This is a genomic window from Micromonospora sp. DT43, assembly GCF_049841645.1.
Lineage (GTDB): Bacteria > Actinomycetota > Actinomycetes > Mycobacteriales > Micromonosporaceae > Micromonospora.
In genome coordinates, this window is the sequence record NZ_JBNCKR010000003.1 from 284,442 (window position 1) to 341,042 (window position 56,601).

The following is a 56,601-nucleotide window of genomic DNA, read 5'->3' on the forward strand; positions in this document are numbered from 1 at the left end:
GACCGGGCACACCCGCGCCGCACCACCCGGGACTGGGTGGTGGACGGCCTGGCGTTCCTGGTCTCTCTGGTCTGGGTGTTGTTCGCCACGGCCGACGCCCTGGCGCCCGACCCGACTATCGCCACCGCGCTCCCGCACGACTGGATGGTCGGCGTCGACGCGCTGATCGGGCTGGTCTGCTGCGGGCTGCTCTGGGTGCGCCGCCGGTGGCCGCTGGGCCTGGTGGTGGCGACGATACCGCTGACCCTGTTCTCGTTGGCCGCCGGCGTCCCGCTGTTGATCTTCTACTTCACCGTGGTGGTGCACCGCCGCACCGCCATCGCGATCGGGGTCACGGGCGCTGGCCTGATCACCAACCTGGGCTTCAGTTGGCTGCGTCCGGACCCGAATCTGACGTACTGGGAAACCGCCGCGTGGGGTGTGGTGTTCAGCCTCGTCGTGCTGGCCTGGGGGATGTTCGTCCGGGCCCGGCGGCAGTTGATCGTGTCGCTGCGCGACCGGGCCGAGCGCGCCGAGTCCGAGCAGCAGTTGCGGGTGGCCCAGGCCCGCCACCTCGAACGCACCCGGATCGCGCGGGAGATGCACGACGTGCTGGCCCACCGGATCTCGCTGCTCAGCCTGCACGCAGGCGCGCTGGAGTTCCGCCCCGACGCTCCCGCCGACGAGGTGGCAAGGGCCGCCGGGGTGATCCGGGGCAGCGCCCACGCCGCCCTGCAGGACCTGCGGGAGGTCATCGGCGTGCTCCGGGCCGAGGACGACAGCGTCGGCGATGCCCCCGAGCCGCCGCAGCCCACCCTCGCCGACCTGCCGGCCCTGATCGCCGAATCGCGGTCGGCAGGGGTACGGGTAAACGTCAGCGACACCGTGGACCGGTCGGGGGAGGTGCCGGCGGCGCTGGGCCGGGCCGCGTACCGGATCGTGCAGGAGGGGCTGACCAACGCCCGCAAGCACGCGGCCGGCGCGGCGGTCACCGTTGACGTCGCCGGCGGGCCGGGCGCCGGGCTGACCGTGACGATCGGCAACCGCTGGCCCGTCGGCACCCCGGCCGGCGACGGTCTGCCGGGCGCCGGCACCGGCCTGGTGGGTATCAGCGAGCGCGTCACGCTTGCCGGCGGTCGGCTGGCCTACGGTCGGGACGACGCTGGCGACTTCCGCCTGGCCGCCTGGCTGCCGTGGCCGGCGTGACCGGCGCGCCCGGTGGGGCCGGGACCGGCACGCCGCCGGTGCGGGTGCTGATCGTGGACGACGACGCGCTGGTCCGGGCCGGCCTCTCGATGATCCTCGGCGGCCTGCCGGATCTGCTGGTGGTGGGCGAGGCGGCCGACGGCGGCGAGGTCCCGGCGGCGATCGTCGCGTACGCCCCGGACGTGGTCCTGATGGACATCCGGATGCCCCGGGTGGACGGGCTCACCGCCACCGAGGCGCTGCGTGCCCAGCCGCACCCGCCGGAGGTGCTGGTGTTGACCACCTTCGACGCCGACGAGCAGGTGCTGCGGGCGCTGCGCGCCGGGGCGGCCGGTTTCCTGCTCAAGGACACCCCTCCGGCGGACATCGTGCACGCGGTACGCCGGGTCGCCGCGGGTGAGGCGACGCTCTCCCCGACGGTGACCCGCACGCTCATCGACCACGTGACCGCCGCCACCCCGGGTCTGGCCGGCCCTGATCCGCGTCGCGAGCGGGCGCTGCGGCTGCTCGGTGGGCTCAGCGAGCGGGAGCGTCAGGTGGCGGTCGCGCTGGGGCGGGGCCGCACCAACGCGGAGATCGCGGGGGAGTTGTTCATGAGCGTCGCGACGGTGAAGGCGTACGTCTCCCGGCTGCTGACCCGACTCGATCTCAACAACCGGGTCCAGGTGGCCCTGCTGGTGCACGACGCCGACCTCGTCTGAGGGCACGTCGAACCGCATCACCAAGCCATCTGGTGCCACCGTCGTTGATACACTCAGCCATGAGTGTTCCAAAAATGAGAGCCTCAAGGATGGTGTCGTGGACGGCTTCGTGGGACGAGAGCGGGAGCTGGCCGTGCTGAAGGGGGCACTCGCGCGGGTCGAACGCGGGGGCCGTGCCGGTCGACCCGGCCGGGCCCTGCTGATGCGCGGTCGCCGCCGGGTCGGCAAGTCGCGCCTCGTGGAGGAGTTCGTCGAGCGAGCGGAGGTGCCACACCTCTTCTTTACCGCCTCGGCGCAGCCGATCGTCACGGCCGATCTCGCGCTCTTCGTGGAAGCGGCGGCCGCATCGACGCTGCCGGGCGCGCAACTGCTCCGGGGACAGCAACCACGGACGTGGGACGCCGCACTCAGTCTGCTCGCCGCCGCGCTGCCGACCGATCGGCCGAGCGTCGTCGTCCTCGATGAGATGCCGTACCTCATCGAGACCGACCCGGGATTCGAGGGCACCCTGCAGAAGATCTTCGACCGTGAGCTCTCCCGGCTTCCGGTCCTGCTGATCTGTGTCGGGTCCGACCTGGCGATGATGGAGGCGCTCAACGACTACGGCCGACCGTTTCACCAGCGTGCCACCGAGATGGTCATACCGCCGTTGAGCCCGGCCGACGTCCGCGACATGCTCGACCTGTCGGCCGCCGACGCGTTCGACGCCTACCTCGTGTCCGGTGGTCTGCCACTGATTCTCGACGAGTGGCCGACCGGCGCATCAGTGCGCGAGTATCTGAGCGCCGCGGTACCGGATCCGACCTCGGCCCTGCTGGTCAGCGGCGAGCGGGCACTGGCGGCCGAGTTCCCGGCGCAGTCCCAGGCCGGCCTGGTGCTGCGGGCGATCGGCTCGGGTGAGCGGACCTTCTCACTGATTGCGCGTGCCGCAGGGGATCTCCCGCAGGCGTCACTGAGCCGAGCTCTGCGACTTCTGGCCCAGAAGCGGGTGGTGGACGACGCACTCCCACTGTCGACGAAGCCGTCCCGGGAAACTCGGTACGTCGTGGCCGATCCGTACCTGCGATTCTGGCTCTCCTTCCTGGGCCCACACCTCGCGGAGATCGAACGAGGTCGAGGTGATCTCACCCTGGATCGGATCACCGGGTCGTGGACGTCCTGGCGCGGGAGAGTCATCGAGCCCGTCGTCCGAGAGGCGCTGCGTCGGCTGCCTGTGGATCACCTGCCAGCGGAAGCGCCGGTGATCGGCGGCTACTGGACGCGGACCAATGATCCGGAGATCGACATCGTCGGCGCCGATCGTGCGCCCGTGGCGGCGCGCATCTGCTTCGTCGGATCGATCAAGTGGCAGGAGAGCGGACCCTTCGACGCGCATGACCTGGGCCGACTGCTCCTGCACCGATCCCGGTTGCCCGGTGCCGACGAATCGGTGCCGACCCTCGCCGTCTCGCGCAGCGGCAGCGCTGTCGAAGGGATCCATGTGCTGTCGCCGGACGATCTGCTCAGCGCGTACCGGAATTGAACCTTCGTCCGATGCCGGCCGTACCACTGCCCGAGGATGTCGGTGCGGTGAGTCCGCCGTACCGCTGCTGAACTGCGGGAGGCCTGCCGTGCGTGTTGGTGAGCAGTCGACGGATCCCATCGACCTGGTGCTGGGTGAGGTGCCGGTGCCGGCACCACTGACCCCCGAGGATGTCCGGCTCGCGGTCCGGGCGGTGGTCGTGCACACCGCCGAGGAATGGCCGACCGGGCCGCTGTGCCGCAACGACGGCGCCTCCTACCCGTGCCGACTGCACAGGTGGGGGCGTCGGGTCCTGGAGACACACGGGCTCAACGAGCGGCAGATCGAAGCGTTGATCCAGCACGGCAACCCCTTCGTGCACGTGCCCTTCCCGTTCACCGCGACCGGTCCGTCGTCGGCCCGCCCCACAGGCGTCCGGCCGGCGACGACCGCCGGCTATCCGGCGCCGGCCCCCGGCCGCGGCGGGCTGCCGGCGCGACACCAGGCCGCGCGGGTCACCCCTGCGGGGGTACGGCAGGGCTCTGCCGGCCGGCCGGTGACTCCCCCCGTCACCGCGCCGCGCTGGCCCCGGGCGAGCTGAGCGGCGCCACCCCACGCCCTGTCCGGGGTCGACACGACGTCGGCCCGACGCGGAGGTTCCCCACCCACCCGCGCCGGGCCGACGTCACACTGCCGGCTCGTTCAGTCGTTGCCGGCGCCGATGCCGCAGTCCGGCGCGGACCAGCTCGTCGTGTTCGAGCTGTTGTCGCTGTTGTTCTCGCGACGCGAGTCGACGTGCACGTGGTCGTCGTGGTCCGGGTAGCCCGGCCCGTAGATCCCGCTGAAGCCCTTGTTGCGGGCGGTCTTGGCCACCGTGCACAGCGAGGACGTCCGCGAGGTGACGTCGGCGGCGTTGCCGTACAGGTGCTGGCTGTCCGACGCGCCGCCCACCTGGTTGTTGCAGGCGCGGCTGCGGAAGCCGCTCGACACGTTCAGCGGCTTGTCGCCGAGGCTCTTGCGCAGCGCCTCCAACTTCCACATGGTGCGCAGCGCGTTCTGCTTCGTCTGGCTCGCCGACACCGGGCCGCCGCTCCACCCGCTGCCGCCGCAGCCGTTGTCCAGCTCGCTGTAGGTGAAGTGCGCGGGCGTGCAGTCGTTGTCCTGGAGCTGGTACAGCTTGGCGTAGGTCTGCGGGCCCGCGACGCCGTCGGCGCGCAGCCCGTACGCCTGCTGGAACCGCTTGACCGCGGCGGCGGTCTTCGGTCCGTAGCGACCGTCGTTCTCCACGATGTCCCGGTAGCCGGCCCAGCCGGCGACCCGGATCTGCAGCTGGCGGACGTCGTCGCCGGAGCGCCCCTGGTACAGGTTGCGGTTCCAGGTGTAGCAGCCGTCCGCGTACGCTGCCGGCGCGGCGACCACCGAGGCGATCGCTGCCCCGGGCAGCGCCAGGGCGAAAGCGACAGCAACTCGCTTCAAGGTGTTTACGCGCACAGAAGTCCTCCCGATAGGAGAGCGAATGGGGTTGCTTCGGGACATCGACCGGGACGTCCCGTGATTTCCACCCTCGCACTGATCGGTGCCCTAGGCGGCAATTAACGAGAATTGTCCTCACGATTCGTTGTTCCTGGGCATCGGCTGGGAATTCGACTGATTTGCGAAACAGCCATTTCCCCCCGATCAGCCCGGTGACGGGAGAACTGCACCGAACGTCGCAATCGGTCACACCCAGGGTGATGTTCCTCGCCCGTCGGGGGCCGGTAACGTCAGCCCCGGGCGGCGGACTGGCGGAGGTGCACGTGGCACGCGGTGGCGTCTTCTGTGTCGAGGGTCAGTGGCACCGTGACCTCAACGAACGCGGCTCCGTGCTGCCCACCCTGGAGTTGCTGGAGCGGCTGGGCAAGATCCGCTTCATTCACAAGGACGCGGCCACCCGCGACGAGCTGTTCTACTTCCTGGACCGCTGGCTGCTCAAGCAGTACGCCGACCACCGCGTCGGCTTCTTCGCCATGCACGGCGAGCCGAGTCGGCTCTGCCTCACCGACTGGCAGTCGGTGGAGCTGAACGAGGTGGCCGAGCTGATGGCCGGCCGCTGCGAGGGGCGCCGGCTCTATTTCGGCAGCTGTTCCGTCCTACGCGCGTCGGACGCGGTGCTGCGCGAGTTCCTGGAGGTCACCGGGGCCGCCCTGATCTGCGGTTTCACCCGGGACGTCGACTGGGTCGAGTCGGCCGCCTTCGAAACCGTCCTGCTCGACGTGCTGGCGAACGGGCAGCGGCACAATGCCGCCGAACTGCGGATGGGTTCCGCGCACTGGGCGCCGCTGGCCTCGTACCTCGGCTTTCGGGTGATCTATGCCAACGGCCGGGCCTGGCGCCCGGTCGGTCGGCCCCGCGTGCCCACCCAGGCGGTGCACCGCGCCGCCGCCGGCCCCCGCTGACCCGCGGCCGCCGGTGGATGGCAGGACGGGTGATGACGGGCAGCATCGCGAAGAACAGCGGAGGGAACGGGACCCTGTGACGTCGGGGCGGCGGTGGGTGCAGGTGCGGCGCAGCGGGGTCTACCTGCTGGGCTCACTGTTCTCCGGGGTCACCACAGTGCTCGTGCTGCCGCTGCTGTGCGTCCCCCGGCTCGCCAGGCTCTGGGCGAACTGGCACCGTGGGCGTGCCGGCAGGCTGCTGGGTGCGCCGTTGGCGTCGCTCTCCGTTGGGCCTGCGGAGGGCCGCCGGGCACGGGCCGATCCCGTCACGGGCCCCACCTCTCGCGCGCTGCTCTGGCTACCGGTGAACGCGCTGACCGGGGTGGTGTTCGGCCTACCCGCGCTGCTGTGCGTGGGTAACATCGCAGTCGCGGTGATCGCCACACCGCTGTGGTGGGCCTTCACGCTGGAGGGTCGGCCACGGCTGTTCGTCGACGTACCGGTTACGGGCTGGGCGACAGCTCTCACCCTCGGTCCGCTGCAGATCCTCCTGCTCGCCACACTCGCGTACGTGGGCTTCCCGCCGATCGCCCGCGCGCACGCACGCATCTGCCTGGTGGTGCTGTCTGGCTCGACCGACGAACAGCTCGCCGAAAGGGTTGCCGTGCTGACCCGCACCCGTGCCGACGTGCTCGACGCGCACGGCGCGGAGCTGCGCCGGATCGAGCGCGATCTGCACGACGGCACCCAGGCTCGGCTGGTGGCCATCGCGATGCGGCTGGCCGTGGCCCGGCAGGCGTTCTCCGACAATCCGCGGGACGAGCAGTTCGTGGAAGGACTTCTTCGGGACGCACACGAAGGAACCGAGGAGGCGATGACCGAACTGCGCGAGGTGATCCGGTCCGTCTATCCGCCGATCCTCGCCGACCGGGGCCTGCACGGCGCCCTGACGGCCGTGACCACCGGCTGCGGGGTGCCGACCCGGTTGGACATCGGCGACCTCGAACGGGTGACGCCGGCCGTGGAGGCCGTCGTCTACTTCGCCGTCGCCGAGGCGCTCACAAACGTCACCAGACACAGCCGAGCCACCGCGGCCGGCGTACGGGTCAGCCGCACGGGGGACCGGTTGTCGGTGCTGGTCACCGACAACGGTACCGGCGGCATCGACGATCGACGGGGCACCGGCGTAGCGGGCATCCGCCGCCGGGTGCTGGCGCTCGACGGCACCGTCCACGTTGACAGCCCGGCCGGCGGGCCGACGACCCTCACCGTGGAGCTGCCGTGCGGGTCGTGATCGCCGAAGACAACGTACTGCTGTCCTCCGGACTGGAACTGCTGCTGGGGCGCGCGGGCTTCCAGATCGTCGCCATCGCCGACGACGCGGCGGGTTTCCTAGCGGCCGTGCGGGAGCACCGACCCGACGTGACAATCGTCGATGTCCGGCTGCCGCCGTCGTTTCGCGACGAAGGAATCCGCGCTGCCCTGCAGGCCCGGCGGGAGCGCCCCGGCCTGCCGGTTCTGGTGCTGTCGCAGTACGTCGAACAGCAGTACGCCGCCGAACTGCTCTCCAGCAGCGGCGGCGGCGTCGGCTATCTCCTCAAGGACCGGGTCAGCCGGGTGGACGCGTTCGTCGACGCGCTGCGCCGCGTCGCCGCCGGTGGCACCGCGATGGATCCCGAGGTCATCGCGCAGCTCGTGCAACGCGCAGGCGACCCGATCGCCGCCCTCACTCCCCGGGAACGCGAGGTACTCGCACTGATGGCACAGGGCCACGACAACAACGCCATCGGTACGCGGTTGGTCATCACCGACAACGCTGTCCACAAGCACATCGGCAACATCTTCGCCAAGCTCGGCCTCGCCGTGACCGACAGCGGCCATCGCCGCGTCCTCGCCGTCCTCGCCTACCTCAACGCCGCGGGCCAGGTGAGCGGTCGTTGATCACTCACGACCGCCTGTCGCGTCGACGGGCGCCTGTCGCAACGCGTACCGGGTGGCCACTCTGATCGCACCCCAGGAGAGCGCGATGGTGAGCGTCACGATCGCGATGAGCCCGGTGAAAGAGATGCTCGGAACGGGCGACCGCGTCAGTCCGCGGCTGATGCCGATCAGCGGTGGAATCGTTGCCAACAAACCGAGCAGCAGCGCCGCGAAGACCACGATTCTGGCCTCGCCGTTCATCATCGCGCGGAGCTGGTCCCGGCTGGCACCGATGAGTTGCAGCATCGCGAACTCGCGAACCCGCGCCGTCGTGGCCATCACGAGGGTGTTCACCACGGCGATGGCGATGTAGCCCAGCAGTACCGTCTGGAACAGCAGGTTCAACGCCCAGTCACCGGAGCCGCCGGGCCCCGGGGCGGCCAGGAACGTCTGCCGGTCCCCGACCTGGACCGTCGGGTAGCGTGCGACGACGCCACGCAGCGCGCCGGCGAGCGCCTCCGGGTCGGTCCCGTCCACCGATCGGATCAGCACCGCGGCGTCCACCCGCGCGGTGGTGTGGGCCACGACGAGGTCGTTGGGCAGGGCGACATCCCCGAAACCCAGGCCGTTCTCGTAGATCGCCACCACCCGTGGCTCGACAAGCGTGCCGTCGCCGAGCCGGAGGTCGACAGTTTCGCCGACTCTCGCTCGGACGGTCTGCGCGACGACTCGGCTCAGCGCCACCGCCTCGCCACGCAGTTCCGCGATGTCGCCCTGGTCCACCGCGAGATCCATGGTTTCGGACAGCCGTTCGGGCTCTACGCCCTGGGCGGCGAAGACCCTGGTCGCGGTGCTGTCCTCGGACGGGAAGGTCAACAGCACCTGCATCCGGGCCACCGGCGTCGCCACGGCGACGCCGGGCACGCTGCGCACGGCGTCCACGACTCCCGGGGACACCCCGGCACCGGACGACGCGGTCAGCACGTGGTCGGCCCGCAGGCCGTCCTCAAGTTGGTGCTGCGCCCCCGCGATCGCCGTGGAGGCGCCGAACACCTGCACGGCGGCCAGGGTCACGCCCATGGCCAGCGGTACGGTCGCCGAACTGAGCCGCTGCGAGTTGGTCCGTGCGTTGGCCTGGGCGAGGAACCCGCTGGCCGTGGACTGCCGGTTGAGGCGCGAGCCGAACAGCACGATGACGCCCCGAAGCAGTTGGGGTCCAAGACATCCGAGCGCCACGACGAACAACAGGACCGCGCTCCCGGCCGTGTCGGCGACCGAGTCGCCAGGTGACGCGACATTGCCGAAGGTCAGCAGCAGCCCGAGCGGGATGAGGAGAACGCCGATGATCAACCGGACCCGGCCGATCCTCCTGGGCTCGACCGTGGCGTCGCCGAGAGCCTCGACCGGGCTGACCTTGGCCACCCGCCGCGCGACCAGCCAGCCGGCAAGCCGGGCGCTTGTCACGCACAACACCAGCGAGGCCAGGACCGGCAGAAACCCCACCCGCATCCGGAAGTCCGGGGGCATCGCGTCCGCGAGGACGAACACGCCGCGCATGACGAATGCGAGCGCCACGCCGGGCACTGCGCCGACCACGGCGCCCACCGACGACACGATTGTCATCTCGGCGCCGATCATCCAGTGGATCTGCTGAGGTGTCGCGCCGATGGCACGTAGCAGGGCCAGTTCTCGTCTGCGCTGCCGCACCGACAGGGCGAGGGTGCTCGCCACCACGAACACCACGATCAGCACCATGGTGCCGCCGAACGACGCCGCCGTCTCGACCACCAGACTGCGGGCGGCGCCGACGTCCAGGAACTCCACGTCGCCGCGTCCCGTGCCGGTGTGCGCCAGCACGCCCGGTACGGCCGCCGTGATGCGCTCGGCCAACTGCTCCGGGGTGGCTCCGGGCGCCGCGAGCACGCCGACGGCGTCCACCCGGTCCGGACGGCCGGACAGCTTGGTCGCCTGATCGTCGGTGACGAACACGGCGGACTGCCGATCCAACCCGCCCCCCTGAACGGTGGCGATGCCCACCACGCGATAGGACGACGGGATCGAGCCGACCACGAGGCGCACGGTCTCGTCGAGCGACACGCCGCCGCGCGCGGCGAGGCCGGCGTCGAGCACGACTTCGTCGGGCGCGGCGGGCGCCCGGCCCTCGCGGACCCGGAACGGCGCGAGCGCCGCGGCGGACCAGCCGTGCCCGAACACCGGGAAGCCGTCCGGGCCGGGCACCGTGTCGCCGTTCCGGGTCAGCACGCTGACCTCGACGTTGACGTCTCCGATCGCCGACCGGACACCTGGCACCGCGGCGACGGCGGCCACCTTGTCGGCGGGCAACGTGACGCGCTCGCTGTAGCGGACCTCGGAGGTCTCGTCCAGCCGGAACGACTGCTGACCGCCGAGAACCACAGCCGTCCCCGAGTAGCGCTCGGGGGCCACGCCGGTGCCGAGTCCGGACATCAGCAGGGTCCCGCAGGCGGTGATGACCGCCGAGCCCGCGGCGATCGCGACGAAGGAGCCGACGAAACCGCCCTTGCGCCCCTTGATCGTGCTCCACGCCAGTGACAGATCTCTGGGGTACGGCACCACGAGGCGGATCAGCCGCCGGATGCGGCGGATCACCACTCGCCCAGGTGCGTCATACGCGACGCGATCTGCTCCGTGGTGGGTCGGGTCAGCCGGCCCGCGATCCTGCCGTCGGCCAGGAACACGACCGAGTCGGCGAAGGAGGCGGCAACCGGGTCGTGGGTGACCATGAGCACCGTCTGCCCCATGTCGTCGACGATGTGTCGCAGCAGCTCCAGAACCTGCCTGCTGGACCGGGTGTCCAGCGCACCTGTCGGCTCGTCGGCGACGACCACATCCGGGTGGGTGATCAGCGCGCGGGCGACCGCGACCCGCTGCTGCTGACCGCCGGAAAGCTCGTTCGGCCGCCGCTTGACCTGCTCGCCGAGACCGACCGCGGTCAGCACTTCCCGCAGGAACGCCCGATCGGTCCTCCGCTCCGCCAGCCGCAGCGGCAGCGTGACGTTCTCCTCGACGGTAAGCGCCCCCAGCAGGTTGTACGCCTGGAAGACGAACCCGATCCGGTCGCGTCGCAGCTCGGTCAACTCGCGCTCCGACCGGCTGGACAGCTCCGTGTCACCCAGCATGACCCGGCCCGACGTCGGCCGGTCCAGGCCGGCCGCACAGTTCAGAAATGTGCTCTTGCCCGACCCGGACGGGCCCATGACGGCGGTGAAGGTGCCGCGCGGGAACGCGGCTGTCACCGCATCGAGGGCCCGTACCGCGTTCCTTCCCGACCCGTACTCCTTCGACACCGACTCCAGGCACACCGCTGCCGGCGCCGCACGGGTCTGTAGGGAGCCGGCCGCGGCGGTCTCCGCGGGTGGGACAGGCCGTTCCGACGGCTCCCTGTGTGGTCTCATGCCGTCCGATGCTAGGAACGGTGGCGGCCCTGGCCGATACGGCACGCCACCGAAAAAGAGGTACAGCTGGCGGTAGTGCCCCGGTGTTCCGCGGCCCTCGACCCCTGGTAGGAACGGGGAATGGCACCCAGCATCGCGAAGAACACCCGGGTCGACCGGGACGCCCTGCTCGACTTCCTCCGGCCCCGGCACCGTGTCGTGCTGATGACCACCCGGGCCGACGGCCGCCCGCAGTCCTCGCCGGTCTCCGCCGGCATCGACGGCCAGGGCCGGCTCGTCGTGTCCACCTATCCCGAGCGGGCGAAGGTGACGAACATCCGTCGTGACCCCCGGGTCTCGGCCTGCGTGCTCTCGGACGACTGGAACGGTCCGTGGGTGCAGCTCGACGGCACCGCCGAGGTGCTGGACCTGCCCGAGGCGCTGGAGCCGTTGGTCGAGTACTTCCGCAGCATCTCCGGCGAGCACCCGGACTGGGACGACTACCGGGCGGCAATGGTGCGCCAGGGCAAGTCGCTGATCCGGGTCACCATCGACGCCTGGGGTCCCATCGCCACCGGCGGCTTCCCGGCCCGTCTCGCCGACTGACGCCCTTCTCAGTACGCGGCGGTGAAGCGGGTGTTGACGTACCGGGGCTGCTCGATCTCGTCGACGATCGCGACCGCCAGGTCCTCGTAGGTGAGCACCGACCGGCCCTGGTCGTCGGTGACCGGCTCGTCGGTGCCGGTGCGGTAGTGCCCGGTGCGGTCGCCGGGGTGGAACTCCAGCGGCGGCGGCGACACGTACGTCCAGCTCACCCCGTCTGCGGCGCTGCGGTAGTAGTCCAGGGCGTCGGCCTGGCCCAGCGCCGCTTCCCGGTACCGCTCCGGGAAGTCCGGCTCGTCCAGGATGCGGGTGCCACGCGGGGTGAGCAGGGTCGACCCGCCGCCCAGGTGAATGATCCGCGGCGCGGACGGCATCGACCGCAGCGTGGTGACCAGGTTCTCCGCGGCGTCGCGCCACAGCCCGCGCTCGCCGCCGCCGATCGCCACCACCAGCGCGTCCGCGTCCGGCGCCAACTCCCGGACGCTGCGCTCGCTTGTGGCGTCGCCGGTGACGGTCGTTACCCCGGCCGGCAGGTACGAGGTGGCCTCCGGGCGACGGACCGCGGCGATCACCAGGTGCCCACGGTCGACCGCCTCGGCGGTGACCCGCGACCCGGCGGTGCCGCCCGCGCCAAACACGACGATGCTGCTCACCAGCTCAGGCTAGGGACCGGCCCGCCCACCCGTCGGCGGAACGGCGATCCCGGTCACTCGACGAGGGCGGCGTAGACGAGCTGGCGCAGCTGGGAGCGCAGCGGGTACGTGCTCGACGGCATGAGCTGGGTGAACAGCAGCGCGGTGATCTCCTCCGCCGGGTCCACCCAGAAGGCCGTGCTGGCGACCCCACCCCAGTAGTACTCGCCGACGCTGCTCGGCATCCGGCTCGGGATCGGGTCCTCGACCACCGCGAAGCCGAGACCGAAGCCGATCCCGTCGAAGGTGGTCTCGGCGAAGCCGCCTGTGGACAGGGTGCCCAGATCCTGCCCGCCGGGCAGGTGGTTGCGGGTCATGAAACGCACCGTGCGCGGCCCGAGCAGGCGTACGCCGTCCAGCTCGCCGCCGCCCAGCAGCATCTGGGTGAACCGGTGGTAGTCGGCGGCGCTGGAGATCAGGCCACCGCCGCCGGAGAGCAGGCCGGGCTTCTGGTGCGCGAGCGCGCCGAGCCGGTCGTAGCGGACCGCCCGGCCGCTGCGGGGATCCGGTGCGTAGAGCGCGGCCAGCCGCTCGGCCTCGTCCCCCTCGACCCACCAGCGGGTGTCAGTCATGCCCAGCGGGCCGAAGATCTTCTCGGCGAAGAAGGCGTCCAGGCTCTGCCCGGAGACCACCTCGACCAGCCGGCCGAGCACGTCCGTGGCGACCGAGTAGCCCCACGCCGTGCCGGGCTGGAAGAGCAGGGGCAGCTCGCCGAAGGCCGCGCAGGCGCCCGCCAGGTCGACGTCCGCCGGCGGGTACAGGTCGTAGCCGGCCGCCCGGTACAGCCCGTCGACCACCGAGGTCTGAATGAAGCCGTACGTCAGGCCGGCAGTGTGGGTGAGCAGGTGCCAGACCCGGATCGGTTCGGTCGCCGGCACTGTGTACGGCTTGAGCGCCGAGCCCTTCGAGTAGACCCGCAGGTCGGCGAACTCGGGCAGCCAGCGGCTGATCTCGTCGGTCAGCTCGAAGCGGCCCTCCTCCCACAGCATCATGGCGGCGACCGAGGTGACCGGCTTGGTCATCGAGTAGATCCGCCAGAGCGTGTCGGCCTCGACAGGGGTGCCCGACTCGCGGTCGGCCAGGCCGTACGTCGAGGAGTGCGCCACCTCGCCGCCCCGGGTGACCACCACCTGCCAGCCCGCCAACCGGCCGTCGTCGACGTACCTGCCGAAGTGGTCGTCGATCCGCGCCAGCCGCGCCGGGTCGAAGCCGATCTGATCCGGGTCCCTGCTCCGAGCCACACTCACGTCGCCGAACCTACTCGCCGGTACGCCACCACCGGAAGGGGGCCGCCACCCGCGGGCCGCCCCGAGGGCGTCGGTGGGCGGCACTAGCCTGGCCGGATGCCGGAGTTGACCGAGGATGTGACCTTCCGCCACGAGGACTGGTACGCCGAGGAGCTGACCGACCGCCAGTTCGTGGCGTGCGAGTTCTTCGACGTGGACCTGACCGAGGCGGTGACCCGTGGCGCGGTCTTCACCGGCTGCACGTTCGGTAACGTGCAGTTCAACGCGTCCCGGCACCTCGACTCGGCGTTCACCCGCTGTGTCTTCCGGCGGTGCAACTTCTTCGAGGCCGAGTTCACAGGCTGCAAGCTGGTCGGGAGCACCTTCGTCCAGTGCGAGCTCCGCCCGCTGCGGGTCGACGGCGGCGACTGGTCGTTCGTCGCGCTGCCCGGCGCGGACCTGCGCGCCGTCTGGCTGAGCGGCGTGCGGATGCGCGAGGCCGACCTGACCGGCGCCAACCTCACCGGCGCCACGGTGACCGGCGTCGACCTCTCCGGCGCGCAACTGCACAACTGCCGTCTGGGCGGTGCTGACCTACGGCGCAGCGATCTCACGGCGCTGGACCCGACGTCTGTCGAACGGGCCGGCGCCATTGTCGACGCCGAGCAGGCTCTCGTCATCGCGCAGGCGCTCGGCTTCCGGATCGGCTGACACGGGCTCGCCGTCCGTCGATCTGCCACGGGACCGTCGGACGTCCCATACCGTCCCGATCCGGACTGGACAGGCCAGCCTGTCCCGATTTAGCGTGTCGACCACGCCGGTGCGAACCTGAGCGGCCCACAGTGGACGGTCGATCCGTCGCGTGCCGTGGCGGCGGAGTGGAGGGGTCGGTGGCGGACGAGGACCGTACGCGGGATGGTGCGCGGGCCGGCGACGAGCCGACCGGGCGACCGGCGTCGCACCGGCCGCGCACAGTCGCCACCGGGCTGAACGGCCGCACGCTGCGCCGGCTCGCCCGCACCCGACAGCGGCGGCGCTGGGCGTTGGAAGGGCTCGGCGCGCTCGTCTGCCTCGGGCTGCTCGTCGCGTACCTCGGCACGCGGTCCGGCCCGGAATCGGATGGCCCGGTCGGTGGCGCGGGTGGCGTACCCGCCGGGGCCACTCGACCGACGGCCTTCCCGGCTGCCGACGGGCACGCCACCGACACCGGCCCGGCGCTGCCCGGCCTGCGCCCCCGGGAACGGCCGCCCTCGCCCGAACCGACTCCGTCGACGAGCACGCCCGCCCCGCCGCCGAGGAAGCCGGGGGCGTCGCTCCTGTCGGTGAGCCGCGCCGAGGTGCCCGCCGAGGTCGACCTCACCACCGTGGGCGCCCGCGACTGGATGCACTGGGGCCTGCGCGGCGGCACCTCGACCGTCCGCAAGCGCTCCGGCTCCGGCGAGATCGTCGACGCGGGTGGGAGGGGCAACCGGATCGGCTGGGACGGCAACCAGGAGGTCGTCCGCTGGTCCGACGGCGCGCCCGAGCGGTTCGACAGTGGCAGTTCCAACGGTGTCTACACCTGTGGTGCGGGCAACGGTTTCACGCTGGCGGTCGTCGGCAGCGGGGCGCCGCGTACCGTCCAGCTCTATGCCGGGATCTGGATGGCCCGGGGTCGGCTGGACGCGCGGCTGTCCACCGGCGGGCCGGTCAGCACCGTACGCCTGGAGGACCCGTACACCAGCCAGAGCGCGGTGTTCACCATCCGGTTCGAGCTGCCGAAGGACGCCCGGCTGGTGCTGACCTGGACCGTCGAGAAGGTCTTCACCGAGCACTGCGGCAACGTCGGGCTCCAGGCCGTCGCGCTGCGCTGAGCCGGGCGGGGTGCGGGACAGTTTGTCCGTCGCACTCGGTCGACAGCAACGTAACTTTCTGCTGTCCCCGTCTCACCTTCCACTGTGGAGGAAACGCAGATGAGCAGCAGTACCGCCCACCGCGTCCGTCCCGTCGTCTCCTCCGGCGCCGACGACCTGCCCGGCGAGGCGCTCCGCGACATTCCTCTGCCGCCGTACGTGACGGGCGAGGACGCCCAGTTCGCGGTGCGTGCGGTGGTGGTGCACGCACCACGGCGCTGGTCCGGCGGGGTGGTCTGCCGCAACGACGCCAGCCCACACCCGTGCCGGCTGCACCGATGGGGCACCCGAGTGCTGGCGCTGCGCGGACTGCGGGCCGCCGAGATCGCCGCGCTCATCGAGCGCGGCGATCCCACGGCGGTGATCCGCACACCTGACCGTCCGGCCTGACGCCCCCCGTTCAGCAGGTGATCGGCTTGACCCAGGAGCACTCGACGCCCTCCGGCGTACGCGGCGTCTCCGGCACCGCGGGTGGCGCGACCTGTGCGACCCGTGCCGCGCTCGCGGCGTCCTCCCGATGGCCGGCCAGCGCCACGGCGATCTGGTCCTCCAGCGGCTTGACCGACGCCGTCAGGTAGTTGTTCAGCAGGATGGAGAACGCCAGCAGGTGGCCGTCCGCGCTGGTGACGTAGCCGGACAGTGCGGAGACGCCGGTGAGGCTGCCGGTCTTCGCGTGCACGTTTCCCGCCGCCGGGGTGCCGGCCATGCGGCTGCGCAGCGTGCCACCGACGAACCGTTCCGGCTGCCCGGCGATGGGCAGCGCCGCGTACCAGGTGGCGAACCAGGGCTCGGCCCGCACGGCGGCCAGGAGGTCGACGAACTCCGTCGCCGGCACCAGATTGCGGCGGGACAATCCCGAACCGTCGCGCTGGCGCAGCGTCTCGGTGTCCATCCCGGTGTCGGCGACGTACTCGCTTATCGCCGTGAGGCCGGCGGACCAGGTGCCCGCGCCGGACAGCACCCGACCGATCTCCTTGGTCAGGACCTCGGCGTGCCCGTTGTTCGAGAGCTTGAGAAACGGCGTCATCAGCTCGCCGAGGCTCATCGAGTCGTGTCGCGCCACCTGCTGGGCGGCCTCCGGGGTGGGTTCGCCGAGCACTGTCCGGCCGAGCACCCGTACGCCGTGCCGGCGTAGCGCCGCCCGGAAGACCTCGGCCGCGTAGCCGGTGGGCTCCCAGACGGTCACCCAGTCGCTGGCGGGCTCGTCGCCGACGGCGATCTGGCCGGTCACCACTATCGTGTTGCCGCCGTGCTCGCGCTCGATGGAGATCGAGGTGTCGCCCTCGCTCACCGTCTCGGCACGATTGTCGATGTGGACATACCCGGTCGACGGCGTGGTGCTGACCACCGGCTTGGCGCCGGCCCGGTCGGCCGGCGCGGCGTGCACGATCACGGTGCCCGCGTCGTAGTCGGTGTCCGGCGCGACGGTGAGCGCGGAGACCTGCGCGGCGTAGTAGTAGGGCTCGTCGTCCCAGGTCCAGTCGGGGCCCAGCCGGGTGTGGTCGTAGCGGGTGTCGTCGGCGACCAGGTTGCCGGTGACGACCCGGACGCCGTCGGCGGCGACCTGCGCGGCCAGGGCGTCGTAGTCGGCCGCGAGCATGGTCGGGTCACCGCCGCCGCGCAGGTAGAGGTTGCCGGAGAGCAGCCCGGCGCGGCGCTTGCCTGTGGTGTGGACGTCGGTGCTGAAATGGTGCCCGGGGCCGAGCAACTCCAGGGCCGCGGTCGAGGTCAGCAGCTTGGTGTTGGACGCCGGGACCAGCCGCCGGTCGCCGTTGCGGTCGTAGAGGGTCTGCCCGGTGTCGGTGTCGACGACGACCACCGATGTCTGCGCGCCGGCCAGCCGGCTGTCGGCGAGGATCGTGTCGATGGTGGCGCGCAGTTGGGTCGTCGCGGGGGTGGGCGACTCGGCGGTGGCGCCGGACGCGCCGACGGCGGCCGCGGTGACGGCCAGCGCGAGCAGCGCGGCAGCGCGCGGAAAGAGACGACGATGCATGCGCCGATGCTGTCACGGAGGTAATCGCCAGAAAAGAGCCTCGGTCGAAGGTTATTGCCGCCGGCGTCTACTTCGGTCTGCCGACCGACCTGTCGTGCCCACCCCAGTAGTGCCGTTGCGCGCCCATTACCAGTGGTGCCACCAACGCGGCGAGAGCTCCGCCGAGCAGCGGGAAGACGATGAACACCCAGAGTTGGCGAAGAGCGGTGCCACCCTGGAAGACAGCCGGCCCGAAGGCGCGAGCCGGGTTGACCGCCGCGCCGGTAAGCGTCACGCCGACCAGTTGGGTGGCGGCCAGGGCCAGCCCGATGGCGACCCCCGCGACGCCCGGATTCTCGCTGCGGCTCGTCACGACCAGGACGACCAGGACGAAGAGGAAGGTCAGCACGATTTCCAGCACGGCGGCGCCGCCCCGGTTGATGTGCGCGCCGTACCCGTTCGAGCCCAGCGCCCCGGTCTGGTCCGCCACGTCACCCCAGCGGGTCAGCGCCCAGAGCAGGAAGCCGGCCACTGTCGCGCCGACGAACTGGGCGATCCAGTAGGCCACCGCGCCGATCAGCGTGATCTTGCCGGACAGCAGCACGCCGAGCGTCACCGCCGGGTTGACGTGACTGCCCGAGAGGGGGCCGATCGTGTAGACGAGGGCCAGCATGACGAACCCGAAGGCCAGCGCGACGACCACCACGCCACCCTGGATCCGCGCGGCGACGGCCGCGCCCACGCCGAAGAACACCAGCAGCAGGGTGCCGAGGAACTCGGCGCCAGCACGACGAGCGTCATCCATGCACTCAGCGTAAGGATAATTCGGGCAAAACGGTGGGGGAATCCGGGGGCCGGGCGGGCCCTGCCCCCGCGCCCGACTGATCCGGCTCTATTTGACGGATCGCCTGGTAGCGGGCACCGTGGGAAGGGACGGGGCCCGTCAGTTGCCCCGATTCGATGCGACGGCGATGACCGTCCATCCCTCCCGTCGCCTCCCACGCGCGCTCGTACGCGGGCCGACTGTCCGGTCTGCGCGGCAACCGACCGCGAGCCGAGAATCCACGAGGAGTTCCGCAAATGCTCACCATGACCGACAACGCCGTGCTCGTCATCCGTGACCTCGCCAACCAGCAGGACGTGGCCGAGGACGGTGGTGTGCGGATCGCCGCCGACGCCGACGCCGGATCGCTCACCGTGGAACTGGTGCCCGAGCCGGCGCAGGGCGATCACGTCGTCGACAACCAGGGCGCCCGGATCTTCCTCGACCCGGACGCCGCCGAACTGCTGGGCGACGCCTCGGTGGACGCCACAGTCGACGACGAGGGAATCATCCAGTTCGGGTTCACCGAGCAGCAGTAGCCGCCGAGCAGCGCTTTCTGGGCGGTTCTCACCGCAGCGATCGCCCTCGCTGCGGCGGGCCCGACCGGGGGTTCCACCCGGGCCCGGTGGCGTCGTCCGGTCGGGACAGCGCGGCGAGCACGTGTGCCAGGTGGTGCGACGTGCTCCACGCCGTCCAGCTGAGGATCGACCCAGCGCCGGCGCCCCGGCGGGCGCGGCGCTGCAACTCGTGGTCGCCCCAGGAGAAGGCCGCCCCGGCGCTCGACCAGTGCGGCGCCCCCACCAGCGTGCGGCACAGGTCGGCGAAGCGGTCGTCCCCCCGGCCGCCCCGCCGTGACCAGCGGTAGACCCACCAACAGTCGTCGGCGGTGTACCGCACGGTGGGCATCCGGTCGCCGGGATCGCCGGAGTCCGACAGCGCCGGCCCGACACCGTAGTCGCCGTAGTCCACCCCGATGTCGGCCAGCCGCCGCCAGAGTTGCCAGTCCCAGCGCTCCAGCCGGACCGGCTCGTCCACGGGCAGCCGGGACAGCGTCGGCGGCATACCTCCGGCCGCCACTGTCGCCGAGCGCCAGGCGTGGCGACGGGCCCAGTCCAGCAGCCGGCGTACCCGCGGCTCGGCCACCCGCACGTCCGCCGGGCAGCACACGTCGCCGGCGTCCACCAGCAGGTCGCACTCCTCCGGCGCGAGGCCGGTGAGTCGCCAGATCCGCTCGACGGCTGTCGTGTCCGCGTCCGGCCCCGCCCGGTCGTGCGCGGCGCGCAGCCGGACCATTGCCCCCCGCGCATACGCCCGGGCCGCCGTTCCGTGCGCGACCAGCCGCCGGTCACCCTCCGCGAGTCCGATGACGGGCATCAGCGGTACGCCCCACCCGGCCAGCTCCGTGTCGGTCGAGTCAGGCAGGGCGGTGACGTCGACGGCCGGTAACAGGCCGACCGGCAGCCGGCGCAGAGCGTCAGTGGTGGAGCGATCGACGGCGCTGATTTCCAGGATCGGGGCGAGCAGCGGGGCGACCGCGGGGTCGAGGTGGTTCAACGCTTCCAGCTCGCCGCGTCGGCGGCTGGCGAGGATGGGGCGGTAGACAGGTTCCGCCGCCCGGCCCCCGGAGGCGGGCACCATACCTCAATGTAGTCAGGCATTCGCATACGTCCACAGGTTTCGGGTCGACAATCCGCTGCCCGGCTGTCGGTTCGGCGACCGAAAAGAGCGCACGGCGCCGCTTCGACAGTGGTCGGAACGTCGCCGCGCTCTGGCCGTCTCCCACCACCGCAGCCGTTCGGCGGTACGCCGGCGGGGACCTGGCTCGACCGGCCACTCGCGCCGGTCTGGGTTTGTCGATCCCCGCTCGGCGCGGATCCAAACCTGCCGACCGTGTTGAATTCCACCATCTGCCAGTCCCGGCGTGACGCGCGACCGAACGGGGTATGAGCAGGCCATGGAGCATTTCACTATCGCGACAGTCGCCGAGAAGAGCCCGGACTTCCGGCGGGTGCTGTGGACCGGCGAGCACACCCAGCTGGTGATCATGACCATTCCGCCGGGCGGGGAGATCGGCGAGGAGGTGCACGAGGGGATCGACCAGATCCTGACCTTCGTCAGCGGGACGGGCGAGGCCCGGGTCGCCGGGGCCACGAAGGAGGTCGTCGCGGGCGACCTGGTCGTCGTGCCGTCCGGAACGAAGCACAACTTCGTCAACACCGGCCCGAACCCGCTGGTGCTCTACACCGTCTACGGGCCTCCCGAGCACGCCGACCAGGCCGTGCACCACACGAAGGAGGAGGCCGACAGGGCCGAGGAGGCCGGCGAGGACGAGCCGCCGACCGCCTGACGGCGGCGGCCTGATCCGGGCCGAAGCGGGTACGCCCCGCGGGTGCAGCAGCCGCCGATCTCCGACTACGCATTCCTGTCGGACTCCCGCTCCGGCGCGCTTGTCAGCAGGGACGGGTCGATCGACTGGTGGTGCCCGCAGCGGTTCGACAGCGCCTCGGTGTTCGGGCGGCTGCTCGACCCGAACGGGGGGCACTTCCGGTTGGCACCTGTCGGCGCCGGCGGCCCCGGCTACCGGGTTGAGCGTGCGTACCGGCCTGACACGCTTGTGCTGCGCACAGTGCATCACACCCCGCACGGCAGCGTGGCGGTGACGGACGCGCTCGCAGCCGAGATCGGCGCCCGCGCCCACGACCTTGGCAAGAACTCGCCCGCCGTGCTCATCCGGGTGGTCGAGGGCCTGTCCGGGCGGGTCCGGATGGCGCTGGACTTCGCCCCCCGCCCGGAGGACGGGCTGCTCACGCCGTACCTGCACGAGCAGCCCGGCGGCGGGGTGCTGGCCGGCGCCGGCCCGGTGGTGCTGGTGCTGCGCGCCGGAGACCTGCCGCTGCGGGCCGGTCGGGACCGGGTGACCCACGAGTTCGAGATCTCCACCGGCCAGGTCGTCGGGATGGACGTGGCGTTCGGGCAGACATACGGGACGCCGCCCGTCCGGCTGGACCCGCTCGCCGCCCTCGCCGAGACGACGCGGGCGTGGGAGGCGTTCCGCGAGACGCACGGGTACTCCGGCCGCTACCCCGAGCTGGTCCGGCACAGCGCGACGGTGCTGGGCGGCCTCACGTACGCCCGCAGCGGGGCGGTGATCGCGGCCCTGACCACCTCGTTGCCGGAGCGGATCGGCGGCGATCGCAACTACGACTACCGCTACTCCTGGCTGCGGGACTTCTCGCTGACCATGCGCGCGCTCTGGGTGGCTGCCTGCCCGGACGAGACGTCGCGGCTGTTCGCCTGGGTGGCCCGGTCGATCGGCCGGGTCGGCGACGAGCCGGTGCCTGTGGTCTTCGGCGTGGAGGGTGAACGTGACGTCTCCGAGCACCACTGTCATCACATACGCGGATACCTCGACAGTCGCCCGGTACGGATCGGCAACGACGCCTGGCGGCAGCGGCAGCTCGACGTGCCGGGTGAGGTGATGTCGGCGGTGTGGAGGCTGCGCGACTACCTCGGCGCCCCGTTCGAGGAGGAGCTGCGGGAGATGGTGCTCGGACTGACCGAGCAGGTCGCCTCGACCTGGCATCTGCCCGACCGGGGCATGTGGGAGACCCGGGACGAGGAGCGGCACTACCTCTCCTCGAAGGTCTCCTGCTGGCTGGCAATGGACCGCGCGGTGGGGCTCGCCGACCGGCTCGGTGATCGGGCCGACCCGCGTCGCTGGGCCGGCGTACGCGACGAGATCCGCGCGGCGGTGCTGCGCGAGGGGTGGAACGACCGGATCGGCGCGTTCACAGGCGCGTTCGGCTCGCCGGAGCTGGACGCCTCGGTGCTGGCGCTGCCGGTGGCGCACTTCCTGCCGGCCACCGATCCGCGTATGCGGTCGACGATCGCCGTGGTGGAGCGGGAGCTGGGCACGGACGACGGGCTGGTCCGGCGGTGGACGACCGACCCGGCCGGGTTCCTGCTGTGCTCGTTCTGGCTGGTGGAGTGCCTGGTGATGGCGGGTGAGCAGCGCCGGGCCGAGGAGCTGTTCGAACGGGTGGTGGGCAACGCCAACGACGTGGGGCTGTTCAGCGAGCAGATCGACCTGACCACCGGCGCGCAGCTCGGCAACACGCCCCAGGCGCTGTCGCACATCGGGCTGATCAACGCGGCCTGGCGGCTGACCGAACCGGAGAGTTTCTGACCGGCCCGCCGGAAGCCGGCGACTACCGCTCAGGCCAGCACGGGTACGCCGGAGACGTCGACCGTCTCCGGATACTTCAGCCCCGCGCCGGTGTTGAGCACCACCACCCGTTCCCCGGCGCGGATCCAGCCACCGGCGCGCAGCTGCCGCGCCGCGGTCAGGCAGGCCGCGCCCTCCGGGCAGAGCAGCAGACCCTCGCGGGCCGCGAAGTCGCGCAGGTCGGCCAGGATCTCGGCGTCGTCGACGGCGACCGCGGTGCCGGCGGACGCCCGCAGCGCGGCGAGGATCAGCTCGTCGCCCAACGGGGACGGCACGGTGATACCGAACGCCACCGTGTGCGCGTCCTCCCACGGCCGGGCCCGGGACTCGCCGGCGGCGAAGGCCCGCACGATCGGCGCGCACCCGGTCGACTGCACCGCCACCAGCCGGGGCAGCTTGTCGCCGACCCAGCCCAACTCGCGCATCTCGTGCAGCGCCTTGTGGATGCCGATCAGACCGACCCCGCCACCCGTCGGATAGATGATCACGTCGGGCACCTGCCAGCCGAGCTGCTCGACGATCTCGTACCCCATCGTCTTCTTGCCCTCCAGCCGGTAGGGCTCGCGCAGCGTGCCGGCGTCGAAGATCGCCCCATCGGACTCGGCGATCAGCTCGGCCACCCGGCGGCCCGCGTCGCTGATCAGTCCATCCACCAGGCGCAGGTCGGCTCCGGCGGCCACGCACTCGCGGCGGCAGATCGTCGGTGCCGCCAGCGGCATCACGATTGTGGCGCCCATCCCGGCGCGTGCCGCGTACGTCGCCCACGCCGAACCGGCGTTGCCGTTGGTGGGCATCGCGATCCGCTCGACGCCCAACTCGCGAGCCCGACTCACGCCGACCGCCGCGCCGCGCGCCTTGAACGAGCCGGTCGGGATCAACCCCTCGTCCTTGACCATCAGGTCCGCGATGCCGATCTCCGCGCCGTACGACGGGGTGCGCAGCAGCGGCGTCCAGCCCTCACCGAGCGTGGTGACGTGCCGGGGATCGGCGACGGGCAGCAGCTCCCGGTACCGCCACAGGTCGGCCGGGCGCAGGCCGAAACGCTCCGGGGTGACCGCCTTCGCCACCGCCGGCAGGTCGTAGCGGGCCAGCAGTGGTGAGCCGCACTCGCAGAGGTTCTGTAGCTTGTCGGCGGCGTACTCCAGGCCGCAGCGTGGGCAGTCCAGGTGGGTCAGGTACACGTCGCTCCTCGCCGTCAGGCCGCGTCGATGCTCAGCCACCGTCGGCTGCGCCGGCCCGGCTCGTAGACCGAGTCCAGCCGCTTGGCGACCACCCCGGGCAGCCCCTGCTCCCGTCCGGTGCTCAGGGCCTCGTTGCCGGCACCGGGAAACCACGGCGGAGTCTGCCAGTGCGTACCGGCCAACGCCAGTCCATCGAGCAGTTCCCGGCGTTGCGCGTACGGGACGTCGACGCTGCTCACGCCCTCCAACCACAGCAGGTCGACGACCAGGTACGCCGCCCCGGCCGGAACCCGGCCACCGCTGGCGGGACGCGCGGGGCGCACCCGGCCGGAGCCGTCGACGCGGACGAGCACGCCGTCGAGCACCGCCTCGGTGGGCGCCAGCGCCTCGGCCAGCGCGCGCAGCCACGGGTAGCCGTCGGTGATCTCCTCGTCGGTCTCGGAGAGCAGCCGCAACCGCCCGCCGGCGGCGTACGCCATCGCCCGGACCCCGTCCCAGCGCAGCTCGTACCCCCACGCGTCGTGGTCGCCGGGCAGCCCGGCGGCGGGCGTGGTGTGCATCGGGCGGACCAGCTCGGGCATCGGCGTCCAACCCGGCGGCGGGGGATCGGTGCGGCGGATCATCCAGTCCCGACCACCGGTGGCGAACAGCGCGTAGCGGCCGGCGGTGCGGTCGCCGGAGAGCGTCACGATGACCTCGTCGTCGCGCCACTTCTCGCAGCGGTACGTGCCCCGGTCGTGGATGACCATCCGACCGCCCCCGTACTCGCCGGCGGGGATCTCACCGGAGAAGTCCAGGTACTCCATCGGGTGATCCTCGGTGTGCACGGCGAGATGGTTGCGGCCCGGGTCGCGGGGCAGACCCCGGGGTACCGCCCAGGACGCGAGCACGCCCTCGTGCTCCAGCCGCAGGTCCCAGTGCAGGCTGCGGGCGTGGTGCTGCTGGATGACGAAGCGCCCGGCGCCCTCGTCGGGCCCCGTCGCCGTGGGCCCGCGTTCCGGCACGGGCTCGGGCGTACGGGCCGCGTCGCGCCGACGCCGGTACTCCTCCAGCCGATCCGTCACACCGGCATTCTCCGGCAAACCGGCCCATTGCGCTGACCACCGGAGTGTCCGGTTCGCTCGGCGTCCGGGGGCGCGGCGGGGTAGAACGGACCTCATGGACCTCAGCGACCAGCCCACCGCCCTGCTCCCGGGTGACGTGCGGATGCCTCTGCTCGGCTTCGGCACCTGGCAGGCCACCGGCCAGGCGGGTTACGACGCGGTGCTGGCCGCGCTCGACACCGGCTACCGGCACCTCGACACCGCCACCATGTACGGCAACGAGCGGGAGGTCGGCCGGGCGGTCCAGGAGAGCGGGCTGCGTCGCGAGGACGTCTTCATCACCACCAAGCTCCCGCCGGACCGGTTGGGCCGGGAGCGCGAGACGTTGCAGGCCAGCCTGGAGGCGCTCGGCGTCGACCAGGTGGACCTCTGGTTGATCCACTGGCCGCCCTCGTCGCCGGCGGACAGCATCCCGCTGTGGCGTGAGTTGCTTGCCGCCCGGGACGAGAACCTGACCCGGGCCGTCGGGGTCAGCAACTACAGCACGGGCGAGATCGACGAGTTGATCCAGTCGACGGAGGAGAACCCGGCGGTCAACCAGATCCGGTGGAGCCCCGCGCTGTACGACAGGCAGCGGCACGCCGAGCACCGGGACCGGGGAGTGGTGCTGGAGGGGTACAGCCCGTTCAAGACCAGCGACCTCAGCGATCCGGTGCTGACCAGGATCGCGGCGGCGCACGGGGTCTCGCCGGCGCAGGTGGTGCTGCGGTGGCACATCGACCACGAGATCGTGGTGATTCCGAAGTCGGTGACCCCGGAGCGGATCAGCGCAAACTTCGACGTCTTCCACTTCTCGTTGACGGCGGAGGAGATGCGCGACATCGACGCGCTCGGCGACGTCTGAACCGGCGGAATCCTTCACGGCGTGACTCGAAAGTGAAGGCTATCGACATCGACGCTCATGACGGTATAGCGTGCCGTCATCACGTGCGTCGATGCGTGTGAACCCCTCGCCGCTGGAGGACCGCCATGGCCCGATCCCCGTCCGTCCGTCTGCGTCGCCGTGGGGTGCTCGGCATCCCCGCCCTGGTGGCCGCCGCGCTTACCACTCTCGCCGTCCGACCGGCCCCGGCGAACGCCGCCCCGAAGGCCGAGTGCCTGGCCGACCTGCTGCGGGACGCCTGATGGCGACTGTTCCGTGGCTCGTGGACGTGCTGCGCGGCGCCGGGGTCCAGGTCGTCGTCGAGGGCGACTGGCTCAACCGGATGCGGCCCGGCTCCTTCGACCCGATCGGGGTGCTCTGGCACCACACCGCCTCGACCTCCAGCGCCAGCAACCCGCACCCGGCGCTCGGCATCTGCATCAACGGCCGCTCCGACCTGGCCGGCCCGCTCTGTCAGGCGCTCGTCGACTACAACGGCGTCTTCCACGTCATCTCCGCGGGCCGCTGCAACCACGCCGGGGTCAGCGGCGGTAGCGGCCCCATCCCCGCCGGCGACGGCAACACCCTCATGATCGGGTGGGAGATCGACTACAACGGTGTCGACCAGCAGATGACCACCGCGCAGTACACCGCGTCGATCGCCGCCACCGCCGCCGTACTCACCCGGCTCGGCCGGGACAGCAGCTACGCCCGGGGGCACCGGGAAACCAGCACCACCGGCAAGATCGACCCGTCCTTCATCGACCTGAACGTGATGCGCGCCGACGTGGCGGCGAAGATGGCCGGCGGTGGTACGGCATGGTCGTCCACCGTGGACAACACGACCTCCGGCCGGTTCACCGCCAGCGCGAACTGGGGCGTCTCGACGTTCTCCAGCCAGCGGTACGGCGCCGACTACCGGTACGCCGACCCGCTCGCCGCCAGCGACCCCGCCTGGTACCGGTTCAACGTGCCGGCAACCGGCAACTACCGGGTCGAGGCCTGGTGGCCGACGAACAGCGGCTACAACAGCGCCACCCCGTACATCGTCGCCACCACCACCGGCAACAAGACGGTGTACGTGGACCAGCGGGTGACCGGCGGACAGTGGCGGGTCCTGGGCACGTTCGCGCTGCCGGCGGGGGACGCCAACCGGGTCGCGGTGAGCCGCTGGAGCAACGCGACGGGCCTGGTCATCGCCGACGCCGTACGCCTCACCCGGCTCTGACGCGCCCTGATCCACCCTGACGCGCCAGCCTCGGCTTGATCGACTCGAATCCCTGGAAGTCGGGGTGTCCCACGTGCGAGGATGCCCCGACTTCAAGGAACCCGAGTGGATCAAGCCCAAGTTGTGGGGGCGCGACCGGACGGTCGCGCCCCCACCGCGTGCTCAGGAGCGGGAGCAGGTCGTCCCGTTGAGCGCAAAGCTGCTCGGGGACGAGTACGACCCGCTCAGCGTCCCCTGGTAGCCGAAGCTGGCCGTGCCGCCGGGTGCGACCGAGCCGTTGTGGCTGACGTTGCGGGCGGTCACCGCCGACCCGCTCTGGCTCACCGTGGCGTTCCAGGCGTTGGTGACCTGCTGCCCGCCGGGCAGGCTGTAGGTGAGCGTCCAGCCGTTGAGCGTGCTGGACCCGGTGTTGGTGATCTGCACGTCCGCGGTGAAGCCGTTGTTCCACGCGTTCGCCGTGTACTTCACCGCGCACCGGGCGCCACCGCTCGGCGGCGGGGTGGTCGGGTTGGTCGGCGGGGTGCCGCCACCGTTGACGTTTGCCGAGAACGAGGTCACCGCGAGACCCACGCCGCCCTGCCACGGCTCGAAGCCAGCCTGAATGCTGGTCAGGTACCAGGAGTTGCTGATCGCGCCCCGGTTGCGGGTGTCGTTGATGAAGTCCAGCACGCTGAAGTTCAGGCTGGAGGTCGCCGACTGCGCGACGTACGAGATGACGTTGTTGGAGCCGTTGCTGCCCCGCCAGACCTCCCAGGTGCGGCCGGCCAGGTTGGTCGTGCCGACCACCGAGCCGATGGGCTGGATCGAACCCTGGCGGTTGAGCCAGATCATGATCTCCATCTGGTTGACACCGTCCCGCTTGGGCGACGGGTCCAGCCAGATATCGTACGACGCGTTGTAGGTGGCGCCGCTGACGTACCGGTAGGAGATGCTGCTGGTGGCGCTGCTGATCTGGCTCACCTGAATCGGCAGGTTCGTGCCGGGGGAGCAGTTGGTGTAGTGACAACCGAAGAAAATCGAGGGGTACGCCGTGGGCGCGCCGTTGGTGGGGCTGCTGCCGTTCAGGGTGGTGATCTCGAAGCCGTTGCTTGTGGCGTTGATGCACTGCTGGGCGGTGGTGCCCCAGCGGTTGTTCTGCACGACGTAGCGGCCCCCGACGACCGTCGAGCCGTACTGTTCGCAGATCTGGGTGTCGGCGGAGGCGTTGCCGCCGAGGGCCACGGCGACGAGTGAGCTGGCGACCAGCAGCCCGGCGGCGGCCAGGGCCCGAATTTGACGTTTCATGACGCTCCTTGACTCGGCGCGTGCCGGGCGCCGGATGTGGTGGGGTGGTGCGGGAGCGCTCCCACGCTCAACGACACATTTACATGCCTGAAACTGGTGCGCAACCGCCCGCGTCAAACTGGTGAATTGTGAGGATTGCCATCCTGCCGCCGAACGGGCGTCGAACGGCGGCCAGCTAAGCGGCGCGAACCGCCGACGAGCGCCTCCGGCGGGCCGAACGGGCTCTGGTGTGCGCCGATCGCTCCGAGTAGCGTGTTGCCTCCGACGCGTGCCGCTCCCCCTCCGGAGGCGTACACCACCATGGCAGGCTCCCCCCTGCGCATTCTCATCGTCGGCGCGGGCATCGCCGGCCTGGCCGTGGCCCGGGCCCTGCGCCTGGCGGGCTTCCGGCCGGACGTCACCGACAAGCTGCCCCCGGGGGAGTCGACCGAGACCGGCCTCTACCTGCCGGGCAACGCCGCCCGCGCGCTGCACCGGCTGGACCTGCACGACCCGGTCCGGCCTCTCGGGCAGGTGATCCGCCGGCAGCGCTTCTTCGACGCCGCCGGGCTGCCCCTCTGCGAGGTGGACCTCGACGCCCTCTGGTCCGGCGTCGGCGAGTGCCGGGCGCTGCCCCGGGCAGACCTGCACCGGGTGCTGCTCAGCGGCGCCGGCGGCGCCGTCCGACACGGCGCCGAGGTCCGCACCCTCGACCTGCTGTCGCGCGCGGTAGGGGTCACCTTCACCGACGGCACCAGCACCGAGTACGACCTGGTCATCGGCGCCGACGGGCCACGTTCGTCGGTCCGGGCCCTGGCCGCGCTCGGCGGGCCGCCCCGCCCGGCCGGGCACGTCGTCTACCGCGCCGTCCTGCGCGACGGCCCGCCCGTCACCGACTGGACCGCCCTGCTCGGGCAGCGCTCCGGCCTGCTGCTGGTGCCGATAGGGGAGGGGCGGCTGCACTGCTACGCCGACGAAGCAGGCACCGAGCCGCCCGCCGATCCGCTGGCCCGGCTGCGCGAACTCTTCGCCGACTACCGGGGCCCGGTGCCCGAGGTGCTGGAGATGCTGGACCGGGTGCACGCCGGGATCACCGACGAGGTCGAGTTGGGTCGCTGGTACCGGGGGCGGGTGCTGCTGGTCGGCGATGCCGCGCACGCCACCGCGCCGACCCTGTCCCAGGGTGCCGCGATGGCCCTGGAGGACGCCGTGGTGCTGGCCGAGTCGCTGCGCGCCGCCGGGAGCGTGGAGGCGGCCCTCGTGGCGTACGAGAGTCGTCGTCGCCCGCGTACCCGCTGGGTGGCCGACCGGACCCGCGACCGCAACCGCACCAGGGACGTGCCGCCGGCGCTGCGCGACCCGCTGCTGCGCGGACGCGGCGGACGCATCTTCGGGGAGCACTACCGGTTGCTGGTCGGCCCGCTGTAGGCCCGTAGTAGATCGTGTCACGCCACCCCACGCGGCGCTGCGACCTGCCGAGGACTATCCTCCTTGCGGATGACGGCCCGCAGATAACAGCGTGTGCCGAGCGGGACAACCGAGAACCGGAGGCCACTCGTGACCACCGTCGCACCCAAGCCGGTCGTGACCCGGCCCTGGCCGGTCCGGGAGCCGGTCAAGGGGTCGGCCATCGCGCGGCTGCTGCGTACCACGGACGCGAAGCAGATCGGGATCATGTACATGGTCACCGCGTTCGCGTTCTTCTTGATCGGCGGCCTGATGGCCCTGGTCATGCGGGCTGAGCTGGCCCGACCCGGGCTGCAGTTCCTGTCGCCCGAGCAGTACAACCAGCTCTTCACGATGCACGGCACGATCATGCTGCTGTTCTTCGCGACGCCGATCGTGTTCGCCTTCGCGAACTACATCGTGCCGATCCAGATCGGCGCGCCCGACGTTTCCTTCCCCCGCCTGAACAGCTTCGCCTACTGGCTGTACCTGTTCGGCGGCACGATTGCGACGGCAGGCTTCCTCACCCCGGGCGGCGCCGCCGACTTCGGCTGGTTCGCGTACGCGCCGCTGAGCAGCGTCGAGCACTCGCCCGGCGTCGGCGCCAACATGTGGATCATGGGTCTGGCCATCTCCGGCCTGGGCACCATCCTCGGTGCGGTGAACATGATCACCACGGTGCTCACCCTGCGTGCGCCCGGCATGACCATGTTCCGGATGCCGATCTTCACGTGGAACATCCTGGTCACCAGCCTGCTGGTGATCCTGGTCTTCCCCCTGCTGGCCGCCGCGCTGTTCGCGCTCGCTGCGGACCGCATCCTCGGCGCCCACGTGTACGACGCGGCGACCGGTGGACCGATGCTCTGGCAGCACCTGTTCTGGTTCTTCGGGCACCCCGAGGTCTACATCGTGGCGCTGCCGTTCTTCGGCATCATCAGCGAGATCATCCCGGTCTTCTCCCGCAAGCCGATCTTCGGCTACAAGGGTCTGGTCGCCGCGACCGTCGCGATCGCCGCGCTCTCCATGAGCGTCTGGGCGCACCACATGTTCGCCACCGGCCAGGTCCTGCTGCCGTTCTTCAGCTTCCTGAGCTACCTGATCGCCGTGCCGACCGGCATGAAGTTCTTCAACTGGATCGGCACCATGTGGCGGGGCCAGATCAGCTTCGAGACGCCCATGCTGTGGGCGGTCGGCTTCCTGGTCACCTTCCTCTTCGGCGGTCTCACCGGTGTGCTGCTGGCCAGCCCGCCGCTCGACTTCCACGTGTCGGACTCGTACTTCGTGGTGGCGCACTTCCACTACGTGCTCTTCGGCACCATCGTGTTCGCGGTCTTCGCGGGCATCTACTTCTGGTTCCCGAAGATGTTCGGCCGGATGCTCGACGAGCGCCTGGGCAAGGTGCACTTCTGGCTCACCATGATCGGTTTCCACACCACCTTCCTGGTGCAGCACTGGCTCGGCGCCGAGGGCATGCCCCGTCGGTACGCCGACTACCTGCCCGGCGACGGCTTCACCACGCTGAACACGATCTCCACGATCGGCGCGTTCATCACCGGTATCTCCACGCTGCCGTTCATCTACAACTGCTGGAAGTCGTACAAGACCGGCCCCGTGGTCGAGGTGAACGACCCCTGGGGTCACGGCAACTCGCTGGAGTGGGCGACCAGCAGCCCGCCGCCGCTGCGCAACTTCGACCGGATGCCCCGCATCCGTTCGGAGCGGCCGGCGTTCGACATGAAGTTCCCGGAGCTGGCCGCCGGTCAGACCCTGGCCGGCCCGCCGGAGGGTGGCTCCAAGCCGCTCACCAGTGAGTCGGACGGTGGCGCTCGCTACAGCGAGGACACCGCCAGCGACATCGACAGGCACTGACGCTCGACCCGCTCAGCAGTACGACGGGCGCCGCCCCCGGGACACCCGGGAGCGGCGCCCGTCGCCATGTCCAGCCCACGCCCACCCTCGTCTCAGGCGGCTCGGCCAAACGCCGTCGCCTGCCCAATCGGTTCACGCGGTCAGGCCGCTTCACGCGGTCAGGCCGCTTCACGTGGTGGGGCCGCATCACGTGGTGGGGCCGCATCACGTGGTGGGGCCGCATCGTAGGTCGGGCGCTTCGGCCGGTGGGGTGGCTTGGCCGGTCCGGTCGTTCGACCCGGTTCCGTCGCTCGGGCTGGATCGCGCCCGCGCCGACGCGGTCCGGGCACCCCGGCGGGTCAATGGGGCTCCGGACCGTGTTGGGCTGTTGAGCCGTATGACTGTGAGTCATATTTATGACTCACAGTCATACGTGTTCTCGGCAAGTGTGCCGCCGACGAAGCCGCTGTGGCGGCTCCACTGATTGCGGTCGCGAGGGCGCTGCAAGCGAAGCGTGGCCGGCCCGGTGCGGCCCGGCCCGGTGCGGTGCGGCGCGGCCCGGTGCGGTGCGGCGCGGCCCGGTGCGGTGCGGCGCGGCCCGGCCTGGCCCGGCCCGGCGCGGCCCGGCCTGGCCCGGTGCGGCGCGATGAGGCATCGGCCCGGCCGGCGGTTGCGTTGTCCTCAGCGAGTGGCGGCGGCGAACTCGGCCTCGGCGGGCGGCACCGCCGCGAGGGCGTCGGCGTGGCGACGGCGGCGCAGTTCGCCGGGGAGCACGGCCAGGGTGACCAGTGCGCCGAGCGCTCCGGTCACCGCGAAGCCCCAGAGCGGTGCGCTCGCGTCGATCACCGCGCCGGCGAGCGGTGCGCCGACCGCGATGCCGACGGTGACCGCCGAGCCGTGCAGGCCCATCGCTTCGCCGCGTACCTCGGCGGGGGCCAGGCGGCTGATCGCGTCGGAGGAGGCCGCGATGGTCGGCGCGCAGAGCGCGCCGGCCGGGATCAACGCGAGGCAGAGCAGCCACCAGTGGGCGCCGCCCAGCCCGACCGGGATGGTGCAGAGCGCGAGCGCGGCGGTGAGGACCAGCGGAGAGAGCGAGCGGCGCACCGCCCCGTAGGCGAAGCCGCCGGCCAGGGAGGCGATCGCCCAGCCGGCCAGCACGGCGCCGGTCCAGCTGACCTCGCCGCTGGCCCGCAGGACGGCCACCACGGCGACGTCGGTGCCGCCGAGCACCAGGGTGGCGGCGGCGCTGAGCGCCAGAACGGCGAACAGCCGGGGCGTCAGCCACTCCCGGCGAGGCACGTGGCGCCGCGGGCCGGACGGTTCGGCGGCACTGCGGATCGGCGGGTTCACCAGCCACAGGGCGATGCCGGCAGCGACGATGCCGCCGCCGACGAGGTACATGGTGGTCTGCGCCGAGATCGCGGTGACGAGGGCCACCGCCAGCGCCGGGCCGATCATGAAGGACAGTTCGACGGACATCGAGTCCAACGCGTACGCCGGCCGTCGTTGATCTTCCGGAACCAGCGCTGCGATCGACTGGCGGACCACCGAGAAGATGGGCAGGGCCAGCGAACCGGCCACGAAGGCGGTCGGCAGCAGCAGTGGGTACGGCAACGACGGCGCGGTGGCCCAGAACAGCGCCTCGGCGATACCGGTGAGCGCCAGCACCGGACGCAGACCACGCCTGTCGACCAGACGGCCGAGCAGCGGCCCACCGATCGCCGCGCCCACCGTGATGGCGGCGCCCACCAGACCGGCCGCGCCGTAGCCCCGGTCCAGGTCGAGCACCACGTGGAAGGTCAGCGTGACCCCGGTCGCCGTGAGCGGGATGCGGGCGAGGACGGCGACCAGCAGCAGCGACCGCAGGCCGGGCAGGGCGAGGGCTGTCCGGTAAGGCTTGATGTTCACGTTGGTCCGTACCTCCGGCGCCATCCTCGACGGGCGGCGGACCGTTGGCCAACCAATTACCGCCTCATGCGGCCCTGATCACAGGCTCGCCGTGCAGGATCACCCCGGCGCCGTCCATCGCCCGCAGCGCCACGTCGGTGGTCTCCGGCGCCACCGCGGCGGTCAGCTCCAGCAGGACGGTGGTGGCGAAGCCCTCCCGGGCGGCGTCGAGCGCGGTGGCGCGGACGCAGTGGTCGGTGGCGATACCGACCACGTCGACCCGGTCCACGTCGTGCCGGCGCAGCCAGTCGGCCAGGCACTCGCCGTCGTCGGCGTGGCCCTCGAACCCGGAGTACGCGGCCGCGTGCTCACCCTTGTGGAAGATCGCCTCGACCCGTCCGGTCTCCAGCTCCGGGTGGAACTCCGAGCCGCTGGTGCCGACCACACAGTGCCGGGGCCACGACTCGACGAAGTCCGGCGGATCACCGAAGTGCGCGCCCGGGTCGACGTGGTAATCCTTCGTGGCGACCACGTGCCGCCACCGGTCCGGCTCGGCGGCGAGCAGCCGGGAGATCCCGGCGGCCACTCCGGCGCCGCCCGGGACGGCGAGTGGGCCGCCCTCGCAGAAGTCGTTCTGCACGTCCACGATGATCAGCGCGTCGGCCATCGGGATCTGCCTCTCGTGTCGGGTTGGCGGGAGGGCTCAGGCGGCGGGTACGACTGTCACCGGCACGGCCGGGTCGCCTGCGGAGAGCTTCAGCCCCTCCCACGGGATGGAGATGAGGCACTCGCGCAGGTGTTCCCGGGACTCGTCGAGGCTGGGCAGGGCGACGGGTTCACCGTCGATCACGTACGAGCGCTGGAGCAGCCGGTCGTTTGCCTGCCGGTCGGGCACACCCTGCGGGACGATGATCTCGTCCGTCGCGGTGCCTGTCGGCTTGTGCCGGCGGACCGCCACCTTCCGCCCACCGATGGTGGCCTTGTGCTCGGACCGCTTCACCACCGGCCGGCCCTCGACCTCGACGAGCTTGTAGACCAGCCCCGCCGTGGGTGCCCCGGAGCCGGTCACGACGGCCGTCCCCGCGCCGTATATGTCCACCGGCTCGGCGGCCAGCGAGGCGATGGAGTACTCGTCCAGGTCACCCGAAACGATGATCTTCGTCTCGGTGGCGCCCAGCGAGTCCAGCAGTTCCCGGGACTGCTGCGCGATCACCGCCAGGTCACCCGAGTCGATCCGGATCGCCCGCAGCTCCGGCCCGGCCACCGCGATGGCGTTGCGGATGCCCTGGCTGATGTCGTACGTGTCGACAAGCAGCGTGGTGTCCTTGCCCAGCGTGGCCACCTGCGAGGCGAACGCCGTCCGCTCGTCGTCGTGCAGCAGGGTGAACGCGTGTGCCGCCGTGCCCGCCGTGGGGATGCCGTAGCGCTCCCCGGCGGCCAGGTTGGAGGTGAACCGGAATCCGGCCAGGTACGCGGCCCGCGCCGCCGCCACCGCCGCCTCCTCGTGTGCCCGGCGCGATCCCATCTCGATAAGTGCCCGGCCCCGGGCGGCGGTGACCATCCGCGCCGCGGCCGCCGCCACCGCGCAGTCGTGGTTGAGCACGGACAACGCCACCGTCTCCAGCACCACGCACTCGGCGAAGCCGCCGGAGACGGTCAGGATCGGCGAGCCGGGGAAGAACAGCTCGCCCTCGGCGTACCCGTCGATGTCGCCCGTGAAGCGGTAGTCGGTGAGCCAGGCCGCGGCGGCTTCGTCGACCACCCCGGTGCGGCGCAGGAAGTCGACCTCCGCCGGGTCGAACCGGAAGTCACGGATCAGCTCGATGAGCCGCGCGGTGCCGGCGACGACGCCGTAGCGCCGGCCGCTGGGCAGCCGACGGCTGAACACCTCGAAGACACAGCGACGGTCGGCGGTGCCGTCCTTGAGTGCGGCGCTGACCATGGTCAGCTCGTAGTGGTCGGTCAGCAGCGCGGGGCGGAGGGTGCTCACCGCCCCAGCCTAAGGTTCAGCCCGCGCCGCCGCCGTCGTGGCCCGGGATCGAGCGCAGCGCGGCCCACAGCTCGGACCGGCCGGTCACGCCGAGCTTGGTGTAGATCCGCTGCAGGTGGTTCTCCACCGTGCGGGCGGAGAGGTAGAGCCGCTCGGCGATGGCCTTGCTCGTCGCACCGTGCGCGGCGAGGCGGGCCACCTGCCACTCGCGTTCGGTCAGCACGGGCGCCCCGGCCCGCAGCGCCGGCGTGCGGATCAGATCGCAACGGCCGAGCAGCCCCGCCAGGCGCTCCCGCGCGTCGCCGGCCGCCGCCGAGTGTTGCTGCCGCAGCCGCTGCAGGGCCTGGGCGGTCGCCTCGGCGGCGTACACGGTCAGCTCCAGGGCGGCGTAGTCGTCGGCGACCGCGAGCAGATCGGTGGCGGAGTCGGTCACCGCGGCTCGGGCGTGCCGGGCCAGCAGCGGCGGGAGTACGCCGTCCACCTGCTCGGACAGCTCGGCGAGGCGCTGCGCAACGGTGCGCCGCCCGCCGTCGGAACAGGTGGGCCCGACCGGCGCGCCGGCCTGGTCCAACCGGACCAGATCGTGAAGAACGTGCACCTCGTGCCCGGCGAAACCGTCCGCGCGGAGCCGGTCGGTCAGGTCGTTGAGCTGCTTCACCGCGCCCGGCAGGTCACCCGACGCGGCGAGCACCGCACCCCGGGCCTGCTCCAGCCACGGGTAGAGCACCGCCATGCCCGGCGCGTGGGTGCGGTCGGCCTCGGCCATCGCCTCGTTGGCCTGCGCCGCGTCGCCGCGCAGTGCCGCTGCCTGGGCCCGCTCGGCCTGGGCCAGACCGGCGTAGACCCGGCTGGTCGCCAGCACCGCGCAGGCGCCCAACGACGTCCGCATCGCCGAGTCGCTCTGCCCGCGCAGTCGCGCGGCGTACGCCTGGAGGATGGCCAGGTATCCGGTGCCGAGCCGGAAGTCGCCGGCGCCGGCCAGGTCGGCGAACTCGTCGGCCACGATCGCGTCGATCCCGACGAGGTCGCCGGTGAGCATGAGCCGGGTGCCGCGGGCCAACTCCAGGGCCAGTTGCAGGTACGGCATGTCGGTGCGCCAACTGGCCGCCGCGGAGTGCACCTGCGCGATCGCCGCGCCGCTGCGTGTCAGTTGACCCTGGACGGCCTGGACGTACGCGATGGTGCTGCGGGCAAGTTCGCGGGCGGCGATGCTGGCCGCGGGCCGATCGAGCACGGTTTGACTGAGCCGTACGGCGGTGGTCGTGTCGAGCCGGTGCAGCCGCATGATCGCCTCGAAGGCGTGTACCCGGGCGCGGTCGGCCGAGTCGCCGAGCTGCTCGACCCGACTCGCGATCTCCTCGACTGTCGACTCTCGACTGAGGCCCCAGTAGCTGACCATGCCGCGGACGGTCAGCCACCGGCAGAGCCGACGCTCGTCTCCGGCCTCCAGGGTCACCGCGTCGAGGACGGTGATCGCCTCGTCGGGTCGGTCGGCGAACATCAGGATCGTGGCCAGCAGCTCCGCCGCGTCCGAGCCGCCGTCCGCGTGCAGCGCGGCCCGGGCCAGCCGGGTCGCCAGCGGTACGTCGTAGCGGGTGAACGCCTGCATCGCGGCGTCCACGAGCAGGGCCGCGTCCTGTGCGGTGCCCGAGTCGAGCCGCCAGACCGCCACCCGCAGCAGGTCGTCGCGGCGGCGCTTGCCAACCTGCTCCAGCAGCTCAGCGAGGTGCGCCTGGAGGCGCCGGGTGCGGCTGACGGGGCACCGGCGACGCATCACCTCGCCGTAGAGCGGGTGGGCCAGGCGTACGTTTGTCCGCCGGTCGTGCTGGACGACGGTGATCAGCCCGCGCTCCTCGGCGCACTCCACATCGGACTGCTCGGCGGCCTGGTTGAGCAGGTGCAGGCCGAGCGGCTCGCCGAAGGCGACCAGCTCGACGACCGTGCGAACGCCGTCGGTGAGCTGCCCGACACGGGTGTCGATCAGCTCGGTGAGGCTGGGGGCCAGCTCCAGTCGCCCGGTCCACTTCCAGATCCCGTAGGTGCGCTTCAACTCCTCGCTGCCGTTCGCGGCGTGCACCAGCTCGCGCAGCAGCAGCGGGTTGCCGGCCGACAGTCGGCCGAGCCGGTCGGCCGAGCCGGCGTCGACCGGGCCACCCAGGATCGCCGCCAGCAGGCCGGCGGTCTCCGACGGTGGCATGGGGGTCAGCTCGACGTGCTCGACCAGGTCGTCGGTCCAGAGTGCGCGGATCGGCAGCGGGATCTGTTCGCCGTCGCGCAGGGTGCCCACGACTGTGGCGTTGTCGGCGCGGGCGACCAGGTGGACCAGCGCCGCGGAGGGCGGGTCGAGCAGGTGCGCGTCGTCGATGGCGAGCACGATCCGGCGGCCGGCGGCCTGCTGTTGCAGGACATCCAATGCCCAGCGGAGGATGCCGGCGGGGGAGAGGCCCTGGGGCTGCTCCGCCGGGAGGACCTGCACCAGCCCGCCGAACGGCAGCGCCGCGGTGGTGGCGCTGGCCGCGATGGACCAGATCGCGTACCGGTCGGTGGGCAGGGTGCTGACACCCTCGCGCAGCAGCCGGCTCTTGCCGATGCCCGCGCTGCCGCTGAAGAAGAGCCCTCGACCGGCCTCGCCGGTCACCGCCGCCAGCAGGCGGTTGAGCTCATCGGTTCGGCCGACGAACTTCCATCGACTCATCCGCGCAGCATATCCATCGAATCCCGTCCGCGCCCGCACCGTCACGCATCGAAGTTGAGTAGCCACACAATTACCGGTGAGTATCCGAAGTGTTCCGCCTGGTCGGCCGGCCGAACGTACTCTTCCGACATCCGGGTGGTGTCACCGGATTTCCACACGACCGGCGCGCCGGTCGCCTGCCCTGGGAGGCCACCCGATGCAGCAGGGCCCTCTCCCCTCGCTCGACTCGTCCGGCGACATGGCCAGCTCAGCCGACCTGCCGAGTTGTGGCCCGCTGCCCACCGAGCTCGGTGTGCCCGTTCCCCGGTCGGACGAGCCGCTCGGCGTGGTCGCCGTCGGCCCGGCCGGTGCCGACAGGCGTGCGGTCCTCGCCACCCTCGTCGGGCTCGACCCGGTGATGCTCACCGTGCCGGCGGGCAGTTGGCTGCTGGTCCGGCACGCCCAGGTGCCCACCCGGGCGGCGTTCGTCCCCGGCTACCGCCAGCCGCACTCGTACGGCGCGGATCGGGACGCCGCCGGCCCGGCGCTGGCCCGTCCACCGCGGCGGGTCGAGCTGAGCGTGCCCGAGCCGCTGCTGCGCCACTTCACACTGATCGACACCCCCGACACGGGCGCGCTCGGCGTGGCCGGCGTCCGGGTGCTACGCGACGCCGTCGGCCGGGCCGGAGCGCTGCTCTTCGTGATCGCGGCGGATCAGGCGTTCACCGCCCAGGAGTTGAACCTGCTCGCCGAGGTGGCCGCGGCCCCGGTCGAGGTCGTGTTCGCGGTGACCCCGGGTGCGGCCGGTTGGGCGCAGCTGGCCGACGGGGTGGCGATGACGGAGGACGCGGGGGCGTCCGTCTCGCCATCCGGCCGCCGGTCCGGGGAGGTGGATCCGGTGGCGGTGACCGTCGAGGCGCACCGGGCGGCGCTGCTGGCCGCGGTCCCCTCCCTGGCCGGCGCGCGGTGGTTCCCGGTCGACGGCGCCGATTCCGCCGACGACCTGCGCCGGGCGTTGGTGGGCTGGTCGGCGAGCGAGGGGTTGCAGCGGGCCAGCACCGATCCGCCGGTGCTGCCGGGGCAGCACGACCGGGTGGCGGTGTCCGCCGACCCGGGGGACTGGTCCGAGCGGCTCGACCGGCAGACCCGCTCCTGCGCCCAGCGGATCCGCCAGCACCTGGCCCTGGAACTGGCGAACGTCCATCTACGGGCCGTCCAGGAGATCGTCTTCGGGGTCGGCTGTGCCGGCCTGCCGGACCTGCTCGACCGGGAGATGGCGGCGTTGTCACTGCTGGCCACGGCGCAGTGCGACCACGCGGTGCGGGGCGTCGTGGCCGACGCCGCCGCCCAGGTGCTCGGCGCGACACCGGCGGAGGGCGTCCGCCGCCGGATCGCCACCGCCGTCCAGTACGGCCTGGCCGATCACCGCCCGGGGCGCGACCTGGACCGGGTCCTGCTGATCACGAGTACGGCGGGTGTGGCCGGGCTGACCGGCGCGGAGGCGATCGACGCGCTCGCCGGCTATCCGGCGGTGACCCGTGACGAGGTGCTTCCTCCGGTCGCGGTGGCGCTCTCCGGCGGGTGCTGGCAGCAGTGGCGTACGCCGGGCAACGACGACCACAACGCCGCGCGGGCCTGGTCCCAGCGGGCGTTGCGGGAGGTCGAGTTGGAGCTTTCCCGGGAGATCTCCCGGCGGTTCGAGGTGATCCGCCTCTCGCTGAACGTGGTGCTCTCCGACGCTGTCGACCACGGCATCCTGCTCGCCTGACGGTGTGGTCACCTACCGGCTCGGGTCCGCCCCGCACCTCGCGTTCGACGAGGCGCGGGGTGGTGGCGGGGTGCTCATGACGGGTGATCCTGGTTCCCCCGGCGTTCCGGTTCCTCGGTTCCGGGAAACCGGTGGCACGATGGGGGGCATGGCGGCTCCACAGGTTGCACCGGTCGAGACGCCGGCCACTGACGACGTGCCGGCGCCCGACCGGCAATGGGTGACGATCGTGTGGGACGACCCGGTCAACCTGATGACGTACGTGACCTGGGTCTTCCAGAAGCTGTTCGGCTACAGCCGGGAGAGGGCGGAGCAGCTCATGCTGGACGTGCACCACAAGGGCCGCGCCGTGGTCTCCACGGGGGCCCGGGAGCGGATGGAGCACGACGCGTCGCAGCTGCACGCGTACGGCCTGTGGGCGACGGTGGATCGCTCGTGAGCGCGAGGAGTGAGCCGGGTTTGCGAGCCCCGCAGTCGCGAACAGGAAAGGCATCGTGAGCATGTTCCGGCGGCAGGCCGGCCGCTATGTCGCCACCTTCGCGGTGGACGAGGTGCGGGTGCTGCGGAAGGTCGCCTCCGAGGTGGTCGGTCTGCTCACCGACGGTTTCGACCACACGGACCCGGTGGTGGGTCGGCTGTTCCCGGCGGTCTACCCGGAGGACGCGAGCGGCACGGCGGAGTTCCGCCGCTATACCGAGGGTGATCTGAAGACCGCCAAGATCGACCAGGCGGGGGCCATCCTGGCCGCGCTGCCCGACGAGGCCGGCGGCGAGGTGCGGTTGGACGCCGAGGCGGCCGAGGCGTGGCTGCGGGCGCTCAACGACGCGCGGCTGGCGATGGGTGTCCGGCTGGAGATCAAGGACGGCACGGATCTGGGTGAGGAGTTGGACGACGCGGTGACCGAGGATCCGGGCTCGAGCCGGGTGTTCCAGCTGTCGGTCTACGCGTATCTCGGATATCTGCAGGAGTCGCTGCTCAACGCCTTGATCGACTAGGCGTGACCGGCACCACTTCAGGGCCCGCCCGGTAGGCGTTAGGCTGGTGCACGTGCTGAGCATCGACCGGTCGATCATCGACGCGATCGTCGCCCACGCGCGCCGGGATCACCCCGACGAGGCGTGCGGCGTCGTCGCCGGCGCCGTCGGCAGCGACACCCCGACCCGGCACATCCCGATGGACAACGTCGCGCGGTCGATGACCTTCTACGAGTTCGACTCGATGGAGCATCTGCGGGTGTGGCGCGAGATGGACGACCGGGACGAGGAGCCCGTCGTCATCTACCACTCGCACACGGCCACCGAGGCGTACCCGTCCCGGACGGATGTCTCCTTCGCCGGCGAGCCGGGCGCGCACTACCTGCTCGTCTCGACCCGCGAGCCCGACTCGGAGGAGATCCGGTCGTTCCGGATCGTCGACGGCGTGGTCACCGAGGAGCCGGTCCAGATCGTGGAGGCCGGTGTCGACCCGCACGCCGTGCAGTCCTACATGTTCGGGCAGAGCCCGGCGACGGTCGACTACGAGTGTTCCGGCCGCTGACCCGTCAGCGTTCGCACCCGTTCTTCCCGTCACCGTTGGCACACCCGTTTGAGGAGCACGACATCATGGCCATCGAGATTCGCATCCCCACCATCCTGCGCAGCTACACCGGCGGCGCCAAGGTCGTCGAGGGCTCCGGCGACACGCTTGGCGACCTGCTCACCGACCTGGACTCGCGGCACGCCGGGCTGCGTGGCCGTCTGGTCACCGAGGCCGGCGCGCTGCACCGTTTCGTGAACGTCTACGTCAACGACGAGGACGTCCGCTTCCTCGGCGCGCTCGACGCGAAGCTGTCCGACGGTGACAGCGTCACCATCCTGCCGGCGGTGGCCGGCGGCGCGTTCGGCTTCGCGGCGGCAGCCGCGATCAGCTCGCACAGCGCCGCGGCAGCCGCGATCAGCTCGCACAGCGCCGCGGCAGCCGTGGCCGGCTCCCGCAGCGCCGCCGTCGCGGCTCGCTGAGGACGGCCGCCATGGCGCGGTACGACAGCCTGCTCGATGCCTGTGGGGGCACGCCGCTCGTCGGTCTGCCCCGGCTCTCTCCGACGGTGCCCGAGGGTGCCCCGCCGGTGCGGCTCTGGGCGAAGCTGGAGGACCGGAACCCCACGGGCAGCATCAAGGACCGCGCGGCGATGTTCATGGTCCGCGCGGCGGAGGAGGCCGGCCGGCTCCGGGCGGGTGACACCATCCTGGAGCCGACCAGCGGCAACACCGGCATCTCGTTGGCCATGGTGGCCAAGCTGCGCGGCTACCGGCTGGTCTGCGTGATGCCCGAGAACGTCTCCACCGAGCGGGTGCAGCTGCTCCGCATGTACGGTGCGGAGATCATCTTCTCGGAGGCGGCGGGCGGCTCCAACCAGGCCGTCGCGACGGCCAAGCAGATCGCCGCGGAGCACCCGGACTGGGTGATGCTCTACCAGTACGGCAACGAGGCGAACGCGCGGGCGCACTACGAGACGACCGGCCCGGAGCTGCTGCACGACCTGCCCACCATCACGCACTTCGTGGCCGGGCTGGGCACCACCGGCACCCTGATGGGCACCGGGCGCTACCTGCGCGAGAAGGTCGAGGGCATCCAGGTCGTGGCGGCGGAGCCGCGCTACGGCGAGCTGGTCTACGGGCTGCGCAACATCGACGAGGGGTACGTGCCGGAGCTGTACGACGCGTCGGTGCTGTCCCGGCGCTTCTCGGTCGGCACCCGGGACGCGGTGCTGCGTACCCGTCAGCTCGTCGAGGTGGAGGGCATCTTCGCCGGGTTCTCCACAGGTGCGATCCTGCACGCCGCGCTCGCCGTGGCGCACGAGGCGGTCCGCGACGGCCGGCGTGCGGACGTGGCGTTCGTGGTCTGCGACGGCGGCTGGAAATACCTGTCCACCGGCGCGTACGGCGGCACTCTCGCAGATGCCGAGGAAGCGCTGGAGGGCCAGCTCTGGGCCTGACCGCAGGGGTCTTCGCGAACGGGCCGTCGGCGTGCGCGTCGGCGGCCCGTCTCGTCGCCGGCTCGCTGTGAGCAGGTGTCACGTTCGTGACAACTTCCAACGGATGATTCTTGTCGCCGGGCACCCCAGCGTAGGCTGCGCAGCGTGGCGTACGCGTCGGTAGAGATCATGGCCGGGACCACCGCCGGCATGGATGCTACTGACAGTAGCAGTGAGACAACTCGATGCGACTGACCGTCCTCGGGTGTGCCGGTAGCTTCCCCGGCCCGGAGTCACCGTGCTCCGCCTATCTCGTCGAGGCGGACGGCTTCCGCCTCCTGGTCGACTTCGGCCCGGGGTCGCTGTCCAGCCTCCAGCGCTACGTCGGGCTGCACGCCCCCGACGCGATCCTGCTGACCCACCTGCATTGTGACCACATCCTCGACGCCGCGTCGTACGTGGTTGTCCGCCGGTACGCCCCGGACGGCCCCTACCCGCCCTTGCCCGTGTACGCGCCCTCCGGCGCACCGGACCGGCTCAGCGCCGCCTACGGCGACAACGGCACCGTGGAGGACGTCTACCAGTTCTACGCCTTGCAGCCGGGCACCTTTCCGATCGGGCCGTTCGCGGTCACCGTCGACCGGGTCAACCACCCCGTCGAGACGTACGGCGTGCGGTTGGAGCACGGTGGTCGGTCGCTGTGCTACTCGTCGGACACCGCTCCCTGCGACGCGTTGCTGCGCCTGGCGCAGAACGTCGACGTGTTCCTGTGCGAGGCCAGCTACCTCGATGGTGTGGACAATCCTCCGGACCTGCACCTGACCGGTCGGGAGGCCGGCGAGACGGCGACCAAGGCGGTGGTGGGCAAGCTGCTGCTCACCCACCTGGTCGCGGCCTGGGGCAGCGAGGCGCACACGTTGGAGTCGGCCGCGGCCGCGTACACCGGGCCGCTCGAGGTGGTCCGGGCCGGCGCCAGCTACGACATCTGACGCCCGTCGCGGCGGTGTTGTGCCCTGCTGTTCGCCGGCCGGTCAGCGGCCTGTCGCCTGCCGCACCCGTGGCGCCCGCACGGTGTGGGCATGCGGATCGCCATCGTGACCGAGTCGTTCCCGCCGGACGTGAACGGCGTCACGCACTCCGTGGCGCGTACGGCGGAGCATCTGCTGGCCCGGGGCCACGAGCCGGTCGTCATCGCGCCCGCCCCGACCGGGGCGGCACGGCGGGACATCGAGGGGCTGCCCTACCCGGTGGTGCGTATCCCGAGCGTGCCGCTGCCCCGTTACCAGGGCTTCCGGCTGGGTGTGCCGACGACCACCCGGCTGGCGGGGGCGTTGCTGTCGGCAGCGCCCGACGTGGTGCACCTGGCCAGTCCGTTCGTCCTCGGTGCCCGCGCGGCCACGCTCGCCAGCCGGTACGGGTTGCCCATGGTGGCGGTCTACCAGACCGACGTGGCGGCCTACGCCAGGGCGTACCGGGTGAGTTGGGGTGAGGCGGCCGCGTGGCGGCGGCTTCGGGAGACCCACAATCTGGCCCAGCGGACTCTCGCGCCGTCGACGCGGGCGGCTGGCGACCTGATCGCCAACGGGGTGCGGCGGATCTGGTTGTGGGGCCGGGGGGTGGACGCGGTCCGGTTCGATCCGGCCAAGCGGTGCCCGGAGCTGCGGCGCCGGCTGGCCCCCGACGGTGAGCTGCTGGTCGGCTACGTCGGCCGGCTCACCCCGGAGAAGCGGGTGGAGCTGCTGGCGGCGACGTCCCGGCTGCCTGGTGTGCGGGTAGTGGTGGCCGGTGACGGTCCCGCCCGCCGCCAACTGACCCAGGCGCTGCCGGCTGTGGACTTCCTGGGCGTGCAGCACGGCGAGGACCTGGCCCGGCTCTACGCCAGCCTGGACGTGTTCGTGCACACCGGGTCGCACGGGACGTTCGGCCAGACTCTGCAGGAGGCGTTGGCTTCGGGGGTGCCGGTGGTCGCACCGTCCAGTGGTGGGCCTGTCGACCTGGTCGACTCGGGAACGACAGGGCTGCTGGTCGCGCCGGACGACGGGGACGCCCTGGCCGCCGCGGTGGCCGCGCTGGCCGGGGACGCCGACCGGCGGCGGGCGTACGGGGTGGCCGCCCGGGCCGCGGTTCGCCGGCGCAGTTGGGCGGCCGTCGGCGACGAGCTGGTCGGGCACTATTCGGCGGTACGCGCCCAGTCCGCCACCGTCGACCTGCGGTGCGCGTCGTGAGTGCGCCGGTCGAGGGGTTCCTCCGGGTGAACGACGCGGACGCTGCTCGGGGCACCCCGAGCGACGGAGATCGCCGCACCGCATAGGGTGCAGGGCATGGCGCGACCTGACGGGCGAGGGCCCTCTCAACTTCGACCGGTGACCCTGACCCGGGGCTGGAGCACCCATCCGGAGGGCTCGGTGCTCGTCGAGTTCGGCGGCACCCGGGTGCTGTGCACGGCGAGCGTCACCGAGGGCGTGCCCCGCTGGCGCAAGGGCTCCGGGCTCGGCTGGGTGACCGCCGAGTACGCGATGCTGCCCCGCGCCACCAACACCCGCTCGGACCGGGAGAGCGTGAAGGGCCGCGTCGGTGGCCGTACGCACGAGATCTCTCGCCTGATCGGGCGCAGCCTGCGCGCCAGCATCGACCTCAAGGCGCTCGGCGAGAACTCGATCGTGCTCGACTGCGACGTGCTGCAGGCCGACGGCGGCACGCGTACGGCCGCGATCACCGGCGCGTACGTGGCGTTGCACGACGCGGTGGGCTGGCTGGCCTCCCGCAAGGCCCTCGCCGGCAAGCCGGAGAAGGTCATGCACCGCTCCGTCGCCGCCGTCAGCGTCGGAATCATCGCCGGCGAGGCGCGACTGGACCTCTGCTACGAGGAGGACGTGGCCGCCGAGGTGGACATGAACGTGGTGTGCACCGGCGCGGGAGACTTCGTCGAGGTGCAGGGCACCGGCGAGGCGGGCGTGTTCGCCCGTGACCAGCTCGACAGCCTGCTCGACCTGGCCGTTGCCGGTTGCGCCGAGCTGGCCGAAGCCCAGCGAAAGGCACTCGCGTGAACAAGGTCCTGCTGGCTACGCGTAACCGTAAGAAGCTTGTCGAGCTGCAGCGGATCCTGGACGGCGCGCTCGGCGCGCACCGGATCGCCCTGCTCGGGCTGGACGACGTGCCGGAGTACCCGGAGCTGCCGGAGACCGGCCTCACCTTCGGCGAGAACGCGCTGATCAAGGCGCGGGAGGGCTGCCGGCGTACCGGGTTGCCGACGATCGCCGACGACTCCGGGCTCGCCGTGGACGCGCTCAACGGGATGCCGGGGGTGTTCAGCGCCCGCTGGTCCGGCAAGCACGGCGACGACGGGGCCAACCTCCAGCTGGTGCTGGACCAGATCGGTGACGTGCCGGACGAGCACCGGGCCGCGTCCTTCGTCTGCACGGTGGCGCTGGTGCTGCCCGGCGGCAAGGAGCACCTGGTCGACGGTCGGCAGTCCGGCCGGGTGTTGCGCGCGCCGCGCGGCGACGGCGGGTTCGGCTACGACCCGATCTTCCTGGGTGACGGGCAGGACCGCACCAACGCCGAGCTGACCCCGCAGGAGAAGGACGCGGTCAGCCACCGCGGCAAGGCACTGCGCGAGCTGGCGAAGCTGGTCGCGAAGGTACTGCCGCCCGCGGCCTGACGGTCGCGAAGGTACTGCCGCCCGCGGCCTGACGGTCGCGAAGGTGCTGTCGCGCGGCCTGACGGTCGCGAAGGTGCTGCCGCCCGCCGCCTGACCCGCGGCGGGCGACAGCCACCCGTGGAGGTCAGCCCAGCGGGCCGACCTCCCGTTCGATGGCGGCGCGCAGCTCCGGCCCGGCGACGACGGCGCGGGCCGCCTCCATCACGGGTGCGAGGAACACGTCCGGGCCGGGCTCACCGGCCGCCGGACCGAGCGCGGCGACGGCGGCCCGGCCGGCCGGCGACGGCACCAGCGGCGCGCGCAGTTGCAGGCCGCGTACGCCTGCCAGCAACTCGACGGCGAGCAGGCTGGTCAGGTTGTCCAGCACGGTGCGCAGCTTCTTGGCGGCCGCCCAGCCCATCGAGACGTGGTCCTCCTGCATGCCGCTTGTGGGCAGCGAGTCCACCGAGGCGGGGGCGGCCAGCCGCCGGTTCTCCGCGACGATCCCGGCCGCCGTGTACTGGGCGATCATCAGGCCGGAGTTGACCCCGGCGTCGGGGGAGAGGAACGCGGGCAGTTCCCGGGAGCGGGTGACGTCCAGCAGCCGGTCCACCCGCCGCTCGGCGATCGCGCCCACCTCGGCGGCGGCGATGGCGAGGAAGTCGGCGGCGAAGCCCAGTGGCGCACCGTGGAAGTTCCCGGTGGACTCGACCCGGCCGTCGGGCAGCACGACCGGGTTGTCCACGACCGACACCAGTTCGCGGGCCGCGACGGTGCGGACGAAGTCCAGGGTGTCCCGGGCCGCACCGGCGACCTGCGGCGCGCAGCGCATCGAGTAGGCGTCCTGCACGGCGTGCGCCAGGTCGTCGCGGTGTGAGTCCATGACGCGGGAGTCCTGCAACAGCCGGTGGATGTTCGCCGCCGACGTCGCCTGGCCGGGGTGGGGTCGGATGGCGTGCAGCTCGGGCAGGAACGGCCGTTCCGAGCCGAGCATCGCCTCGATGGCCAGCGCGGCTGTCACGTCGGCCATGGCGAACAGGTGCGCGGCGTCGTGGATGGCCAGCAGCAGCATGCCGAGCATGCCGTCGGTGCCGTTGATCAGCGCCAGCCCCTCCTTGGCGGCCAGCTCGACAGGCGTGAGCCCGGCGGCGTGCAGCACCTCGGCCGCGTCGCGCCGCTCGCCGGCCGGGCCGAGCACCCAGCCCTCACCGAGCAGCACGAGCGCGCAGTGCGCCAGCGGCGCGAGGTCGCCGGAGGCGCCCAGCGAACCGTGCTCCGGCACCCACGGGGTGATGTCGTGGTTGAGCAGGTCGACGAGCGCCTCGGCGACCAGCGGGCGGACCCCGGAGCGGCCCAGGGCGAGCGAGCGTACCCGCAGCAGCATCATGGCCCGCACCACCTCGCGCGGCATCGGGGCGCCCACCCCGGCGGCGTGCGAGCGGATCAGCGCGTGTTGCAGCTCCGCCCGCCGCTCGGGCGCGACGAAGGTGTTGGCGAGCGCGCCGAACCCGGTCGACACGCCGTACACGGGCCGTCCGGCGGCCTCGATGCCGTCCACGATCGCGCGGCTGGTCGCCATCGCGTCGCGGGTGGCCGGGGCGAGGGTCACCGTGGCGGTGCCGCGCGCCACCGCGAGGACGTCGTCTGCGGTGATACCGGTGGGCTGGATGATCACGGTCGTCACTGTGGAACTCCGTTGCGTATTACCTGGCGGATCAGGGGGACACCGGGCCGGTAGGCCAGGTGCAGGTACGAGGGGGCGTCCAGGACGACCAGGTCGGCCCGTGCGCCGGGGGTGAGCACGCCGACGTCGTCGCGGCGCAGCGCCCGCGCGCCACCGGCGGTCGCCGCCCACAGCGCCTCCGCCGGGGTCATCCGCATCTCCCGGACGGCGAGGGCGATGCAGAACGGCATCGACGAGGTGTACGACGAGCCGGGGTTGCAGTCCGTCGCCAGCGCCACTGTGACTCCGGCGTCGAGCAGCCGGCGGGCGTCCGGGTACGGCGAGCGGGTGGAGAACTCGGCGCCGGGCAGCAGGGTGGCGACCGTGGAGGTGTGCCGGCCCTCGTGGCACATGCAGTCGATCCGGGTCGACGCCAGCGCGTCCACGTCGGCGTCGGACAGGTGGGTGCAGTGGTCCACGCTTGCCGCGCCCAGTTCCACTCCGAGCCGCACACCCGGCCCGGGGCCGAGTTGGTTGGCGTGCAGCCGCACACCGAGCCCCACGGCCTGCCCGCAGGCGAGGATGGCTCGGGCGTGGTCGACGTCGAAGGCGCCCCGTTCGCAGAACACGTCGATCCACCTGGCATGCGGCGCGGCGGCGGCAAGCATCGGCCCGCAGACCAGTCCGACGTAGTCGTCCGGACGGTCGGCGTACTCGGCGGGGACCACGTGCGCGCCGAGGAAGGTGGTGTCCTCGGTGAACTCGGCGGCGATCCGCAGCGAGCGGGCCTCGTCGGCGACGCTCAGCCCGTACCCACTCTTGATCTCGATGGTCGTGGTGCCCTGGCGCAGCGCCTCCCCGCGCAGCCTGCGCACGGTGGCCCGCAGCTCGTCGTCGGTGGCGGCCCGGGTCGCGCCGACGGTGGTGCGGATGCCCCCGCCGGTGTAGGGCTCGCCGGCCATCCGGGCGGCGAACTCGGCGGCCCGGTCCCCGGCGAAGACCAGATGCGCGTGGCTGTCCACGAACCCGGGCAGTACGGCGGCCCCACCGGCGTCGACCCGCCGGTCGGCGGCCGGCGCGTACGCGGCCGGCCCGACCCAGGCCACGCGGCCCTCCTCGATCAGCACTGCCGCCCCGCGGCGGATGCCCAGCGGGCCCTCGCCGACGCCGTTGGTGACCAACTCGCCGATGTTGTCGACAAGCAGGGCGCTCATGAGGGGATCACCGCCTCGATGGACGCCGACAGTTCGGCAGGCACGTCCACGCTCAGGTGCCGGCCCTCGGCCACCACCACGCGGCCGTCCACCACCACCTGCTCGACGTCGGCCGCCCCGGCCGCGAAGAAGGCCCCCACCGGCGGCACTCCGGCGGTGCGGGCGCTGTCGAGTCGTACCGTGACCAGGTCGGCGCGGGCGCCGACGGCGATCCGCCCGCCGTCGGCCCAGCCGAGCGCGGCGTGCCCGGCGGCGGTCGCCATGGTCAGCAGACCGGCTGGGGTGAAGTGGCCGCGGCGGCGGGTGCGCAGCCGTTCGTCCAGCTCCACCGCCCGGGTCTCCTCGAACAGGTCGACGACGGCGTGGCTGTCGCTGCCCAGGCTCAGCCGGATCCCCGCGTCAGCCATCCGCCGGGCCGGGCCGATGCCGTCGGCGAGGTCGCGTTCGGTGGTGGGGCAGAGACACACACCGGTCCGGCTGTCGCCGAGCAGCGTCAGGTCGCCGCTTGTCGGGTGGGTGGCGTGCACGGCCGTGGTGTCCGACCCGAGCACGCCGTGCTCGGCGAGCAACGCGCTGGGCGTACGCCCGTGCACGGCCCGGCACTCGTCGTTCTCGGCGGGCTGCTCGGAGAGGTGCACGTGCAGCGGCGCCCGCCGCTCCCGGGCCCAGGCGGCGACCGTGCCGAGCTGGTCGGCCGGGACCGCCCGCACCGAGTGCACGGCAGCGCCCACCCGGACGTGCGAGTCCGCCGGCGCGAACGCCGACACCCGCTGCGCCCAGCGGGCCGCGTCGCCGTCGCCGAAGCGCCGCTGCGGCCCGGCGAGCGGCCGGCCGTCGACCCCGGCGCTCAGGTAACAGGTGTCCAGCAGGGTGAGCCGGATGCCTGCGTGCGCGGCGGCCTCGACAAGCGCCGCCCCCATCGCGTTCGGGTCGTCGTACGCGCCGCCGTCGGGCCGGTGGTGCAGGTAGTGGAACTCGCCGACGCACGTGATCCCCGCGAGGGCCATCTCGGCGTAGACGGCGCGGGCCAGCGCCAGGTAGGTGTCCGGGTCCAGCCGGTCCGCCACCGCGTACATCCGGTCCCGCCAGCTGAAGAAGTCGCCCCGGCCGCCGTGGGTACGCCCGCGCAGAGCCCGGTGGAAGGCGTGCGAGTGCACGTTCGCGAGGCCGGGCACTGTCAGGCCGGGCAGCGGCACCGCATCGGCGTACACGTCCACACCGGCGCTCGGCCGGCCCGGAGCGGCCAACGCGGTCACAGCGGTGATCACCCCACCGTCGGTCTCGATGAGCACGTCGGGCGTGGGCTGGGCGAGATCGGGCAGCCAGGCGTACTCGGCCAGCCAGCGGGTCGGTGTCACAGGCATGTCAGCTCCTCCAACACGCGCGCCAGCGCACGCACCCCGGCGGCGCAGTCGTCGTCGGTCGCGGCCTCGGCGGGGGAGTGCGACACCCCTGTCGGGTTGCGCACGAAGAGCATCGCCGTGGGCAGGTGCGCGGCGAGCACCCCCGCGTCGTGCCCCGCACCGGTCGGCAGCACCGGCGCGTCGAGCAGCGTCGCCAGGCGCTTGGCCAGCCCACCGTCGAAGGCGACGAGCGGCGTCACCGACTCCTCGGTGACTGTCACCTCCGTACCGTCGCGGCGGGCCCGCTCGGCGAGCTTGCCCCGGACCGCGTCGACGAGCCCGGTCAGGGTCTCCGGGTCGGCGGCGCGGGCGTCCAGCCAGCCGGTCACCCGCGACGGGATGGCGTTCGTGGCGTTGGGCTCGACGGACACCCGGCCCACTGTGGCGTGCGCCCCGCGCAGCCGGGCCTCCTTGTTGGCCGCCAGCACCGTGAACGCGTAGGTGAGCATCGGGTCGCGGCGGTCGGCCATCCGGGTCGTACCCGCGTGGTTGCCCTCGCCGACCACGTCGAAGCGCCAGCGGCCGTGCGGCCAGATCGCGCTCGCCACGCCGACCGGCGCGTCCACGTCGACAAGCGCGCGGCCCTGCTCGACGTGCAGCTCCACGAAGACACCGAACCGGCCCAGCAGCTCCGGTCGGGCGCCCGCCGGTCGGTCGCCGAGCGCCTCGGCGAAGCTCACCCCGGCCGCGTCGCGCAGGCCGGCCGCGCGGTCGGCCGCCAGCGCGCCGGTGAGCAGCCGCGAGCCCAGACAGGGTACGCCGAAACGGGCGCCCTCCTCCTCGACGAACGCGCCCAGCACCAGCGGCCGGACGGGTGTGACCCCGGCGGCGCGCAGCTCGTCCACGGCCAGGAACGCGCTGACGATGCCGAGCGGCCCGTCGTACGCCCCGCCGTGCGGCACCGAGTCGAAGTGGCTGCCGGTCAGCACCGCGTCGGCGCCCTCGGGGTCACCCCAGTGGGCGAACAGGTTGCCGTTGCCGTCCTCGGTGACCGGCAGGCCCCGCCGTCGCGCCTGCGCACGGAACCAGGCCCGCAACTCCGTCTCCGGCTCGGTCAACGCATACCGCAGATAGCCGCCGCTGCTGGCGTCCCGCCCGACCGGGGCGATCTCGTCCCACATGGCTCGGAAACGGGAGGAGAGGTCGTCGCTCATGCGGGTGCCTCGGTCATGGGCACCCGGACGCCGGTGCGCTCGGCGACCTCGCGGGCGCTGTCGTAGCCGGCGTCGACGTGCCTGATGACACCCATCGCCGGGTCGTTGGTGAGCACCCGCTCGATCTTCTGCCCCGCGAGGGCGGTGCCGTCGGCCACGCAGACCTGCCCGGCGTGGATCGACCGCCCGATGCCGACGCCACCGCCGTGGTGGATCGACACCCAGGACGCGCCGCTGGCGGTGTTGACCAGGGCGTTGAGCAGCGGCCAGTCGGCGATGGCGTCGGAGCCGTCGGCCATCCCCTCGGTCTCCCGGTACGGGCTCGCGACGCTGCCGGTGTCCAGGTGGTCCCGACCGATCACCACCGGGGCGGAGAGTTCACCGGAGGCGACCATGTCGTTGAACCGCACACCCGCCCGGTCCCGCTCACCCTGACCGAGCCAGCAGATCCGGGCCGGCAGACCCTGGAACGCGACCCGCTCACCGGCCAGCTTGATCCACCGGGCCAGCGACTCGTTCTCCGGGAACAGGTCCAGGATGGCCCGGTCGGTGGCCGCGATGTCGGCCGGATCCCCGGAGAGCGCGGCCCACCGGAACGGACCCCTGCCCTCGCAGAACAACGGCCGGATGTACGCCGGCACGAAGCCCGGGAAGTCGAAGGCGCGCTGGTAGCCGCCGAGCTGCGCCTCGCCCCGGATCGAGTTGCCGTAGTCGAACACCTCGGCGCCGGCGTCGAGGAAGCCCACCATGGCTTCGACGTGCTGCGCCATCGACGCGCGGGCCCGGTCGGTGAACTCGGCCGGCTTGGCCGTGGCGTAGTCGCGGGCGTCGGCCAGCTCGACCCCCACCGGCAGGTACGCCAGCGGGTCGTGGGCGCTGGTCTGGTCGGTCACGATGTCGATCTCGACGCCCCGGCGGAGCAGCTCGGGGAAGACCTCGGCGGCGTTGCCGACCACGCCGACGCTCAGCGCCCGCCGGTCCCGCTTCGCGGCGAGGACCCGCTCGACGGCGTCGTCCAGGGAATCGGCGACCTCGTCGAGGTAGCGGTCGTGCACGCGACGGTCCAGCCGGGTGCGGTCCACGTCCACGATCAGGCAGACGCCGTCGTTCATGGTGACCGCGAGGGGCTGCGCGCCGCCCATCCCGCCGCAGCCTGCGGTCAGTGTCAACGTGCCGGCGAGACTGCCGTCGAACCTCTTCGCGGCCACCGCGGCGAACGTCTCGTAGGTGCCCTGGAGGATGCCCTGGGTGCCGATGTAGATCCACGAACCGGCGGTCATCTGCCCGTACATCGTCAGGCCGAGCTGTTCGAGGCGGCGGAACTCCGGCCAGGTCGCCCAGTCACCGACCAGGTTCGAGTTGGCGAGCAGCACCCGGGGTGCCCACTCGTGGGTGCGCATGACCCCCACCGGGCGGCCCGACTGCACGAGCATCGTCTCGTCCTCGCGCAGGTCGGTGAGCGTACGGACCAACGCGTGGTACGACGGCCAGTCCCGCGCAGCCTTCCCGGTGCCGCCGTAGACGACCAGGTCGTCGGGGCGTTCGGCCACCTCCGGGTCGAGGTTGTTCATCAGCATCCGCAGGGCGGCCTCCTGCTGCCACCCGCGGGTGGTGAGCTGGCTGCCCCGTGCGGCACGGATGGGCTGGGTCATCTGCGGTCTCCTCCGGTCAACCGAGGAACAACTGTCGGCGGGCCGCGGAGGCTTCGAACGCCTCCAGACGGCGTTGGGTGTCGGCCGGCGCGGCGTCGCAGATTGCCTGCAACAGCACCATGGCCAGGGTCATCGGGGCGGTGTGCAGGTCGAAGACGAGCTGCGCGCCGACGGCGGCCGGCAGCACCACGTCGGCGTGTTCGACGGCCGGGCTGACCGGCGAGTCGGTGATCGCCACGACGGTGAGCCCGGCGGCACGCGCGTCGCGCAACGCGTCCAGGGTCTCCCGGGGATAGCGGGGCAGCACGAAGGCCAGCACGGCGGACGCCCCGGCCTCGGCGGCCTGCTCCAGGCGGTCGGTGAGCAGGCTGCCGCCGTCGTCGAGCACTCGCACGTCCGGGTGCACCTTGGCGGCGAAGTAGGCGAAGTACGCGGCCAGCGGCGCGGCGGCGCGCAGCCCGAGCACCGGCAGCGGGCGGCTGGCGGCGAGCAGTTGCCCGGTCTCGGCGATCCGGTCGGTGTCGGCGAGCTGACCGGCCAGCCGGTCCAGGTTGCCCATCTCGGCGCGTACCGCCTGCTGGAGCTCGTTGGCGGCGTCGGTGGACCCACCGGGTGTCGTGGTGGTGAGGTCGCGCAACCGGCGGCGCAGCGCCGGGTAGCCGTCGTGGCCGAGCGCGACGGCGAACCGGGTGACCGAGGGCTGGCTGACCCCGGCCAGCTCGGCGACCTCCGCCGCGGAGAGGTACGCCACGGCCGGGGCGTGTTGCACGAGACAGTGCGCGATCCGACGCTGGGTCGGGGTGAGCCGTACGCCGTCGAACAGGTGGAACACCTGCTCGGCCGACGCCTGGACCGCTCCGTCATTCACTCCGCGACTCTATGCATGAAAACTTTCACCAAGCAAGCGGTGGCTCGGTCACCGGCGGGTGCCGGCCGGGGCGGGTCGGGTTGGCGAATGGCCGGTACTATCCGCACGGCGGTACAACGGAGGAGTGCGCATGCAGCCGGAAGGCCCCTACAGGCTCACCCACGCGCTCGGCGGGTCTCCGGTGGGGAAGGCGTGGGCCGCGATCGACGAGCAGGGCCGGTTCGTCACCGTGGCGGTGCTCGACGCCACTGTGGCCGCCGCACCAGGCTGGCGTGAGTCCTTCGCCGGAGTCGCCGATTCGCTGGCGCAGGCTCCGGGCGGGCCGGCCTACACGTACGCCGACTTCTCGGCCGACGCCCCCTGGGTGGCGTACCCGGCCGAGGCGGGTCCCGGGGCCGAAACGCTGTTCCGGGCCCTCGGCGTCGAATACACCCCCGCTCCGGCGGTCGCGCCGCCCACGTCTGCCCCGCCGTCGGTGTCTGCCCCGCCGTCGGTGTCCGCCCCGCCCGTGTCGAGCCCGCCGCCGGTCTCCGGTGCACCGCAGGCCCCGTGGGCAGTGCAGACGGGTCCCGTCCCCGGCAAGTTGGTGTCCGCGATCCCGCACCCGATCTCCGGCCTACCCATTTCCCCGGCCGAGGTGACGTCGGCGCCACCCGCCCCGGTGACGTCGGCACCTCCCGCCCCAGTGACGTCGGCAACTCCCGCCGCGGTGGCGTCGGCACCTCCCGCCCCAGTGACGTCGGCACCCCCCGCGCCGGTGACCTCGGCGCCCGACGCCTACAGCAACGGACCGACGAGCGCCGAACTGTTCGCCTCGCCGGTCCGTCGCATCACCCCCTCCGCACCGCCCAAGCGGCGGACCGGCCTCTGGCTCGGAGCCGCAGCGCTGGTACTGGTGGTGCTGGCAGGCGGGGGCGGCCTCGTCGCCTGGGCTGGCCTAGCCGACGACGACAAACCGGCCGACGCCACCGCGACCGCCACCGCCGCACCGCCACCGATGCCTACCGCACCGCCACAGTCGCCGGGAATCGAGCCGCCGCACGGAGGCAAGTGGCCGCCCCAGTGGCCGGGGTTCACCGAACGCGACAACGTGCGTACGCTGACCGGCCTCGAAGGGCTCGGGTTCCCGGTGAAGGTTCCGATGGACTGGTCCTGCACACTTGCCGGTCAGGCCGAGGGGTTCATCAAGTACAACTGCGGCATGACAGCCACCGGGGGGTCGCAAATCGGTGGTGAGCTGATCGTTCGCAACTGCCCCCAGCCGTGTGACGAGCAACGCCAGACCACCATGCGGATGAGCGAGGAGGCGTGGGGCGTGCGGTGGATCCGCAGCGGGCAGTACGCCACCTACGCCGAGGCGCTCATCAACGCCGACGGCGAGCAGCGGCACGGCCTGGTCGTCGTCGCCTACTTCCGCAGCGGGGATGGTGTCGTCGACCGGCAGCTTGTGCTCCGGATGACCGGCCCGGTGCCGGAGGCCCAGCAACTGCGCCGGGTCGCCACCTACCTGCGAGACGTCGTGATCTTCTGAACGGGCCGTGGATACGCGTGCCGGTCGGCACGCGGATCCACGCAGATCGCACTCAGCGCCGGGCTTCGGCGATCCAGTCCGTCATACGCGCGGCGAACTGCTGCTCGGAGAACCCCGCGGCATGTGCCCGGATGCGCTCCGGCGACAGTTCCGGCAGGCGGTGGACCAGCGGAACGAAGCTGTGTGGGTCGACGGAGTCGACGAGGAGGCCGGTCTCACCGTCGTGGACGGTCTCCAATAGACCGCCGCGGCGCAGACCGACCACCGGGGTGCCGCAGGCCTGTGCCTCGACCGGGATGATGCCGAAGTCCTCGTGGACCGGGAACAGCAGTGCCCGCGCACCCCAGTAGAGCTGGCGCAGCCGCTCCTTCGAGGGGCGCACCTCGAACGTCACCGCCACCCGGGCTCGCTCCGCGGCGCGCCGCAGCGCGGTCTCCTCGGGACCCGAGCCGGCGATGACCACCGGCAGACCGGCCGCCTCGGCGATCTGAATGATCAGGTCGAAGTTCTTGTACGGGATCCACCGTCCGACCCCGAGCAGGTAGTCGCGGGACTGGCTCTGGTCCGCAGCAGGCGCGGCAGCGAAGTACTCGACGTCCACCGGAGGGTTGATGACGACCGCGTCGCGCCGCCAGTACCGGGCGATCCGGGCACGTACCTCCTCGGAGTTCGCGGCGTACCCGTGCACGTGGCGGCTGAGCCGCAC

52 protein-coding genes (2 of these 52 running past the window's edge) are annotated in these 56,601 nt (G+C 72.1%); 30 read left to right on the top strand and 22 right to left on the bottom strand.

Annotation, left to right across the window (positions count from 1 at the left end):
- From ACLQ26_RS09090 to ACLQ26_RS09105, 4 genes are all read left to right on the top strand, one after another.
- Positions 1-1,185, top strand: partial view of a sensor histidine kinase gene (locus ACLQ26_RS09090; RefSeq protein WP_425744016.1) — the 3' portion only. The gene continues 69 nt to the left of window position 1, outside the view; 1,185 of the gene's 1,254 nt are visible here — the last part of the coding sequence; its start codon lies off the left edge, out of view; it ends in the stop codon at positions 1,183-1,185.
- A complete protein-coding gene (locus tag ACLQ26_RS09095) occupies positions 1,164-1,886 on the top strand; it encodes a response regulator transcription factor (RefSeq protein ID WP_425744393.1) in 723 nt (240 codons plus the stop codon). The genes ACLQ26_RS09090 and ACLQ26_RS09095 overlap by 22 nt, the downstream gene beginning before the upstream one ends.
- 97 nt (positions 1,887-1,983) lie before the next feature.
- The gene (locus ACLQ26_RS09100; protein WP_425744017.1) at positions 1,984-3,408 is read left to right on the top strand and encodes an ATP-binding protein; all 1,425 of its coding nucleotides are present in this window, start codon (positions 1,984-1,986) and stop codon (positions 3,406-3,408) included.
- A gap of 88 nt (positions 3,409-3,496) precedes the next feature.
- Positions 3,497-3,988, top strand: a complete 492-nt coding sequence (locus ACLQ26_RS09105; protein ID WP_425744018.1) for a hypothetical protein — start codon at positions 3,497-3,499, stop codon at positions 3,986-3,988.
- A 101-nt stretch (positions 3,989-4,089) separates the two neighbouring features.
- Here the strand turns inward: ACLQ26_RS09105 and ACLQ26_RS09110 are convergent, their stop codons facing one another.
- Positions 4,090-4,878, bottom strand: a complete 789-nt coding sequence (locus ACLQ26_RS09110; protein ID WP_425744019.1) for a D-Ala-D-Ala carboxypeptidase family metallohydrolase — start codon at positions 4,876-4,878, stop codon at positions 4,090-4,092.
- Between the two features lie 305 nt (positions 4,879-5,183).
- Here ACLQ26_RS09110 and ACLQ26_RS09115 point away from each other — a divergent pair, with 305 nt between their 5' ends.
- The 3 genes from ACLQ26_RS09115 to ACLQ26_RS09125 all read left to right on the top strand — a co-directional run bounded on the left by ACLQ26_RS09115 (position 5,184) and on the right by ACLQ26_RS09125 (position 7,742).
- Positions 5,184-5,822: a DUF6642 family protein gene (locus tag ACLQ26_RS09115; protein ID WP_266249300.1), complete on the top strand. Its 639-nt coding sequence runs from the start codon at positions 5,184-5,186 to the stop codon at positions 5,820-5,822.
- A 103-nt stretch (positions 5,823-5,925) separates the two neighbouring features.
- Entirely contained in the window at positions 5,926-7,095 is a 1,170-nt protein-coding gene (locus ACLQ26_RS09120) for a histidine kinase (protein WP_425744020.1), read from the top strand.
- On the top strand, positions 7,083-7,742 hold the full coding sequence (locus tag ACLQ26_RS09125; protein ID WP_425744021.1) for a response regulator: 660 nt from the start codon (positions 7,083-7,085) through the stop codon (positions 7,740-7,742). Before ACLQ26_RS09120 ends, ACLQ26_RS09125 begins: the two co-directional genes overlap by 13 nt.
- On the opposite strand, the gene ACLQ26_RS09130 is transcribed toward ACLQ26_RS09125, so the two are convergent.
- The gene (locus tag ACLQ26_RS09130; RefSeq protein ID WP_425744022.1) at positions 7,743-10,349 is read right to left on the bottom strand and encodes an FtsX-like permease family protein; all 2,607 of its coding nucleotides are present in this window, start codon (positions 10,347-10,349) and stop codon (positions 7,743-7,745) included.
- On the bottom strand, positions 10,346-11,155 hold the full coding sequence (locus tag ACLQ26_RS09135) for an ABC transporter ATP-binding protein (RefSeq protein ID WP_425744023.1): 810 nt from the start codon (positions 11,153-11,155) through the stop codon (positions 10,346-10,348). Before ACLQ26_RS09135 ends, ACLQ26_RS09130 begins: the two co-directional genes overlap by 4 nt.
- 120 nt (positions 11,156-11,275) lie before the next feature.
- Between ACLQ26_RS09135 and ACLQ26_RS09140 the strand changes: the two genes are divergently transcribed.
- On the top strand, positions 11,276-11,740 hold the full coding sequence (locus ACLQ26_RS09140) for a PPOX class F420-dependent oxidoreductase (RefSeq protein ID WP_357493953.1): 465 nt from the start codon (positions 11,276-11,278) through the stop codon (positions 11,738-11,740).
- A gap of 8 nt (positions 11,741-11,748) precedes the next feature.
- Here ACLQ26_RS09140 and ACLQ26_RS09145 read toward each other — a convergent pair whose 3' ends face one another.
- Both ACLQ26_RS09145 and ACLQ26_RS09150 read right to left on the bottom strand, forming a co-directional pair.
- The gene (locus ACLQ26_RS09145) at positions 11,749-12,390 is read right to left on the bottom strand and encodes an NAD(P)-dependent oxidoreductase (protein ID WP_425744024.1); all 642 of its coding nucleotides are present in this window, start codon (positions 12,388-12,390) and stop codon (positions 11,749-11,751) included.
- Between the two features lie 53 nt (positions 12,391-12,443).
- Positions 12,444-13,676, bottom strand: coding sequence for a serine hydrolase domain-containing protein (locus ACLQ26_RS09150; RefSeq protein WP_425744025.1), 1,233 nt, complete (start codon positions 13,674-13,676; stop codon positions 12,444-12,446).
- A gap of 96 nt (positions 13,677-13,772) precedes the next feature.
- On the opposite strand from ACLQ26_RS09150, the gene ACLQ26_RS09155 reads away from it, so the two are divergent.
- The 3 genes from ACLQ26_RS09155 (at position 13,773) to ACLQ26_RS09165 (ending at position 15,937) form a co-directional block, all read left to right on the top strand.
- Positions 13,773-14,366, top strand: coding sequence for a pentapeptide repeat-containing protein (locus ACLQ26_RS09155; protein WP_425744026.1), 594 nt, complete (start codon positions 13,773-13,775; stop codon positions 14,364-14,366).
- Between the two features lie 179 nt (positions 14,367-14,545).
- Positions 14,546-15,508 (top strand): hypothetical protein, encoded by a 963-nt coding sequence (locus ACLQ26_RS09160; protein ID WP_425744027.1) that lies wholly within the window; start codon positions 14,546-14,548, stop codon positions 15,506-15,508.
- Positions 15,509-15,607: 99 nt separating this feature from the next.
- Positions 15,608-15,937 carry a hypothetical protein gene (locus tag ACLQ26_RS09165; protein ID WP_425744028.1) on the top strand — a complete coding sequence of 110 codons (330 nt, stop codon included), beginning with the start codon at positions 15,608-15,610 and terminating at the stop codon, positions 15,935-15,937.
- 10 nt (positions 15,938-15,947) lie between these two features.
- Here the strand turns inward: ACLQ26_RS09165 and dacB are convergent, their stop codons facing one another.
- Positions 15,948-17,540, bottom strand: a complete 1,593-nt coding sequence (dacB, locus tag ACLQ26_RS09170) for a D-alanyl-D-alanine carboxypeptidase/D-alanyl-D-alanine endopeptidase (protein ID WP_425744029.1) — start codon at positions 17,538-17,540, stop codon at positions 15,948-15,950.
- 67 nt (positions 17,541-17,607) lie between these two features.
- Positions 17,608-18,324 (bottom strand): MIP/aquaporin family protein, encoded by a 717-nt coding sequence (locus tag ACLQ26_RS09175; protein ID WP_425744030.1) that lies wholly within the window; start codon positions 18,322-18,324, stop codon positions 17,608-17,610.
- Between the two features lie 275 nt (positions 18,325-18,599).
- Here ACLQ26_RS09175 and ACLQ26_RS09180 point away from each other — a divergent pair, with 275 nt between their 5' ends.
- Positions 18,600-18,881, top strand: a complete 282-nt coding sequence (locus ACLQ26_RS09180; protein WP_363678994.1) for an adhesin — start codon at positions 18,600-18,602, stop codon at positions 18,879-18,881.
- A gap of 28 nt (positions 18,882-18,909) precedes the next feature.
- Here the strand turns inward: ACLQ26_RS09180 and ACLQ26_RS09185 are convergent, their stop codons facing one another.
- Positions 18,910-19,980 (bottom strand): beta family protein, encoded by a 1,071-nt coding sequence (locus ACLQ26_RS09185; protein WP_425744031.1) that lies wholly within the window; start codon positions 19,978-19,980, stop codon positions 18,910-18,912.
- 316 nt (positions 19,981-20,296) lie between these two features.
- On the opposite strand from ACLQ26_RS09185, the gene ACLQ26_RS09190 reads away from it, so the two are divergent.
- Together ACLQ26_RS09190 and ACLQ26_RS09195 are read left to right on the top strand one after the other, a co-directional pair.
- Positions 20,297-20,689 (top strand): cupin domain-containing protein, encoded by a 393-nt coding sequence (locus ACLQ26_RS09190; protein ID WP_363678998.1) that lies wholly within the window; start codon positions 20,297-20,299, stop codon positions 20,687-20,689.
- A 42-nt stretch (positions 20,690-20,731) separates the two neighbouring features.
- Positions 20,732-22,528, top strand: a complete 1,797-nt coding sequence (locus tag ACLQ26_RS09195; RefSeq protein ID WP_425744032.1) for a glycoside hydrolase family 15 protein — start codon at positions 20,732-20,734, stop codon at positions 22,526-22,528.
- 29 nt (positions 22,529-22,557) lie between these two features.
- On the opposite strand, the gene ACLQ26_RS09200 is transcribed toward ACLQ26_RS09195, so the two are convergent.
- The gene (locus ACLQ26_RS09200; protein ID WP_425744033.1) at positions 22,558-23,748 is read right to left on the bottom strand and encodes a threonine synthase; all 1,191 of its coding nucleotides are present in this window, start codon (positions 23,746-23,748) and stop codon (positions 22,558-22,560) included.
- A 14-nt stretch (positions 23,749-23,762) separates the two neighbouring features.
- On the bottom strand, positions 23,763-24,812 hold the full coding sequence (locus ACLQ26_RS09205; RefSeq protein WP_425744034.1) for a DNA polymerase ligase N-terminal domain-containing protein: 1,050 nt from the start codon (positions 24,810-24,812) through the stop codon (positions 23,763-23,765).
- A 94-nt stretch (positions 24,813-24,906) separates the two neighbouring features.
- On the opposite strand from ACLQ26_RS09205, the gene ACLQ26_RS09210 reads away from it, so the two are divergent.
- The 3 genes from ACLQ26_RS09210 (at position 24,907) to ACLQ26_RS09220 (ending at position 26,941) form a co-directional block, all read left to right on the top strand.
- Complete coding sequence (locus ACLQ26_RS09210) at positions 24,907-25,695, top strand: aldo/keto reductase (RefSeq protein ID WP_425744035.1); 789 nt, start codon at positions 24,907-24,909, stop codon at positions 25,693-25,695.
- Between the two features lie 125 nt (positions 25,696-25,820).
- Positions 25,821-25,976, top strand: a complete 156-nt coding sequence (locus ACLQ26_RS09215) for a hypothetical protein (RefSeq protein WP_425744036.1) — start codon at positions 25,821-25,823, stop codon at positions 25,974-25,976.
- Positions 25,976-26,941 (top strand): N-acetylmuramoyl-L-alanine amidase, encoded by a 966-nt coding sequence (locus ACLQ26_RS09220; protein WP_425744037.1) that lies wholly within the window; start codon positions 25,976-25,978, stop codon positions 26,939-26,941. Before ACLQ26_RS09215 ends, ACLQ26_RS09220 begins: the two co-directional genes overlap by 1 nt.
- A gap of 162 nt (positions 26,942-27,103) precedes the next feature.
- On the opposite strand, the gene ACLQ26_RS09225 is transcribed toward ACLQ26_RS09220, so the two are convergent.
- Positions 27,104-28,225, bottom strand: a complete 1,122-nt coding sequence (locus ACLQ26_RS09225; RefSeq protein WP_425744038.1) for a GH12 family glycosyl hydrolase domain-containing protein — start codon at positions 28,223-28,225, stop codon at positions 27,104-27,106.
- Positions 28,226-28,525: 300 nt separating this feature from the next.
- On the opposite strand from ACLQ26_RS09225, the gene ACLQ26_RS09230 reads away from it, so the two are divergent.
- Together ACLQ26_RS09230 and ctaD are read left to right on the top strand one after the other, a co-directional pair.
- Positions 28,526-29,632, top strand: a complete 1,107-nt coding sequence (locus tag ACLQ26_RS09230; RefSeq protein WP_425744039.1) for an FAD-dependent monooxygenase — start codon at positions 28,526-28,528, stop codon at positions 29,630-29,632.
- 129 nt (positions 29,633-29,761) lie between these two features.
- Positions 29,762-31,519, top strand: a complete 1,758-nt coding sequence (gene ctaD, locus ACLQ26_RS09235) for an aa3-type cytochrome oxidase subunit I (RefSeq protein WP_363679022.1) — start codon at positions 29,762-29,764, stop codon at positions 31,517-31,519.
- A gap of 660 nt (positions 31,520-32,179) precedes the next feature.
- Here the strand turns inward: ctaD and ACLQ26_RS09240 are convergent.
- The 4 genes from ACLQ26_RS09240 to ACLQ26_RS09255 are packed head-to-tail and all read right to left on the bottom strand — an operon-like array spanning position 32,180 to position 38,070.
- Entirely contained in the window at positions 32,180-33,430 is a 1,251-nt protein-coding gene (locus ACLQ26_RS09240; protein ID WP_425744040.1) for an MFS transporter, read from the bottom strand.
- Positions 33,431-33,470: 40 nt separating this feature from the next.
- Entirely contained in the window at positions 33,471-34,052 is a 582-nt protein-coding gene (locus ACLQ26_RS09245; protein WP_425744041.1) for an isochorismatase family protein, read from the bottom strand.
- Between the two features lie 36 nt (positions 34,053-34,088).
- The gene (locus ACLQ26_RS09250; RefSeq protein WP_425744042.1) at positions 34,089-35,375 is read right to left on the bottom strand and encodes a nicotinate phosphoribosyltransferase; all 1,287 of its coding nucleotides are present in this window, start codon (positions 35,373-35,375) and stop codon (positions 34,089-34,091) included.
- Between the two features lie 16 nt (positions 35,376-35,391).
- Positions 35,392-38,070, bottom strand: coding sequence for a LuxR C-terminal-related transcriptional regulator (locus ACLQ26_RS09255; RefSeq protein WP_425744043.1), 2,679 nt, complete (start codon positions 38,068-38,070; stop codon positions 35,392-35,394).
- 196 nt (positions 38,071-38,266) lie between these two features.
- Between ACLQ26_RS09255 and ACLQ26_RS09260 the strand changes: the two genes are divergently transcribed.
- The 10 genes from ACLQ26_RS09260 (at position 38,267) to rdgB (ending at position 46,431) form a co-directional block, all read left to right on the top strand.
- Positions 38,267-39,817, top strand: a complete 1,551-nt coding sequence (locus ACLQ26_RS09260) for a hypothetical protein (RefSeq protein WP_425744044.1) — start codon at positions 38,267-38,269, stop codon at positions 39,815-39,817.
- Positions 39,818-39,965: 148 nt separating this feature from the next.
- Positions 39,966-40,256 carry an ATP-dependent Clp protease adapter ClpS gene (gene clpS, locus ACLQ26_RS09265; RefSeq protein ID WP_039905549.1) on the top strand — a complete coding sequence of 97 codons (291 nt, stop codon included), beginning with the start codon at positions 39,966-39,968 and terminating at the stop codon, positions 40,254-40,256.
- Positions 40,257-40,317: 61 nt separating this feature from the next.
- Complete coding sequence (locus ACLQ26_RS09270; RefSeq protein WP_234581563.1) at positions 40,318-40,812, top strand: DUF2017 domain-containing protein; 495 nt, start codon at positions 40,318-40,320, stop codon at positions 40,810-40,812.
- A 52-nt stretch (positions 40,813-40,864) separates the two neighbouring features.
- A complete protein-coding gene (locus ACLQ26_RS09275) occupies positions 40,865-41,353 on the top strand; it encodes a M67 family metallopeptidase (RefSeq protein WP_363679034.1) in 489 nt (162 codons plus the stop codon).
- Between the two features lie 65 nt (positions 41,354-41,418).
- A complete protein-coding gene (locus ACLQ26_RS09280) occupies positions 41,419-41,814 on the top strand; it encodes a MoaD/ThiS family protein (protein ID WP_425744045.1) in 396 nt (131 codons plus the stop codon).
- Positions 41,815-41,825: 11 nt separating this feature from the next.
- Positions 41,826-42,791, top strand: coding sequence for a PLP-dependent cysteine synthase family protein (locus ACLQ26_RS09285; protein ID WP_363679038.1), 966 nt, complete (start codon positions 41,826-41,828; stop codon positions 42,789-42,791).
- Positions 42,792-43,015: 224 nt separating this feature from the next.
- Entirely contained in the window at positions 43,016-43,759 is a 744-nt protein-coding gene (locus tag ACLQ26_RS09290) for an MBL fold metallo-hydrolase (protein ID WP_425744046.1), read from the top strand.
- Positions 43,760-43,849: 90 nt separating this feature from the next.
- Positions 43,850-44,995 (top strand): glycosyltransferase family 4 protein, encoded by a 1,146-nt coding sequence (locus tag ACLQ26_RS09295; RefSeq protein ID WP_425744047.1) that lies wholly within the window; start codon positions 43,850-43,852, stop codon positions 44,993-44,995.
- Between the two features lie 96 nt (positions 44,996-45,091).
- The gene (gene rph, locus ACLQ26_RS09300; RefSeq protein WP_425744048.1) at positions 45,092-45,817 is read left to right on the top strand and encodes a ribonuclease PH; all 726 of its coding nucleotides are present in this window, start codon (positions 45,092-45,094) and stop codon (positions 45,815-45,817) included.
- The gene (rdgB, locus tag ACLQ26_RS09305) at positions 45,814-46,431 is read left to right on the top strand and encodes an RdgB/HAM1 family non-canonical purine NTP pyrophosphatase (protein ID WP_425744049.1); all 618 of its coding nucleotides are present in this window, start codon (positions 45,814-45,816) and stop codon (positions 46,429-46,431) included. The genes rph and rdgB overlap by 4 nt, the downstream gene beginning before the upstream one ends.
- A gap of 124 nt (positions 46,432-46,555) precedes the next feature.
- Here rdgB and hutH read toward each other — a convergent pair whose 3' ends face one another.
- Genes hutH through ACLQ26_RS09335 form a run of 6 tightly spaced genes read right to left on the bottom strand, consistent with a single transcriptional unit; the run spans position 46,556 to position 54,364 of the window.
- Positions 46,556-48,094, bottom strand: a complete 1,539-nt coding sequence (hutH, locus tag ACLQ26_RS09310) for a histidine ammonia-lyase (RefSeq protein ID WP_425744050.1) — start codon at positions 48,092-48,094, stop codon at positions 46,556-46,558.
- Complete coding sequence (hutI, locus tag ACLQ26_RS09315; protein ID WP_425744051.1) at positions 48,091-49,287, bottom strand: imidazolonepropionase; 1,197 nt, start codon at positions 49,285-49,287, stop codon at positions 48,091-48,093. The genes hutH and hutI overlap by 4 nt, the downstream gene beginning before the upstream one ends.
- Positions 49,284-50,651 (bottom strand): formimidoylglutamate deiminase, encoded by a 1,368-nt coding sequence (locus ACLQ26_RS09320; protein WP_425744052.1) that lies wholly within the window; start codon positions 50,649-50,651, stop codon positions 49,284-49,286. The genes hutI and ACLQ26_RS09320 overlap by 4 nt, the downstream gene beginning before the upstream one ends.
- A complete protein-coding gene (locus tag ACLQ26_RS09325; protein WP_425744053.1) occupies positions 50,642-51,844 on the bottom strand; it encodes an allantoate amidohydrolase in 1,203 nt (400 codons plus the stop codon). The genes ACLQ26_RS09320 and ACLQ26_RS09325 overlap by 10 nt, the downstream gene beginning before the upstream one ends.
- Positions 51,841-53,496: a urocanate hydratase gene (gene hutU / locus ACLQ26_RS09330; RefSeq protein ID WP_425744054.1), complete on the bottom strand. Its 1,656-nt coding sequence runs from the start codon at positions 53,494-53,496 to the stop codon at positions 51,841-51,843. Before hutU ends, ACLQ26_RS09325 begins: the two co-directional genes overlap by 4 nt.
- A 16-nt stretch (positions 53,497-53,512) precedes the next feature.
- Positions 53,513-54,364, bottom strand: coding sequence for a MurR/RpiR family transcriptional regulator (locus ACLQ26_RS09335; RefSeq protein WP_425744055.1), 852 nt, complete (start codon positions 54,362-54,364; stop codon positions 53,513-53,515).
- Between the two features lie 130 nt (positions 54,365-54,494).
- On the opposite strand from ACLQ26_RS09335, the gene ACLQ26_RS09340 reads away from it, so the two are divergent.
- Positions 54,495-55,895, top strand: coding sequence for a hypothetical protein (locus ACLQ26_RS09340; RefSeq protein WP_425744056.1), 1,401 nt, complete (start codon positions 54,495-54,497; stop codon positions 55,893-55,895).
- 52 nt (positions 55,896-55,947) lie between these two features.
- Here the strand turns inward: ACLQ26_RS09340 and ACLQ26_RS09345 are convergent, their stop codons facing one another.
- On the bottom strand, positions 55,948-56,601 hold the 3' portion of the coding sequence (locus ACLQ26_RS09345; RefSeq protein WP_425744057.1) for a glycosyltransferase. It continues 411 nt past the right edge of the window; 654 of the gene's 1,065 nt are visible here — the last part of the coding sequence; its start codon lies beyond the right edge, outside the window — the gene reads right to left on this strand; its stop codon occupies positions 55,948-55,950.

Bases quoted from the DNA above. Each gene is read 5' to 3' on its own strand.
- ACLQ26_RS09135 (WP_425744023.1), bottom strand. From the start codon at position 11,155: ATGAGACCACACAGGGAGCCGTCGGAACGGCCTGTCCCACCCGCGGAG.
- ACLQ26_RS09140 (WP_357493953.1), top strand. From the start codon at position 11,276: ATGGCACCCAGCATCGCGAAGAACACCCGGGTCGACCGGGACGCCCTG.
- ACLQ26_RS09155 (WP_425744026.1), top strand. From the start codon at position 13,773: ATGCCGGAGTTGACCGAGGATGTGACCTTCCGCCACGAGGACTGGTAC.
- ACLQ26_RS09165 (WP_425744028.1), top strand. From the start codon at position 15,608: ATGAGCAGCAGTACCGCCCACCGCGTCCGTCCCGTCGTCTCCTCCGGC.
- dacB (WP_425744029.1), bottom strand. From the start codon at position 17,540: ATGCATCGTCGTCTCTTTCCGCGCGCTGCCGCGCTGCTCGCGCTGGCC.
- ACLQ26_RS09175 (WP_425744030.1), bottom strand. From the start codon at position 18,324: ATGGATGACGCTCGTCGTGCTGGCGCCGAGTTCCTCGGCACCCTGCTG.
- ACLQ26_RS09180 (WP_363678994.1), top strand. From the start codon at position 18,600: ATGCTCACCATGACCGACAACGCCGTGCTCGTCATCCGTGACCTCGCC.
- ACLQ26_RS09185 (WP_425744031.1), bottom strand. From the start codon at position 19,980: ATGGTGCCCGCCTCCGGGGGCCGGGCGGCGGAACCTGTCTACCGCCCC.
- ACLQ26_RS09190 (WP_363678998.1), top strand. From the start codon at position 20,297: ATGGAGCATTTCACTATCGCGACAGTCGCCGAGAAGAGCCCGGACTTC.
- ACLQ26_RS09210 (WP_425744035.1), top strand. From the start codon at position 24,907: ATGGACCTCAGCGACCAGCCCACCGCCCTGCTCCCGGGTGACGTGCGG.
- ACLQ26_RS09215 (WP_425744036.1), top strand. From the start codon at position 25,821: ATGGCCCGATCCCCGTCCGTCCGTCTGCGTCGCCGTGGGGTGCTCGGC.
- ACLQ26_RS09220 (WP_425744037.1), top strand. From the start codon at position 25,976: ATGGCGACTGTTCCGTGGCTCGTGGACGTGCTGCGCGGCGCCGGGGTC.
- ACLQ26_RS09225 (WP_425744038.1), bottom strand. From the start codon at position 28,225: ATGAAACGTCAAATTCGGGCCCTGGCCGCCGCCGGGCTGCTGGTCGCC.
- ACLQ26_RS09230 (WP_425744039.1), top strand. From the start codon at position 28,526: ATGGCAGGCTCCCCCCTGCGCATTCTCATCGTCGGCGCGGGCATCGCC.
- ACLQ26_RS09240 (WP_425744040.1), bottom strand. From the start codon at position 33,430: ATGGCGCCGGAGGTACGGACCAACGTGAACATCAAGCCTTACCGGACA.
- ACLQ26_RS09245 (WP_425744041.1), bottom strand. From the start codon at position 34,052: ATGGCCGACGCGCTGATCATCGTGGACGTGCAGAACGACTTCTGCGAG.
- ACLQ26_RS09255 (WP_425744043.1), bottom strand. From the start codon at position 38,070: ATGAGTCGATGGAAGTTCGTCGGCCGAACCGATGAGCTCAACCGCCTG.
- ACLQ26_RS09260 (WP_425744044.1), top strand. From the start codon at position 38,267: ATGCAGCAGGGCCCTCTCCCCTCGCTCGACTCGTCCGGCGACATGGCC.
- clpS (WP_039905549.1), top strand. From the start codon at position 39,966: ATGGCGGCTCCACAGGTTGCACCGGTCGAGACGCCGGCCACTGACGAC.
- ACLQ26_RS09270 (WP_234581563.1), top strand. From the start codon at position 40,318: ATGTTCCGGCGGCAGGCCGGCCGCTATGTCGCCACCTTCGCGGTGGAC.
- ACLQ26_RS09280 (WP_425744045.1), top strand. From the start codon at position 41,419: ATGGCCATCGAGATTCGCATCCCCACCATCCTGCGCAGCTACACCGGC.
- ACLQ26_RS09285 (WP_363679038.1), top strand. From the start codon at position 41,826: ATGGCGCGGTACGACAGCCTGCTCGATGCCTGTGGGGGCACGCCGCTC.
- ACLQ26_RS09290 (WP_425744046.1), top strand. From the start codon at position 43,016: ATGCGACTGACCGTCCTCGGGTGTGCCGGTAGCTTCCCCGGCCCGGAG.
- ACLQ26_RS09295 (WP_425744047.1), top strand. From the start codon at position 43,850: ATGCGGATCGCCATCGTGACCGAGTCGTTCCCGCCGGACGTGAACGGC.
- rph (WP_425744048.1), top strand. From the start codon at position 45,092: ATGGCGCGACCTGACGGGCGAGGGCCCTCTCAACTTCGACCGGTGACC.
- hutI (WP_425744051.1), bottom strand. From the start codon at position 49,287: ATGAGCGCCCTGCTTGTCGACAACATCGGCGAGTTGGTCACCAACGGC.
- ACLQ26_RS09320 (WP_425744052.1), bottom strand. From the start codon at position 50,651: ATGCCTGTGACACCGACCCGCTGGCTGGCCGAGTACGCCTGGCTGCCC.
- ACLQ26_RS09325 (WP_425744053.1), bottom strand. From the start codon at position 51,844: ATGAGCGACGACCTCTCCTCCCGTTTCCGAGCCATGTGGGACGAGATC.
- hutU (WP_425744054.1), bottom strand. From the start codon at position 53,496: ATGACCCAGCCCATCCGTGCCGCACGGGGCAGCCAGCTCACCACCCGC.
- ACLQ26_RS09340 (WP_425744056.1), top strand. From the start codon at position 54,495: ATGCAGCCGGAAGGCCCCTACAGGCTCACCCACGCGCTCGGCGGGTCT.